The organism is Parachlamydia sp., assembly GCF_050255895.1.
GTDB classification, from domain to species: Bacteria; Chlamydiota; Chlamydiia; order Chlamydiales; family Parachlamydiaceae; genus Parachlamydia; species Parachlamydia acanthamoebae.
This window is the reverse complement of record NZ_JBFWIR010000013.1, coordinates 1-47,442: the sequence shown is the minus strand read 5'-3', so window position 1 is coordinate 47,442 and position 47,442 is coordinate 1. Positions and strand designations below refer to the sequence as shown.

34 protein-coding genes and 2 pseudogenes are annotated in these 47,442 nt (G+C 39.8%); 18 read left to right on the top strand and 18 right to left on the bottom strand.

Annotated elements, in window-relative coordinates; genetic code table 11:
• The 4 genes from AB7E63_RS03690 to cyoA form a co-directional block, all read right to left on the bottom strand.
• A partial coding sequence (locus AB7E63_RS03690; protein WP_428418733.1) for a cytochrome o ubiquinol oxidase subunit IV occupies positions 1 to 267 on the bottom strand: 267 nt, incomplete at its 3' end.
• Positions 268 to 864, bottom strand: a complete 597-nt coding sequence (cyoC, locus tag AB7E63_RS03685) for a cytochrome o ubiquinol oxidase subunit III (RefSeq protein WP_006341904.1) — start codon at positions 862 to 864, stop codon at positions 268 to 270. It lies immediately after the preceding gene.
• Positions 861 to 2,831, bottom strand: a complete 1,971-nt coding sequence (gene cyoB / locus AB7E63_RS03680) for a cytochrome o ubiquinol oxidase subunit I (RefSeq protein ID WP_006341903.1) — start codon at positions 2,829 to 2,831, stop codon at positions 861 to 863. The genes cyoC and cyoB overlap by 4 nt, the downstream gene beginning before the upstream one ends.
• Positions 2,832 to 2,838: 7 nt before the next feature.
• Positions 2,839 to 3,654: a ubiquinol oxidase subunit II gene (gene cyoA / locus AB7E63_RS03675; RefSeq protein ID WP_006341902.1), complete on the bottom strand. Its 816-nt coding sequence runs from the start codon at positions 3,652 to 3,654 to the stop codon at positions 2,839 to 2,841.
• A 337-nt stretch (positions 3,655 to 3,991) separates the two neighbouring features.
• On the opposite strand from cyoA, the pseudogene AB7E63_RS03670 reads away from it, so the two are divergent.
• The 3 genes and pseudogenes from AB7E63_RS03670 to AB7E63_RS03660 all read left to right on the top strand — a co-directional run bounded on the left by AB7E63_RS03670 (position 3,992) and on the right by AB7E63_RS03660 (position 7,454).
• Positions 3,992 to 5,235 (top strand): annotated as a pseudogene (locus AB7E63_RS03670) (IS256 family transposase).
• Positions 5,236 to 5,607: 372 nt separating this feature from the next.
• Positions 5,608 to 7,125: an ArnT family glycosyltransferase gene (locus tag AB7E63_RS03665; RefSeq protein ID WP_284452489.1), complete on the top strand. Its 1,518-nt coding sequence runs from the start codon at positions 5,608 to 5,610 to the stop codon at positions 7,123 to 7,125.
• A complete protein-coding gene (locus AB7E63_RS03660; protein ID WP_226987526.1) occupies positions 7,119 to 7,454 on the top strand; it encodes a DUF6176 family protein in 336 nt (111 codons plus the stop codon). Before AB7E63_RS03665 ends, AB7E63_RS03660 begins: the two co-directional genes overlap by 7 nt.
• Here the strand turns inward: AB7E63_RS03660 and AB7E63_RS03655 are convergent.
• From AB7E63_RS03655 to AB7E63_RS03630, 6 genes are all read right to left on the bottom strand, one after another.
• Complete coding sequence (locus AB7E63_RS03655) at positions 7,444 to 8,577, bottom strand: glycosyltransferase (protein ID WP_241208998.1); 1,134 nt, start codon at positions 8,575 to 8,577, stop codon at positions 7,444 to 7,446. The two genes, AB7E63_RS03660 and AB7E63_RS03655, sit on opposite strands and share 11 nt — an antisense overlap.
• 29 nt (positions 8,578 to 8,606) lie before the next feature.
• The gene (gene uvrB / locus AB7E63_RS03650) at positions 8,607 to 10,616 is read right to left on the bottom strand and encodes an excinuclease ABC subunit UvrB (RefSeq protein WP_006341675.1); all 2,010 of its coding nucleotides are present in this window, start codon (positions 10,614 to 10,616) and stop codon (positions 8,607 to 8,609) included.
• The gene (trpS, locus tag AB7E63_RS03645) at positions 10,613 to 11,683 is read right to left on the bottom strand and encodes a tryptophan--tRNA ligase (protein WP_241208997.1); all 1,071 of its coding nucleotides are present in this window, start codon (positions 11,681 to 11,683) and stop codon (positions 10,613 to 10,615) included. The genes uvrB and trpS overlap by 4 nt, the downstream gene beginning before the upstream one ends.
• A gap of 14 nt (positions 11,684 to 11,697) precedes the next feature.
• Positions 11,698 to 12,915 (bottom strand): amino acid permease, encoded by a 1,218-nt coding sequence (locus AB7E63_RS03640; protein WP_006341673.1) that lies wholly within the window; start codon positions 12,913 to 12,915, stop codon positions 11,698 to 11,700.
• A gap of 4 nt (positions 12,916 to 12,919) precedes the next feature.
• Positions 12,920 to 14,140: an amino acid permease gene (locus AB7E63_RS03635; RefSeq protein WP_036746309.1), complete on the bottom strand. Its 1,221-nt coding sequence runs from the start codon at positions 14,138 to 14,140 to the stop codon at positions 12,920 to 12,922.
• A gap of 311 nt (positions 14,141 to 14,451) precedes the next feature.
• Positions 14,452 to 15,900 (bottom strand): ankyrin repeat domain-containing protein, encoded by a 1,449-nt coding sequence (locus AB7E63_RS03630; protein ID WP_006341671.1) that lies wholly within the window; start codon positions 15,898 to 15,900, stop codon positions 14,452 to 14,454.
• 200 nt (positions 15,901 to 16,100) lie between these two features.
• On the opposite strand from AB7E63_RS03630, the gene AB7E63_RS03625 reads away from it, so the two are divergent.
• The gene (locus AB7E63_RS03625) at positions 16,101 to 18,128 is read left to right on the top strand and encodes a methyl-accepting chemotaxis protein (protein ID WP_284452488.1); all 2,028 of its coding nucleotides are present in this window, start codon (positions 16,101 to 16,103) and stop codon (positions 18,126 to 18,128) included.
• A gap of 7 nt (positions 18,129 to 18,135) precedes the next feature.
• Here AB7E63_RS03625 and AB7E63_RS03620 read toward each other — a convergent pair whose 3' ends face one another.
• Both AB7E63_RS03620 and AB7E63_RS03615 read right to left on the bottom strand, forming a co-directional pair.
• Positions 18,136 to 18,624, bottom strand: coding sequence for a TspO/MBR family protein (locus AB7E63_RS03620; RefSeq protein ID WP_006340755.1), 489 nt, complete (start codon positions 18,622 to 18,624; stop codon positions 18,136 to 18,138).
• Positions 18,625 to 18,723: 99 nt separating this feature from the next.
• Positions 18,724 to 19,617: an ADP-ribosyltransferase domain-containing protein gene (locus AB7E63_RS03615; protein WP_006340754.1), complete on the bottom strand. Its 894-nt coding sequence runs from the start codon at positions 19,615 to 19,617 to the stop codon at positions 18,724 to 18,726.
• A 119-nt stretch (positions 19,618 to 19,736) separates the two neighbouring features.
• Between AB7E63_RS03615 and AB7E63_RS03610 the strand changes: the two genes are divergently transcribed.
• On the top strand, positions 19,737 to 20,339 hold the full coding sequence (locus tag AB7E63_RS03610; protein WP_006340753.1) for an HAD family hydrolase: 603 nt from the start codon (positions 19,737 to 19,739) through the stop codon (positions 20,337 to 20,339).
• On the opposite strand, the gene AB7E63_RS03605 is transcribed toward AB7E63_RS03610, so the two are convergent.
• Positions 20,336 to 21,025 carry a response regulator transcription factor gene (locus AB7E63_RS03605; RefSeq protein WP_006340752.1) on the bottom strand — a complete coding sequence of 230 codons (690 nt, stop codon included), beginning with the start codon at positions 21,023 to 21,025 and terminating at the stop codon, positions 20,336 to 20,338. The genes AB7E63_RS03610 and AB7E63_RS03605 overlap by 4 nt on opposite strands.
• A 160-nt stretch (positions 21,026 to 21,185) precedes the next feature.
• Here AB7E63_RS03605 and AB7E63_RS03600 point away from each other — a divergent pair, with 160 nt between their 5' ends.
• The 5 genes from AB7E63_RS03600 (at position 21,186) to AB7E63_RS03580 (ending at position 27,619) form a co-directional block, all read left to right on the top strand.
• On the top strand, positions 21,186 to 22,658 hold the full coding sequence (locus tag AB7E63_RS03600) for a lipopolysaccharide biosynthesis protein (RefSeq protein ID WP_036746056.1): 1,473 nt from the start codon (positions 21,186 to 21,188) through the stop codon (positions 22,656 to 22,658).
• Between the two features lie 3 nt (positions 22,659 to 22,661).
• Positions 22,662 to 23,882: a glycosyltransferase gene (locus tag AB7E63_RS03595; RefSeq protein WP_006340750.1), complete on the top strand. Its 1,221-nt coding sequence runs from the start codon at positions 22,662 to 22,664 to the stop codon at positions 23,880 to 23,882.
• Positions 23,860 to 25,149 (top strand): hypothetical protein, encoded by a 1,290-nt coding sequence (locus AB7E63_RS03590; protein WP_006340749.1) that lies wholly within the window; start codon positions 23,860 to 23,862, stop codon positions 25,147 to 25,149. The genes AB7E63_RS03595 and AB7E63_RS03590 overlap by 23 nt, the downstream gene beginning before the upstream one ends.
• Before the next feature lie 63 nt (positions 25,150 to 25,212).
• The gene (locus tag AB7E63_RS03585; RefSeq protein WP_036746054.1) at positions 25,213 to 26,463 is read left to right on the top strand and encodes a TerC/Alx family metal homeostasis membrane protein; all 1,251 of its coding nucleotides are present in this window, start codon (positions 25,213 to 25,215) and stop codon (positions 26,461 to 26,463) included.
• Positions 26,456 to 27,619: an MFS transporter gene (locus tag AB7E63_RS03580; RefSeq protein WP_006340747.1), complete on the top strand. Its 1,164-nt coding sequence runs from the start codon at positions 26,456 to 26,458 to the stop codon at positions 27,617 to 27,619. Before AB7E63_RS03585 ends, AB7E63_RS03580 begins: the two co-directional genes overlap by 8 nt.
• A gap of 4 nt (positions 27,620 to 27,623) precedes the next feature.
• Here AB7E63_RS03580 and AB7E63_RS03575 read toward each other — a convergent pair whose 3' ends face one another.
• Positions 27,624 to 29,021, bottom strand: coding sequence for an efflux transporter outer membrane subunit (locus AB7E63_RS03575; RefSeq protein WP_036746052.1), 1,398 nt, complete (start codon positions 29,019 to 29,021; stop codon positions 27,624 to 27,626).
• 84 nt (positions 29,022 to 29,105) lie between these two features.
• Between AB7E63_RS03575 and AB7E63_RS03570 the strand changes: the two genes are divergently transcribed.
• The 4 genes from AB7E63_RS03570 (at position 29,106) to AB7E63_RS03555 (ending at position 35,004) form a co-directional block, all read left to right on the top strand.
• Positions 29,106 to 32,318, top strand: a complete 3,213-nt coding sequence (locus AB7E63_RS03570; RefSeq protein WP_006340745.1) for an efflux RND transporter permease subunit — start codon at positions 29,106 to 29,108, stop codon at positions 32,316 to 32,318.
• Positions 32,311 to 33,504 (top strand): efflux RND transporter periplasmic adaptor subunit, encoded by a 1,194-nt coding sequence (locus AB7E63_RS03565; protein ID WP_006340744.1) that lies wholly within the window; start codon positions 32,311 to 32,313, stop codon positions 33,502 to 33,504. The genes AB7E63_RS03570 and AB7E63_RS03565 overlap by 8 nt, the downstream gene beginning before the upstream one ends.
• 166 nt (positions 33,505 to 33,670) lie before the next feature.
• Positions 33,671 to 33,970: a hypothetical protein gene (locus tag AB7E63_RS03560; protein ID WP_284452483.1), complete on the top strand. Its 300-nt coding sequence runs from the start codon at positions 33,671 to 33,673 to the stop codon at positions 33,968 to 33,970.
• A 17-nt stretch (positions 33,971 to 33,987) separates the two neighbouring features.
• Positions 33,988 to 35,004, top strand: coding sequence for a U-box domain-containing protein (locus AB7E63_RS03555; protein ID WP_059360440.1), 1,017 nt, complete (start codon positions 33,988 to 33,990; stop codon positions 35,002 to 35,004).
• 7 nt (positions 35,005 to 35,011) lie between these two features.
• Here the strand turns inward: AB7E63_RS03555 and recD are convergent, their stop codons facing one another.
• From recD to AB7E63_RS03540, 3 genes are read right to left on the bottom strand one after another with little or no spacing between them, the layout of a single operon-like run.
• Positions 35,012 to 36,805 (bottom strand): exodeoxyribonuclease V subunit alpha, encoded by a 1,794-nt coding sequence (gene recD / locus AB7E63_RS03550; protein ID WP_006341231.1) that lies wholly within the window; start codon positions 36,803 to 36,805, stop codon positions 35,012 to 35,014.
• The gene (locus AB7E63_RS03545; protein ID WP_006341230.1) at positions 36,793 to 40,296 is read right to left on the bottom strand and encodes a UvrD-helicase domain-containing protein; all 3,504 of its coding nucleotides are present in this window, start codon (positions 40,294 to 40,296) and stop codon (positions 36,793 to 36,795) included. Before AB7E63_RS03545 ends, recD begins: the two co-directional genes overlap by 13 nt.
• Positions 40,289 to 43,723, bottom strand: a complete 3,435-nt coding sequence (locus tag AB7E63_RS03540) for an exodeoxyribonuclease V subunit gamma (protein WP_006341229.1) — start codon at positions 43,721 to 43,723, stop codon at positions 40,289 to 40,291. The genes AB7E63_RS03545 and AB7E63_RS03540 overlap by 8 nt, the downstream gene beginning before the upstream one ends.
• A 293-nt stretch (positions 43,724 to 44,016) precedes the next feature.
• On the opposite strand from AB7E63_RS03540, the gene AB7E63_RS03535 reads away from it, so the two are divergent.
• From AB7E63_RS03535 to AB7E63_RS03520, 4 genes and pseudogenes are all read left to right on the top strand, one after another.
• On the top strand, positions 44,017 to 44,499 hold the full coding sequence (locus tag AB7E63_RS03535; protein WP_006341228.1) for a BON domain-containing protein: 483 nt from the start codon (positions 44,017 to 44,019) through the stop codon (positions 44,497 to 44,499).
• A gap of 35 nt (positions 44,500 to 44,534) precedes the next feature.
• A complete protein-coding gene (locus AB7E63_RS03530; protein WP_006341227.1) occupies positions 44,535 to 45,089 on the top strand; it encodes a hypothetical protein in 555 nt (184 codons plus the stop codon).
• 168 nt (positions 45,090 to 45,257) lie between these two features.
• A complete protein-coding gene (locus AB7E63_RS03525) occupies positions 45,258 to 45,770 on the top strand; it encodes a ferritin-like domain-containing protein (protein WP_006341226.1) in 513 nt (170 codons plus the stop codon).
• Between the two features lie 55 nt (positions 45,771 to 45,825).
• Positions 45,826 to 46,017, top strand: a pseudogene (locus AB7E63_RS03520) (CsbD family protein); the annotation flags it as partial.
• 125 nt (positions 46,018 to 46,142) lie between these two features.
• Here AB7E63_RS03520 and AB7E63_RS03515 read toward each other — a convergent pair.
• Positions 46,143 to 47,216, bottom strand: a complete 1,074-nt coding sequence (locus AB7E63_RS03515) for an AI-2E family transporter (RefSeq protein ID WP_039378073.1) — start codon at positions 47,214 to 47,216, stop codon at positions 46,143 to 46,145.
• Positions 47,217 to 47,442 lie beyond the last annotated feature (226 nt).

Genomic DNA, 47,442 nt, shown 5'->3' with positions numbered 1-47,442 from the left:
TAAAAACATAAAGTAGAAAATGATGGTTTCCCAACGTGGTTTCGTTTCTTGCCCAAGATGCAAAAAGTAGCGCAATTGAATAACAGCTTGGATAAGGGCTAATCCCACTAGTGTATAAGCAAGAAAGCGACCAGAAAGGATTTTAGCGCTAGTCATAAAAAAAGAGATGACTGTAAGTATGATAGAGCCGATGAATCCAATCGCATATGATTTTAAAGTTCCGTGCCATTCTCTTTGAATGTCATGCAAACTACGTTCATTGTGCATTTAAATGACTCCCAGTAAGTAGACAAATGTAAAAATGAAAATCCATACTAGATCTAAGAAATGCCAGTACATGCTAAAAATCACAAGGCGTCTAAAGGTTATGGTGGTGATATCATGGAAATAGAGTTGCAAGATCATCACGAGCATCCAGATAAGACCAATGGAAACGTGAAGTCCATGCGTTCCTACCAGAGTGAAGAAAGACGATAAAAAGGCACTTCTTTGCCAGCTATTGCCTTCATGCACCAAACTCGCAAATTCGTGTAATTCTAGGGCAATAAATGACGCCCCTAGCAAGAACGTTACGATTAGCCAGCCAATCACATGATTTTTCTTATTTTGCAAAGAGGATAGCATGGCTAATCCACACGTCACACTACTGCTTAAAAGAATCATTGTTTCGCTGAACGCTGTTGAGAGGCTAAATAGATCGCGTGAAGAGGGACCGCCAAAGGTTTCAGTGTGAAGGACTGCATAAGTCGTAAAAAGTGATGTAAACAATATGCAGTCGGTCATTAAGTAGATCCAAAACCCTAAAACGGTTCTGGAATAGGTTTCATGTTCAAATTCTGCCGAGTGAAAGAGAGATTTAATCATACCGCATTCAACTCCCTGAGATGTGCATCTTCCATTTGCTTAACTTGAGCAGCCGTGATTACTTCATGCTCATCCTCGCTAGAAAGGCGCGTGATGACACACGCCACAATTCCAATTAAGCTAGTAATGGCAAGCCACGAGATATACCAAGTCATGGCGAAGCCAAAAATAAGACTCAAAACGCCTATATAAAGGCCCATAGGAGTGTTTTTTGGCAAATAGATATCTTCATAATCTTTTTCTTGAGGAGGTGCCTCTCCTCTCTTGATTGCCCACAACGGATCACGGTGATTGACTCGAGGGGTAATTGCAAAATTGTAGATCGGAGGAGGGGAGGGAATGGACCACTCGAGTGTGCGGCCATTCCATGGATCACCCGTTTTATCCCGATTTGTTTTGCGCTCAGCAATGCTTTTGAATAATCCATAAATTTGAATGCAGATTCCACATAAGATGACTAAAGCGCCTATGCCCACAGTGACAAAAAGAGGGTGCCATCCAGTCGAGGCTTCATAGTGGTCTAAGCGTCTTGTTGCACCCATAAAACCTAGCATGTATAGAGGCATAAAAGCGAGCAGGAATCCCGTAAACCAGCACCAAAAAGCATAACGATTTAAGGTTTCGCTCAGGAAAAAGCCTGTAAATTTTGGAAACCAGTAGGTAAAGCCTGAAAAGAATCCAAAGAGGAGACCTCCAATGACCATTCCGTGGAAATGTGCAATTAAGAACAGGCTGTTATGGACCTGGAAGTCAACAGGTGGAGAAGAAAGCAAAATACCCGTCATTCCACCCACACTAAAGTTTAATACAAAAGCGAAAAACCATAGCATCGGAGAGGTGAAGTGTACGCGTCCTCTAAATTTGGTGAATAGCCAATTGAAAATTTTTACACCCGTCGGAATCGCAATCAGCATAGTCATGATGGCAAAAAAGGCATTCACCTTGGGGCTAGCTCCCATTGTAAAGAAGTGATGCAACCATACGATGAAAGAAAGGAATGCGATAAAAATGAGCGCCCATACCATGGAGACATAACCGAATAACCGCTTTTCAGAAAATGTAGGTACCACTTCTGAGAATATTCCAAAGGCAGGTAAAATCAATATATATACTTCTGGATGACCCCAAGCCCAGATCAAGTTCACGTACATCATTGGATTTCCCCCATTTCCAGCCGTGAAAAAGTGCATGCCAAGGTAACGATCCAATGTCAGCATGGCAAGCGTTGCGGTCAAAATGGGGAATGCGAATATCACCAATACTACGGAGCATAGGGCGCTCCAGGTAAAGATTGGCATTTTCATGAAAGTCATGCCCGGGCAACGCATTGTTAAAATGGTCACTAGAAAATTCACACCCGAAAGGGTTGTTCCGACACCCGATATTTGGACTACCCAAATCCAGTAATCGATCCCTTCATCAGGACTATATTCAATTCCGGATAGAGGCGGATAGGCAAGCCAACCAGCTGATGAAAATTTTCCAATGGCCAATGAAACAAGTGTTAACATTGCTCCAGAAGCAAAGAGCCAAAAACTTAAAGCATTCAAAAAAGGAAAAGCGACATCCCTAGCTCCAATTTGAAGCGGAATTACAAGATTCAGAAGTCCAAAGACAACGCCCATTCCTACAAAGAATATCATGGTTGTGCCATGTGAAGAGAAAACTTCCTGAAAGTGTTCAGGAGAGATGAAACCATGCGCATCTCCTACTGAAAGAGCCTGTTGCAAACGCATCATCAGGGCATCAGCAAATCCTTTACAGAACATAAGTAAGGCCACAATGATGTACATTAGACCAATTCTTTTGGGATCGACGGATGTGAGCCATTCATCCCAAAGCCATTTCCAACTTTTGGTGTAGGTAATAGCGGCTATAATTCCGATGCCTGACACAATCATGCCAAAAACGGCCGCGTTTTGGCTTGCTTCGTGATGAAAGGCCTCCAGGGTTAATCTACCAAACATATCTGAATTAATCTCCCTTTGGATGCATGTATTTCATGAGAACTTGTTCAAACAAGTTATCGTCTTTCAATTGGTATATTTCGGGTGGGACATTGCTACTTGGAGCTGCTAATTTGTTATATTCATCTAAATTTAAGACATTTGAGGACTGTTTTACTGACTCTACCCACTTGTGATAATCCTCTTCGGAAGATGCTCGGGTGATGAAATGCATTCCAGCAAAACCCTCCCCACTGATATTGGCAGAAGACCCTCTAAAGTCTCCTGTAGCATTTGCAATGAGATGCAGTTGCGTTTTCATTTTAGGCATCGCATAGATTTGTCCACCCAGATGAGGAATCCAAAATGAGTTCATGGGAGCATCAGCTGTGATTTCAAAATGAATTGGAATTTGCTCAGGAATTTGCAGAAAATTTAAACTGGCAATTTTCTCTTCCGGATAAATGAATAACCATTTCCATTGTAAGGCAACAACCTGAATCGTGATGGGTTTTTTGTCTGATTCAAGTGGTCTTAAGGGGTCAAGTTCGTATGTTTTGACCCAAGTCAAAACTCCGATGATCAGCGTAAAAAAAAGAGGAATTCCCCACCAAAGATATTCGGCTAATCGGTTGTCGTCAAAGTCTGGGTCGTATTTTGCCTTGAGATTATTGGCACGGTATTTCCACGAAAAAATGAATGTCAAAACGTATACGGGAATAATTACCAGAAGCATGATTGCTTGAATGATCAAAAGCAGATTGCGCTCCTCTAAAGCAATAATCCCCTTAGGAAATAAAACCGCAATGCTATCCCGGTACTGCAAGATCGTTAAAGGCTGCATTATCAAGAATAGAAACAAGATGATGCTGGAGAAAACGAGCAAAAAAGGTACGAATCTTTTCCCTGGAGTCATGTTTGACAAACCCTCTAGATTATTTTTTACAAAAGTTCACTATAGTTTTTTTGGGAAGAATGTCAAGTTGAATTTTGATGGAATCGTTCAGGCTGATGTGTCGTGATGCGGATGAATTAAGCTGTTTGGTTTTGTAGGGAATAATGGTTCTTAAACCTGTGAAGGCAGTTTTTAGAGATATGATCAAAAGTTGTGTATGAGGTGAAAAAAAGAGAGCGCATCCTTAAAATGTTTTTTACGACAAAAACTAAATGGGAGTGCTCTCATGGAAGATTTTCGCTTTTCTTCAGAAAAAATGCCATCAACAAATGAACAAAATAATCCTCTCGAAGAAATTCTTCGCAAAGGAGCTCAAAAATTGTTGCAGCAAGCTATTGAATTTGAGTACAAGAATATCTGGAACTTTACAAACAATCGAAAGAATCTACCCATCAATCTCTTGCAGTAAGAAATGGTTACTTACCAGAAAAAACATTCAAACCGGTCTTGGACCAATTGCAATTCGCCAGCCTAGAATAAGACATAGAGACGATGGCAAGTTCACAAGTGCGATTTTGCCACCTTATTTGAGAAGGACACAAAGTATAGATGCGGTTATTCCTGCTTTGTATCTTAAAGGAATATCCACCTTGGATTTCCCGAAGCTCTAGAGGCAATTTTGGGAGAAAATACTAAAGGGCTATCACCCACAAATATCGTTAGATTGAAAGATTCATGGACAACAGAATATCAAAATTGGCTCAAAAGTGATTTATCTGCAAAAAAGTATGTTTATATCTGGGCGGATGGGATTTATTTTAACATTCGTTTAGAAGAAGATCGCCCCTGCGTTCTGGTTCTGATAGGTGCTTTAGAGAATGGAAATAAAGAACTTATCATGATCCATGATGGGCACCGAGAAAGCAAGCTGTCTTGGAAAGAAGTTTTGCAAAATTTAAAACATCGAGGTCTCAAAGAAGGACCAAAGCTTGCGATTGGAGATGGAGCACTTGGCTTTTGGGCAGCTTTAAATGAAGAGTTTCCAACAACAAAGCAGCAAAGGTGTTGGATGCATAAAACGGCTAATATTTTAGATAAAATGCCAAAAAGTATTCAAAAGTATGCCAAAGAGATCATTCACGAAATTTATATGGCTCCAAGAAAAACGGATGGACTAAAAGCTTTTGAGAAGTTTCTTGGGACATATGAATCAAAATATCCAAGGCCTGTGAATGTTTGAAAAAAGACAAAGATCAATTATTTAGCTTCTATGATTTTCCAGGCATGCATTGGCAACATATAAGAACAACGAATTCAATCGAATCAACATTTGCAACTATTAGGCACCGCACACGACAAACCAAAGGCTGTGGGTCCAGAACAGCTACTCTTGCCATGGTTTACAAGCTTTCAATGGAAGTGCAAAAGCGATGGCGAAAATTAAAAGGTCATGAGTTGATTAACAAACTGATTTTGGGTGTACAGTTTAAAGATGGGGAAGAAGTCTTTAACATGAAATACACAGCTTAATTTTTAACAAGTTGGATGCGCTATTAGATGCTCAAAACACAACATTTGACAATATCTCCTCTTCCAGGTGGGCATCCATTCATCCCAGTATTCTGAGCTAATATTACACAACTTGTCTTTGCAGAGACAATTCCAGTGTAATTCTGTCCATTCTGTATCGGTATCGATATCATAATGTCCAAATTCTTGAGGATAAGCTTTATGACAGATAGAGCAATCAATGGAATAGCATTTTTTTGAAGGATCGGCAGGGATAAGAGAAAGATATGGACTGATGAGACTTGTCTTGACGTAACCGAAAAAGTCTAAGCATTAAATGAAAGGTATCGTATAATTTCTGATGTACCAAGAATTTTATAGGGATATTGTCAATTGAGCGAAAAAAAAACGATTATTCTACTCATTTCTCTTTTGCTGCTGAAGGCTGCTTGCATGGTTTGGGTTATTTCCACCGGCGAAATTGGTTTAGGACCCGACGAAGCGCAATATTGGACATGGAGTCAAGCTCTCGATTGGGGTTACTATAGCAAGCCTCCTGGCATTGCTTGGCAAATATGGAGTGGAACGCAGTTTTTTGGAAATACAGAACTTGGTGTTCGTTTTGCCTCCATTCTTTCTGGCGTGATTTTGCCTTTGCTGGTCTACGGATTGGCGAGAGCATGTGCTTTACTCCCTCGTACGGCTTTTTGGGCCGCTCTTATCATGGCATTGACTCCTTTAGGTGTGATGGGATCGCTTTTAGCGATTACAGATGTGGGTATGATGATTTTTTGGACGGCCGCCTGCATTGTGATTGTACGGGCACTCGAGCGCCATGCAGAACCCTCTTATGTGCTCATTGGAACATGCATTTTTCTGGGGGCCTTATTCAAATGGCCAATTTATTTCTTCTGGATTTGGATCTTATTGGGCTGGTACTTTTTTTCCAATTTGAGAAGTAAGCATCTATTGGGTGGTATGCTCATTTCGTTACTGGGGCTATTGCCTAGTTTGGCGTGGAATACATCTCATCGTTGGGCAACATTTCATCACGTTTTCTCAACCGTTCAAGGAGCGGAAAATCGTGCCTTATTCCAAGGAAACGTTTTAGATTTTATTGGTGCACAGGCAGTCTTGATCTCTCCTCTGCTTTTTATCTTTTTGATATCTGCGTTGGTATACAGCTTCAGACATCCTTTAAAGCCTTCTCTTTTCTTTTGTGCATTTTCTAGCTTTGTAACTCTGGCCATTTTTTGCGCATATGCACTTTTAAAAAAAATGCAAGGAAACTGGTGTATCTTCATTTATCCCACATTGATCGTTTATCTAAGCTGGTATTTATGTGAGAAGATAACGTGGGGCACAAAAGCGCTAGTTGTTTCTTTAGCTTTATCGGTGGTTTTAGCTGGAGTGGGTTTGAGCATTCCTTTTCTGCAATCACACAATATTGCTAACCTCCACATCCCTTATAAGGCAAGTCCTTTTAAACATAATGTTGGCTGGAAGCGGATGCAAGTAGCTTTGGATCAACAAGGCTACCATGCGCATGAACATTTTCTATTTGGTGATCGGTATCAAATGAGCAGCCTCTTGAGTTTTTATAATACAGGGCAGAAACGGGCATACTTTTTTAATTTGGATGGAATTCGGAAAAATCAATTTTCGTTTTGGCCTGATATGTCTCATGAGCAAGTGAGGAAGACCGGCTTTTTTGCCCATGTAGAAAATATTCCCTTTCACGAAGGTGAAGAGATCGCTTTCCACGAAAAACTTTCACCCTATTTTGAACATGTGGAATTTCTGGGCGCATTTCCTATTTTTGAGGCCTACAATCAACCAGTCAAGCGATTGCTATTGTTTAAGTGTTCGGTTTTTCTGGGGAAGCAGCCAAGCGAAGGAGCTGGATGGTGAAAGGTCTATGCATTAAGACAAAATTAAAAAAAGACCATATCGAAGAAATTCGTCATTGGTTTCGCGATTTGAACGAGCGCATGGATGAAGTCTTAGAGTCTTTAGAAAATGAAAAGATTTTTGTCGAGTCTGCTTTTTTGGATATGCAAGGGGATGATTTGTATTTAATCTACTACATCAAAGCGGAAGATATTGCATACGCTTATCGAGTATTTGAGCACTCTGTCTTGCAAATCGATGTCGATTACAAAGCTTGTTGGCGCAAATATTGTGAGGGACGCGTTGTTTTGGAAACACTTTTAGATGTGGATCGATTCTCTAAGCTTTAGGGAAGTGAGACATGAGCTCTTTGGCTCGATGGTCCCATGTGTGGTGATTCAAGGTGATTGCACGTCCTTTTTCCACAATGCGTCGTCGTTCTTCTTCATGTGAGAGGTAGTAATTGACCTTTTCGTTGATTTCGTCCCAATGGCCATGTCGATAAAAGACAATGCTTTCATCGTCCTTGAAAAATTGTTTTAGATAGTTGTTCTCAGCTGTAATGACTAAAGCTCCACAGGCTATCCCTGAAAAGATCCGTTCATGTGCACCACTTTTCATGAAGGGTGTGCTATTCAGCAAAATTTTCGCGCGTTTCATGAGATTAATGGCTTCTGGAAATGGGACTTCTGAGTGAAGGATCACATTTTCAGGTGTTCCTTGTAAGCAAGCATCCCAATCAAATTGCCCATCTGCAGATCCAAAGACATGCACTTCGGCATCTTTAACACCTTTGATTAGCTTGACGCGATCTTCTCCTTTCATATACTTTTCCAGCTCAGTTAATAAGGCAATCGAATTCGCACCCTCGAAACTAGCATTAGGATTCAGTTTAGCATGCTCTTCATGGGCAATAGCAAAAGCTTTGATAAATGACGTCGTTTGATCGTTCAAGGTAATATGAGCGGCATCTTTCAGTGTTTTGACGATGTGGGGTGGATAACGCGTATGCCAACGTGTTTTTCTTGCCTTGTAGCTAATTGCGGAGGCTAGCATTAAAACGGGATAAGTCTTTTCCTCATCGGGTGCTTCCAGCAACAGGCTTTTTTCCACAGCGTGTGGCATAAAAAAAATCGGATTTTTAAAGAGTGGTGCAAAAAAATCGGCCTCAAATCTATCGGGACAGGTTAAGACGCTGTGTGTACTTTTTGCGAGGTCCAAAAAATAATGAGGCGAATCGACGAGGCAGGCAATATGCGGAATCTTTAAAAAGTCGGCTAAGAATTCCCCACTGCTAGAGGTTAGGCCGTTGAAGCAGAGCGTGCATTCAGGCAAATCTCGCGCGAGCTCTTCGTAAAAAGCCTTTGGATTTTCGTGCTGAATTTTCAAAAGCCGGCAATGGATGCCTAGTCTTGTTAAGGCGTCATGCATTTGAATAGTAAAGTGATCTAAAACACTATATTGACTATTCATGGGCAGAATAATATCCATCCTGCGAAACATTAAGATAGCCCTAGTTCTAGTTGTTGATAGTGTTTCATGAGGTCACGAAAGTGTGCGGCATCTTCAAATTGCATCTCTTTTGCTGCTTTTTTCATTAAGTTTTCATTTTCACGTACTTTTAAACGGATTTCATCGAGTGTGAGGTAGTCGTGATGACCTTCTGCGACTTTCAGATGGGCTTTGACCTCTGTTTGATCTTCGTAAATAATATCTGGCTCAACTAAAGGTGAGATTTCCCGTTTAACTGTTCGGGGAGTGATGCCATGTTCTAGATTATATTCATGCTGCATGACTCGTCTGGATTCTGTAATGTCTAGTGTATGACGAATGGCCTTGGTGATTTTATTTGCGTACATGATGACCCGTCCCTCAGAATTACGCGCAGCACGGCCACACGTTTGGATAAGCGAAGTCTCACTACGTAAAAAACCTTCTTTGTCTGCATCTAAAATAGCAACGAGGGAAACCTCGGGGATGTCCAATCCTTCACGCAACAGGTTGATTCCAACGAGGACATCAAATGTCCCCGCACGAAGATCTTGGATGATCTGAGAGCGTTCGAGTGTATCGATGTCTGAGTGAAGGTATTTGGCTTTCACGTCGAGTTCTGTCAGATAAGTCGTCAGTTCTTCCGCTAGGCGCTTCGTTAGCGTGGTGACAAGCACGCGTCCTCCCTTTTCGACATGTGTTCGGATTTCTGCTAAGCTATCATCCACTTGCCCATCAGCAGGTCTGACCTCGATAATTGGGTCTAGAAGACCTGTGGGCCGAATGACTTGCTCAACAATTTCACCCTCGGCCTCTGCCACTTCCCACTCAGCAGGCGTTGCAGAAACATATACAACCTGGTGGAAATGTGAATAGCTTTCTTCAAATTTGAGAGGACGGTTGTCATATGCTGAGGGGAGACGAAAGCCAAAATCGACAAGCGCAGCTTTACGCGCTTTATCTCCATTGTACATTGCGCGCATTTGAGGCAGCGTTTGGTGTGATTCATCGATAATCAGCAAAAAATCGGAGGGGAAATAGTCTATGAGGCATGGTGGCGGATCACCCGGCTGACGCTGACTGAAGTGACGTGAATAGTTTTCGATTCCTTTACAAAATCCAATTTCACGGATCATTTCCATATCGTGTTGTGTACGTTGCTGAATTCTTTGCCGTTCGATAAGGAGATTATTTTTCTCGAAAAATTCCATTCGCTCAGCTAGTTCAGCTTTAATCGTTTCTAAAGCATGCCAACGCACTTCTTCAGGTGTGACGTGGTGAGAACTCGGATAAATGGTGATTTGTTGGATACGCTGTCTGACTTTGCCTGTGAGAGGATCTATTTCACTAATTCTTTCGATATCGTCTCCAAAGAATTCCACCCGAATCGATAAATCTTCTTCATAAGCAGGGAAAATTTCTAGAACATCACCTCTCACGCGAAATGTTGCACGAGAAAAATCATAGTCATTGCGTGTATATTGCATTTCCACAAGATGAAGGAGAATGTCGTCGCGTCGACGATTTTGACCTGTGGCAAGCGTTAGATTCATCCCACGGTAGTATTCTGGTGTACCTAAACCGTAAATGCAAGAAACGGAGGCGACAATCAACACATCGCGGCGCTCGAGCAATGAACGTGTTGCACTGAGACGCATTTTATCGATTCGATCATTGATGGCCATGTCCTTTTCAATGTACGTATCGGTACGGGCAATATAGGCTTCCGGCTGGTAGTAATCGTAGTAAGAAACAAAGTATTCGATGGCGTTATGAGGAAAAAAAGACTTAAATTCTTGATAAAGTTGTGCAGCCAAGGTTTTATTGTGCGCAATCACTAATGTAGGGCGTTGCACTTGGGCAACCACATTCGCCATGGTATATGTTTTACCAGAGCCTGTAATCCCTAAAAGAACTTGAGATTTTTTTCCCTCAGTGATCCCTTGCACAATTTTTTCAATTGCTTGAGGTTGATCTCCGCCAGGAGGAAAATGTGATTCTAACTGAAAATTTCCGCTCACTTTTGTTGCTTTTCCATTCTCTCTTTTGCGTTTTTAGCAATTTTTTTCCAGGTTCCGCTTAAGCCCATTAAGCTAAGCATCTCTTTGACAGTCTCATTCGAGATCTCAATCATTTTTTGAGTGCCCTCGTAAATAACCTGGTCGACAAGCCCTTTTTCCTGTTCGTAATATTTTCTTTTTTCTCGAATTGGGTCAAGGAAATGATTTAGTGCACGCGTGAGTTTTTCTTTGACTTCTACATCACCCACTTTCCCTTCGCGGTAACGGGATTTTAGATCCTCTACTTCAGCTTTATCGGTGTTGAAAACGTCGTGATAGGCAAACACGGGATTTCCTTCAACCTTTCCAGGCATGTCTGCACGAATTCGATTAGGATCTGTGTACATTCCCTTGACCTTCTTTTCAACGGTTTTAGCATCATCCGCTAGAAAGATCGCGTTATTGACAGATTTACTCATCTTTCCTTGACCATCTGTTCCAATTAAAGTTGGGACATCGCTTAGCAGGCATTCTGGCAAAGGGAAAAACTCGCCATAGTACATGTTAAAACGGCGCGCAATATCGCGTGTTAACTCAATATGCGCCTCATTGTCTTTTCCTACTGGAACAAGGTGGGCTCTGGGCATTAAAATGTCTGCTGATTGGAGAACTGGATAACCGACAAGCCCATAAGGAATACTTTCGGATGACATGTGGGCATTGCGAGCCATCTCTTTCAAACTAGGCAGGCCTGTTAATCTGTTGAGAGAAATCAGCATTTGGAAAATCAAATTCATTTGGTAAACAGCTGGTACGGCAGATTGCAGGTAGATAACGGATTTTTGAGGATCTATCCCGCAGGCTAAATAGTCGATCACCATTTGAGAGATATTCTCTCTAAGTTTTAGAATCGATTCTTTTTCAGGCTTAGTTGTCAGGACATGCAAATCTGCAATAATAAAATAGCAATCAAATTTCTCTTGCAATTTCACTCTGTTTTTTAAAGAGCCTACATAGTGCCCAAGATGGAGTAAACCGGTTGGGCGGTCACCTGTGAGAATTCGTTTTTTAGGTTGATTTTCGCTCATGATCGTTCCTAATTCTAATAATTGATAAAATGATTCAGCCATCCCGCGCTATTGGCGATTTCCAATCCAATGAAAATCAAGGCAAAAGCAATCGTAAGAGTTAACGCACATTTTCCTCCGGGAGCCTTGAAGGAGGATTGATAGCCTTTTTGATATCTTCCCGCCCAAACGATTAAAGGCGGAAGCAATCCCAATAAAACCATCACACCATAAGCACCAGCATACTCTAAAGCCGTTAAAAATGCTCGTGGACAAATGAAAGTAAAAAGTAAAGGAGGCAAAAAGGTTAGGATGTAAAGCATCAATTTGCCTGCTTGATTTTTGCGTATACTTAATCCATCCGACAAAAAGTCTGACAAGCTTAAAGATACCCCTAAAAAAGAGGTGACGATGGCAAAGAAGGAAAAAAAACGGGCAATGACGGCAATAGAGGATTGTTGTAGAGTACCAGCCAATAAACGTGTTCCATCTGTGCCATGCAGGTAGCCCTCTAGAATTCCATGCTCTCCTTCGATTGGAATAATGCCAAGTGCAAGAACTTCCCAAAGACTATATACCACGAAAGGAATGATGCCTCCAATCAGGATAGCTACTTTAATTTGAGGAATATCTCGTTTAAAATAGGTTGTCAGAGTGGGGATAATGATGTGAAATCCAAAAGAGGTCGCGATGATAGAAGTTGCCAGGAGCAAATAGGACCATTCCACGTGGAGAAGCTTGGTAGGTTGAATATGTGGGGCAAGTAGAAAAATCATCGCCAAGTAGGCGATGATCAGTCCAGTCATTAGGATGCGATTCAGATAGTCAACCGATTCTGTTCCACGATAAACGAAGTATCCCAAAATAAGGATGAGCGGTAGAGCTCCAAGCCAGTGTGAAATATTGAGGCCAAAACAAGAATGGCCAATATCCACAAAAATTGGAATGCAAACAGCAATGTAGGCTGTCGTTAAAGAGTAGAGCAAAAATAGATAGGTGACCCAACTTAATCCCGCTCCCCAGCGACCAAGCGTATTGCGTGCCATGGTAATGAGATTCGTATCAGGTTCCATCCATAAATTCGCTTCCAAAATGAGGAATGCTGTATAGGTCATGTAGATCCAACAGATCGCAAGAAGAATAAACGAAGGAATGAATCCAGCTTGACCCGTTGCAACAGGTAAAGCGAGCATAGCAGCTCCGATCGTTGTTCCGGAGACGAGAAGGATTCCTCCGATCAGTTTCGTATTCATTCGATTATATTCCTTTAAGTTCACGCACAACTTGTAAAATCATAATGGCTAATGAGACAATCATGACAAATATTAAAGCACTTTTTCCGCCAGCGACTTTAAAATCGTTCGGCTGAGAAATGGAGTAGACATAACGGCCAGCCCACACCATGGCGGCGGGCAGAATTCCAAATAAAATAACAGCGCCAAAACCACCCGCATAGTTAAGAGCTAATAGAAAAATGTGGGGAAAGAGGCATGCAAAAATCCAAGGAGGAAAAAAGACCAGAAAAGAAAGAAAAATCTTCCCAGCCAAAGATTTTTTTACATTTAATCCATCGCTCAGGAAGTCAACAAAGCTTAAAGCAACACCTAAGCAAGAGGTAACGACAGCGAAGAAAGCAAAGTAATGGGCAATGTCGACCACCCATGAATGTCCAATGGCTTTTTGTAAGGCTGTCGTAGCCATTTCTCCGGAGTCTAATACCGTCTGAAAAGTTTCATTTTCCCCAAACGGAATCAGGCCTAAAATGACCCATTCCCATACAACGTACACCAGTAGAGGAATAAAGCTGCCGATCAGGATAATCTTTTGCATCTCTTTGGTGTTGCGATTAACGTATGTTGTGAGGCTTGGGACAAGATTATGAAAGCCAAAAGAGATAATCATAATGGGAAATGTAAAAGGGGCAATGAACCAATTTTGACGTGTCAATAAATCCGGGTTAACGTGCATGCCTCCCAAAATGACCAAAAGGATATAAGTGCAAATCAAACCGCCCATTAAAACACGATTAAACTGATCTACGACATGCATGCCGATGCAAATGAGTCCTGCGAAAATAGAAATCAGAATGAGACTTCCCAGCCAAGCAGGAAAAGCAATGGAAAAGATTTGCTGAAGAAAATCGGAAATAAGCTGTCCGCTTCCCGAAATGTAGGCAACCATTAAAGAGTAGAAGAGAAATAGAAAAATGGCCCATGCGATGATTTTTCCGATCGGGCCTAGGGTTCTCTCTGCCATGCTGACAATGCTGATTTCATCTTGGAACCATAAATTGACCTCGAGGAGTAATAGAGCGGTGAAGCTCATAAATAACCAACTAAGCGTGAACAAAATGATGGAGGGTTTGAAGCCACCCAAAGCAGAAAGAATGGGTAATCCTAACATGCCAGCTCCAATACAGCAACCTGCTACAAGTAAAATTCCTCCTAAGGAACTCCCGGACGAATGCGAAGACGACATATTCATGAATCCTTATGTGTTAAAATGGCTGCCAATCATCACATGAAGAAAATAGAGTAGAGTGCAATAGATGAGAGGCTTTAAAATGACAAGAATGACAATTTAAAAGAACTGGAGGTCTCAATTAGTGAATCCGCCAGAAGCGGAAATGGCCAAAAAAGGGAAAACCCCAGCATGTGTGAAAGTAATCGGTATGCATTTTGCTATGTCTTGAAATCAAAATTTATATGAATTTTAGCCCAGGCACACGATTTTTCGCAATATCGAAATGGGTGAGGTAAGGCATTGCAAACTGCTCTGCCCTAAATCATTTATTTTTGCAATAGAGTTAGAATATCTGTGTTTCCGAATTCCTTAGCCCATTTAAGAATTTCATCTGTTACTTGAACTCCATGGTCGAGCAATAATTTCACTGCAGTGGCATTTTGCAGTTCGATCGCTTTATCAATAGCACGAAAGCCATTCCACTCCAAATTAATAGAGGCTCCATTTTGAAGGAGATATTCTGTGATTTGATGGTAATTTTTAAGTATAGCAATGAAAAGAGGAGGAAATTTCTTATCGATCCCATTCGGATTGGCTCCATTTTCAATAAGAAGTTGCACCGCTTTTAATTCTCCCGTTTCCATCACTCGCAAAAATTCAGTTGTGATCTGATTGTCGTTAATTTGCTGCTTAGAGCGTGCTACTTGAAGTAGAAATTCGGCAATATCCCATTTCTTTGACTCAAGGACCGAAGAAATAAAGCTCGTGTCACAATGAGCTCCATTGTTTATTAAAAATTTTACCATATCCATATCGTGCATCGTAATAGCAACGTGAAGGCCTGTTTTGCCATAATGGTTTTCATGGATATTTGCACCTCTATCGAGGAGCAATTGGATATGCGGATAGTTGCCAGAGCGGATGGCCATAATTAAAGGGGATGATGTTTCGGGGGTGTGATAATTCACATCTGCATGGTGCTCAACTAAAAATTCCACCATCTCAGTATCATTTTTTTCTAAAGCTTGTTGTAACAAAGTCTCAGAATAACGCGTGACGAGGTTAATATTCGCTCCCGCCTTTAAAAAAAGCTCCATAATTGCGTAGTTTTTATGGATAAAAGCGATCTGGAGAGGGGGATTAGCAAAGGCATCGGGAATGCTGATATCTGCTCCATTTTTAATAAGAAGTTTGACAACTTCTTCTCGATTGTGCTTGATCGCTCTGTGCAACTCTGTTTCTGGAGAATAATGATTAAGTTTTCGATTAACATTGACACCTTTATCTAAAAGAAATTGAATTCGTCTCAGCTCATCCACTTCTGTTGCATCTGATTTTGGTTCCAAATAGGCTTGAATTTCGCTTTCAAGGTCATTTTCGGGTTCTAAAGGCATGACCTTTGGATTCCTCTTGAGTTCTGCTTCTTTTTGCTTAAGAAATTGCTCTGCCTTCGACTTATTAGAAAGAATTTTTCCAAAAAGATGAGGGATGAAATGAAAAAATTTCACGATCTTGGTTTGCTCTAATTTACAAGTCGCTAATTGGTCAAGTTTTTTTATTTTGTTTAAAATTTCGGAGATCTGATTGGCACTTTGCGCTTCTTTGGATTTTTCTCCTGTGATTTCAAGAAGATAATTTAAGCTAAAGGATCCTTGATAGCCATCACAGGTAAATCTGCGAGAACCCAAAAAGCCAATTTTTATTTTAACTTGATCAATGAATGCATTTATTTCATTCAGATTTTTATTTTTTAAGGTTTTTTTAATTGTAGTCATATTATCTCCAACATGCAAATAAGAGAATTGAATTGGTCAGTTTAGCTGATTTTAAGATAAATTTTAATAAAATTTATGGGAGAAAGACTGGAAGGGGAAAAGATGCAAGAAAATAATTGAGAGTATTGCCCCTGTTTTGTATGGTTCGAATAGATTGAAACTCTAATCTTTGAATGCATTTGCATTTTTTGGGGCACAAAATGGGGCATTTTTTTTTACGTTTTTCGAGCAAATTCACCTATTTGCAAAAACTCATTGTCATTGCGACATTAATTTTTTTGAGTTTAGCCATCAGCCTTTATTACAATTGGCAATTTTTTAACCAAAAAATTGAACGGCTTGAAAATCAGCAGTTAGGCAATCAAAGTGTGCAATTGATCAGGCGTCTGCTTGAAAATATCTCACGTCATGTTGTCATGCTTTCTACAATGCAATACGAGCAGGATATCTATCAAAATGATATTATTCAAATGCAGGCTCAAATCAGTTCTGATTTTCGAAAATTGGGATTAGGAACGTTTAAAAATCCTTTGCCCATTCTCGCTCCCTCTTCTTCTGATCTTTTAAATTCCGAATCAAACGAATTAACCCAAAATTGGAATCTGTTTTTGGAGAATGTTCAAGACAATAACCAAGTAGAATCAATCGATCGCTTCAAAGCGATCATGGATAGATTACAATTGCGCATGCTATACATAGGAATTGAATCCACACTTATCCAATCAGAGGATGTCCCCTATTTTTTGACAAATTTAGCATTTATTGAGCTACCTAAAGGACAAAGCTTAATCGCTCAGTTTGTGATGTTGAATTCGGAAAAAATGCAAAAAAAGACATTACCCAATAAAGATCAGAAACGTTTAGAACTCCTTAAATCGCAATTAGAAGATCATTTGCGCAATTTAAATGTCCTTAGCGAAAGTGCCAACATCAACAAAAATGTCGAGATAAAGAATAAAATTAATCGTTACGTGGGAAGTATTCATAACCTAATTTCAGAAGATGAACATCATGTCGGACTTTCCAAAAATAAAAAAACATTTTCTTGGTTTTCGGATAAAGGAATCAAGGCTTTAAGGGAAAGTTCTCTTGTTTGGGATACTTCTTTTGAGGAAATTAGCAGAAGTTTAAAAGAGTATTTGGAACACATTGAGAATATTAAAAATTGGGTAATAGGCATTAGTACAGCACTAGCATTGGCTGCTTTTTTAATTACTTTTCTCTGCATTTTGCAGGTTTGGAAGCCAATGGAGGGTATGATTCATACTCTACAAAAATTTAAAGCAGGAGATTTGTCTTTGCGCATGCCTGTCATGTATCAAGATGAGATTGGTGCGTTTGCTATTCTTTGCAATCAAGTTGGAGATAAATTTGAGGAAACTTTTAAGCAGTTTGAAAAAACAGGAAATGTTTTAACGAACTACTCAGATTTTATTTCAGATGCTTCTAAGCAGTTGGAGTCAACAGCTGTAGAACAGGAAATTACCTCAAAACAAATTGCAGTGACAGCCAAAGAGATTGCAGCTACAGCTAAGGAATTCTCTAATACTTTAAATACGATTAGTTCTAGAGGTGAAGAGACCTCTACTTTAGCCAATTCAGGGATGGAAGGATTGGCAAAAATGGAAAATACCATGCAGCAGATGATTGAGGCATCCACCAACATTACATCTAAACTCGCTGTGCTTAGCGATAAAGCTCAAACTATTACAAACATTATCACAACGATTTCAAAAGTTGCCCAGCAAACGAATTTGCTTTCCTTGAATGCTGCCATTGAAGCTGAGAAAGCCGGAGAGCATGGAAGAAGTTTTGCTGTGATTTCGCGTGAAATTCGTCGGCTAGCCGAGCAGACTGCTTTTGCTACTGTAGATATTGAGAAAATGATTAATGAAATGGTATCGGCAGTGGCATCCAGTGTGATGGGGGTGGATAAATTTTCGGATGAAATTTATCAAGGAGTCTCATACGTACGCACTGTAGGGGAGCAATTGACTCAGATTATTGAGCAGGTTCAAAAGCAGATGATTAGTTTTGAAAATGTGAATATTGGGATGCAAAATCAGGTTCAAGGAGCCTCTCAAATTACAGAGGCGATTAATCAATGGAGTGAAAGCGCTCAACAAGTCACAAACTCGATTCGACGCTTTCATCAAACAATCGATCAACTTGCTCAAACCAACAAACAGATGCATGACGTCATTAAATACATTAAAGCTTACGGATAGAGTAAGCTTAATGATTTAACCACCAAATACCCGCATTGATTGAAGCGGCATAAGCGACCCATAGCCAGTAGGGAATCAATAAAGAAGCAGCCAGTCGTGAAATTCGCCAGAAGGAACAAATTGTCCATCCTAGGACAATGATTAATAGCAGAATATCCACAAGGGCCCAACCAGGACTTTTAAGATAAAAAAATATCCATGACCAAGCCAGGTTTAGGGCAAGCTGTAAGGTGAAAAGAAAGTATGGTTGAAAATGATATCCTGATAACTGTTCCCGATTCCATATTAGCCAAACTGAAATCGCCATTAAAAGGTACAAGACTGTCCAAACCGGTCCAAAAATCCATGCAGGCGGAATCCAAGAAGGCTTCATCAACGTGGGATACCAAGTATTCAAACTCACTTGGGTAAACCACCCTCCAGCGACTTCAACGAAAAGACACAGCAATATAAATAGCGCAAGCACGCCTATGGAGTAGGGGTGGGTTTTGTTCATCTCTGCATTATCTCCTTTTCCAAATTTTTCATTCCGGATCTTAGCGCATTTGTGGATTTGTCAAAAGGGCTTTATTGCTGTGTTTGAATGATGATCAGATTAGATCTCTTGAAGGATCACTTTCGTATAAGAGACCTTATGATATTTAAAGGTTACTTCCTTATCGGTTTTAATTTTAACAATGCGGAATTGTTGTTCTGGTAAGTACAGATGTTCTTTTTCTTTTTTGAGGATGCTGATGCCAGAGATGCTTTTAGCATGTTGAGATTTTTTGATTTTGAAAAGAACTTTTTGTTCTTCGTCTCGATTCAGAAATGTTTGCGCCATTTTTTTCTTTTTTGAAAAGCTCAGGAAAGCCTTATCTGAATACACATCCCCAATATTTAGAGAAATTTGTTTTGGGAATGCGACCCCTCTATAAAGGCATTCACTTTTCTTTGGGAGTTTGACAAGAGCATCTTTCATGGATTTTATGACAAATTTCATTTCCTTGTTTTGAACTGAATCTTCCCTAAGTAAGGAGTTAATTTGTTTAAAATGAAGATTGGAATAAAACTTTAAGGCTATGTATTCACTTTTTGTTAATTTTTCGAAAGACTTTGGTTTAATTTTTTTCAAATCGGAGTATATTTGAGCAAATTGTAAAGGAGAAGGAACTTTTCTTATTGAGCGCTGTGCTAGAAAAGAAAGCCATTTTCTGCGGATTTTTTTTATCAATCCTTCTTTTTTTGTTGTACTAAAACTTTTTGAGATGATTGCAAAAGATTTTTGTAAACTTTTAGCCTCTTTAAAGTTAAGTTGTTTATTTTTGTGAAGATCCTCAAAGAGTTTTCTAATCTGGATAAAACCCAAGCTGTTTTTTTTATCTCCTGAGGCATGTACAGAATTAGAAAGCTCTAAATAAAGATGATTTTCCGGATTTATTTTGATTGAACGAGCCACTTTTTTAAACGCATCAATGCAGGCAGGTGTTTGAAGAGAAATAGACATCATATATAAATACCTCTAAAGTTGAAACAGTTATATCATAAAATTGAACTTAAATCAACTACTATTTATTTTAATTGAGTTTTGTTAAAGAGTTTTTTAAAAACAATAATAAGTGATGACTCATGACAGAAAAACCAATAATTGCAGCATTTGATTTTGATGGAACTCTGACCTATAGAGATTCTCTTTTGCCTTTTTTGTTTTTTACCCATTCTCGTTTGGAAACCTTAAAAAAACTTTTCATCCTTCTTCCCCAGTTTGCAGAATTCGAGCTGGGGCTTGTGACAAGGCAAGCCATAAAGGAAGCCATTTTAACGCGGTTTTTTGAAGGAGATTCCATTGAGAAAGTGGCTGAATTAGGCAGAGCTTTTGCAGAGCAGATCTTAGATAGCAAAATTCGACCTAAGGGGGCGGAAAAAATTCAGTGGCACCTTGCGCAAGGGCATCGATGTGTACTTGTCAGTGCAAATTTAGAGATTTACTTGCGCCCGTGGGCACTGGCTCATGGCTTTTCAGATATTGTGGCTTCTGAACTTGAGTTAACGCAGAATAAGCGTATTACGGGGCAGCTTGCTGGGAAAAATTGTTGGGGACCGGAAAAAACTAAACGATTGGAGCAATTGCTTGGTCCTAAAGAAGGCTATGTACTTTATGCTTATGGAGATAGCCGAGGAGATCGAGAGCTCCTCGAACTCGCAGACTATCCCTTCTATCGCACTTTTTAGTCTTCGTCCTTAAATCGGTAGCCAACGCCCCGCACCGTTTCAATGCCGTCAAAATTAGGACCTAATTTTTTGCGCAAAGCGGCAATGTGCACATCGATATTGCGATCGACTATAAAAGCGTCGTCATTTTGGACATCATCGAGAAGTTGATTGCGTGTGAGTACTTTCCCCCGATTCATCAATAATCGGCGAAGAATGCCAAATTCGGAAAGGGTTAGGGAGATATATTTATCTTTATTTCGAATTGTATAACGATCAACTTCCATCGTATAAGGACCAAAAGTTAACACTCTCGGAGGTTTTTCCGTTTCTTTCCCTCTGCGTAAAACGGCTCGGATTCTTGAAAAAAGCACTTTGGGGGAAAAAGGTTTGGTCACATAGTCATCTGCCCCTAATTCTAGACCGAGCACGACATCTAGCTCTTCACTTTTAGCAGAAATCATGATGACAGGGATCGATTTTAGTTCGGCGGAACTTTTTATTTTGCGGCATACGTCTAATCCGCTCATGCCAGGGATCATAATATCTAAAATCACCAAGTCTGGTTTTTCTCGTTCGATCGCTCGAAAGCCATTCAAGCCATCTACTTCTGTTATAATTTTGTATCCCGATATTTCAGCCTGCAATTTAATTAATGCGGCAATATCTTCCTCGTCTTCAATAAGAAGAAGCGTCGGTTTTTGCATAATAGGTTGCTCCTAAATCCAAATCTTTGTCCCTGATAAGATTTCATTATAGCTGATTGAGTGATTTCTCGAAATGGCCTCAATAATAAAATTAAGATGACTAATCCTATTATAATATGCTAATGTCATTTATTTGCTTTTTCAATTTTGGTCTACACTCATGCATCTTTCACGACTTTTTCGAGGGACATTTATTTACGGGCTAGGACAATTTTTAGCGCGAGCCGTGACCTTCTTCTTGCTCCCCCTGTATACGTCTTATCTCAGCCCAGAAGATTATGGCGTTTTTGGATCTTTGGCCGTTCTTGGGATGATGATGAATGGTTTACTCACACTAGGTTTTGGGGGATCGCTAACACGTACCTACTGGACATTGGAAAAGGAAGAAGATAAAGGTGCATTGATATGGACTGGTTTTTTGACTTTGCTTTTCAATGCGTGCCTTTGGGATAGTTTTGCTTATCTATTTTCTGATCAATTAAGCATCTGGCTTTTTGGTGTTTCCGATTATGCTTGGCCTGTTTTTCTTTCATTTTTTGGAATCAGTTTATCTGCCACATTGTATCCTTTGCTAAGTTATTTTAGAATACGCGAGAAGGCTGTTTTGTCCATTACGTTGTATCTTTCCGAAGTGTTTGTTTCGATTGGGGCGACTCTATTTTTTGTCGTTTTTAAAGGAGATGGGGCATTAGGACTGGTTAAAGGAGCTCTATCAGCTCAAGCGTGGGCTTTTTTTATTACATTCAGTGTTGCATTGAGACAAATTCCTCTCGGGGTTCATGTTAAATACTTACGTGAACTGATACTCGTTGGCTACCCTTTTATTTTAGGCTTATTTGGTTATTTTCTTTTGCAGTCCTCTGCAAGATATATCCTTCATTTATACACAGATTTGAAAGTAGTGGGACTTTTTTGTGTGGGGTTGTATTTTGCACGTCCGGTGGAATTGGCTGTAAATAGTTTTAATACAGCTTGGCAGCCTTTTTTTTCTTCCTATCTTTATCAGCAAGAAGAAGCTAAAGTCTTATTTGGAAAGGTCATGAGCTATTATTTAATGGGAATGTGCCTATTGATTGCACCTCTTTTTACCATGGCTAAAGCTCTTACCTATTACATGCTTCACCCAGCTTATCATCAAACATGGTCCACTATTGGTTTATTGGGAGTTTCGCAGTCTTTGTGGGGAGCTTATGTCATCTCTGCGGCACCATTCCTCTTTCATAAAAAATCGATCTGGCAGGTTAGTGTAGAAACGCTAGCGGGATTGGTGTGCGTAGGAATGAATTTTGCTTTAATTCCATCGCTAGGAAAAGAAGGGGGCGCTCTTGCCACATTTTTTGGTTTTGTGGCTGTGATTGTGTTGAGCATTTGGGCGACTCGACGATTGCTAAAAGTGCAATATGAAGTCGGACGTTTGCTAAAAATGCTCTGTGGTTTTTGTGTAACAGCAATCGCCTCTTTTATCCCGATAGACTTTGGTTTACAATATTTGTCTCTCATGTTTTTTGTCACATTTTTATACTATGCATTTTTGTGGAAAATATGTTTAACTCTGGATGAAAAAACACTGATAATTTCTAAAATCAGAGGACTTGTCGGATTGCAGCACAATTTAACGGTCTCGAATCAATAAAAAATGACAGCAGCGCCTCTTCATGTCTTATGGCTTCCTTCCTGGTATCCGATTGAAGAAAACCCTTTGAAAGGGATTTTTTTTCAAGAGCAAGCCCAAGCTCTACATCAGGTGGGGATTGACATTGGAATTATCTATCCTGAGGTTCGTCCTTTAAAGGATTGGAGATGGGCGCAGGGTGTCAAAAATCATTTTCAGTCCTCTTTTTCAATCGAAAATCAGATCCCTACTTACCGTAAACATGGTTGGAACCTTTTTCCTAAAATGGCTAAGCAGCAAATGCGTTCTTGGATTGTGCAAGCAGAAGCTTTGTTTAAACGTTATGTAGCTAAACAGGGAAAACCAGCCCTGATACATGCTCATTCTGTATTATGGGGAGGGATTGCAGCGAAAGAAATATCTAAAAAATGGAACATCCCTTATCTCATTACAGAACATTTTACGGGAATTTTGAAAAAAAAACCTTTTGGCACCTTTTTAGATGATTGTTGGAGCAGACCTTATTTAAGTGAAGCTTATCGACAAGCATCGCAAGTTTTTTCAGTAGGAAGTGCTTTAAAAGATGTAGTTGAACATTATGCCCATCGTGACGTGCATGTGTTGCCAAATTTTTTTGACTCTGATTTTTTTGTTTTACCTAAACAACAAAAACAGTTTGTTCCTTTTCGATTTTTTTGTTTGGCTCATCTCACGACAAACAAAAATTATCCTGTTTTGCTGAAGGCCTTTCAATTGGCGTATCAGAAAAACCCCCATATTTGCTTGGAAATTGGAGGAGAAGGGGAGTTGCGAGGTCAGTTGGAGCAAATGGCCCGTGATTATCAGATTGCTCCCGCTGTCCATTTCTTAGGTCCCTTGTCGAGGACCGAAGTTTTGAAAGCGATGCATCGGGCCCATGCTTTTGTCTTACCAAGCAATTTTGAAACTTTTGGCGTTGTTTTAATCGAGGCTTTGGCAACAGGTTTGCCAGTCATTGCGACACGTTGTGGAGGCCCTGAAGACATCGTCAATAATGAAGTAGGCATTTTAATTCCGCCAAACGATCCGCTTGCTCTTTCTCAAGCCCTGAAAAATATACAAACCCAGATTAATCGATACGATCCTGAAAAATTACGTGAAAACGCTGTCAGTCGGTTTAGTAGACAAGTTGTCACACAGAAACTCATTCAATTTTATCGATTAGCTTGCTCAAAAGGTGATTATGAATATTCTCGTCATTTATGACTATTATGCCCCTCAGGAACTTAGACAAACATTTTCTGATTTTTTGCATTGCTTTGGCAAATATTCCTCCCACCAAGTGTACTATTGTAATTATGCTTATGGAGTGCCCTCGTATTATTCCCATGTTGAATTCGATCTGATAATTTTTTTACATTTCTTTAGCATTCATTTTCGGATGAACGGTTTATCTTATGAAGATTATGTTTCCCGTTTAGGTCCCATAAAAGAATCAAAAGCGATAAAAGTTTTATTCTCACAAGATGAATTTTTTGCGATGGATCGGATCAATCGATTTATCCACGATTTTAATATTGAGGGAGTTTTTTCTGTTGCTGAAGAATCGGAGTGGTCCACCATTTATTATGATGTGGATCAAACGAAAGTTCATTTTCATAAAAATTTGACAGGTTACCTGGATGATGACATTTGTCATGTCATGTGTGATTTGAAAAAAGAGATTCCTAATCGTGATATTGATATTGGCTATCGGGCAACACGAGTGCCTGCGTGGCTTGGAAGGCAGGGTAAACTAAAGGTCGATATTGCTCCTGTCGTGAAGGAAGCTGCGCTTGCAAAAGGAATGCATGTGGATATCGCAACAGTTACAAAGGCCGAAGACTTCTTTTTGGGTTATGATTGGTATAAGTTTATGTTGCGCTGCAAGGCTTTTATCGGTGTAGAGGGTGGTAGCAGTATTTTTGATCGCGATGGCAGCTTGCGACACAAAGTGAACCAGTATGTGCAACAAAATCCTGATCAGAGCTTTGAGGAAATTGAGGCCGCTTGTTTTCCGGGAATGGATGGAAATTTAGCCTTGGCAGCTCTATCACCTAGACATCTAGAAGCTTGTGTAGCGAAGTGTTGTCAAATTCTTGTAGAAGGATCCTATGGAGGAATTTTAAAGCCTGGTATTCATTATCTTGAGTTGAAAAAAGATTTTAGCAACCTTAACGAAGTCCTTGAATTGGTTCAACGAGAGGATGTCAGAGAAGAATTGGCGGATCGTGCTTTTCATGATGTTGTAGAGTCAGGTCTATATACTTACAAATCGTTTGTCGAAGGGGCCATTCAAGATTGTTTATCCATCCGGCCTTCAAGCGTATCAAAAAAGAGCCCCATCTTTTATCGCATGAACCAATTTAGAGATTGGTTAACGTGGAAGTCTATGCCATGGGAATTTTACTTATTTAAAAGAATAAAAAAATGTTTACCCCAAAATATCATTACGACTTTAAAAACATTTAGAAATCGTAGTTCTTCTGTGTGAACTTTCCTTGAATTCCAAGAACGTGTATGTTCCGATTTTATTGGTATATGCAGAGGAATGAGCATGGAATCGTGGTTGTGGCTTGCTTTTATTGGTTTAATTCTTCTCCTGCTTGTTTTGGATTTGGGGTTTTTTCATCGAACTCCACGGACTGTGAGCACACGTGAAGCACTTGCTTGGTCATTTTTTTGGATCATGCAAGCACTTGCCTTCAATTTATTTATCTATTTTCTTTACGAAAATCATTGGTTTGGTATGGGGCTCAATGCTTCACAGACCATTTTGGATGGTCAAGAAGCTGCATTGCAATTTTTAGCGGGTTATGTGATTGAAAAGTCGCTTAGCTTAGATAATATTGTGATTATTGCCTTGGTTTTCAGTTACTTTAAAGTTCCCTTAATTTACCAACATCGGGTGTTATTTTGGGGGATTTTAGGCGTTTTATTTCTTCGTCTGATCATGATTTTAGGAGGAATCGCGCTTGTTTCCACCTTTCACTGGATTAACTATGTGTTTGGTGCTTTCCTTATTTTCACAGCTATCAAGATGCTTGTTATTCGACATGACAATTTAGAACCTCAGAATAATCCTCTGGTGAGGCTTGCTTATCGTTATTTCCCTATGACTTCGGGTTTTCATGAGGATCGCTTTTTTATTAGAAATGAAGGTCGCTTGCAGATGACTCCTTTGTTTGTTGTTTTACTAGTGATTGAAAGCTCAGATGTCCTTTTTGCGATTGATTCGATACCTGCCATATTTGCCGTTACAAAAGAACCATTCATTGTGTTTACCTCAAATATATTTGCTATTTTGGGCTTGCGCTCACTTTATTTTGCTTTAGCTAGCATGATGCAAAGATTTGCTTATCTGAAGGCTAGTTTGGCTTTTTTAATGGCTTTTGTTGGTGTGAAAATGTTGATTGCGAATCATTATCAAATTCCAATTGGAGTCTCTCTGGCAATGATTGGGGGAGTTTTATTAACAGGTATTCTGGCATCGATATTTGCACAAGGAAGAGATACCGCTCCTTTAGTTTCACCCATAGCCAATGAGCAGGAGGCTTTGTCTCAAGTGACCATGAGGCAAGTCCGCAAGATTATAACTTTGGTGGTCGGAAGTACCGTTCTTTTAGTCGGAATTGCCATGCTCGTTTTACCGGGCCCTGCTTTTGTTGTGATTCCCATTGGGTTGGCTATTCTTGCTAAAGAATTTGTATGGGCCAAGCGTTGGTACGAAAAAATTAAAGAGCATAGCAAAAATTTAGTGGATAAAGTTTCGGATGCAGTAAAAAAGAAAAATGATCAAGATGACTAAAAATTTTTCGAGACAAAAGGCCATCCATTTTGTAATTCTTTTTGGGTTTATCAGCTTATTTGCTGATATGACTTACGAGGGCGCGCGCAGCATATCGGGTCAATATCTGGCTCTTTTAGGGGCCAGTGGGGCGGTTGTTGGAACAGTCGCAGGTGCAGGAGAATTGATCGGATATGGATTTAGACTTGTTTCAGGATATATTAGTGATAGAACTGGTCGGTATTGGACAATTACTTTCATTGGATACTTCCTCAATCTTTTAGCAGTGCCCTTGCTCGCTTTGGCTGGAAATTGGCCGTTGGCGGCATCTTTGATGATATTAGAACGATTTGGAAAAGCAATTCGTAATCCGGCTAAAGATGCACTTCTATCTTATGCCACTAAACAAACAGGGAGAGGGTGGGGGTTTGGCTTGCATGAAGCCATGGATCAAATTGGTGCGATTACAGGTCCACTCATTGTGAGTGGTGTACTTTATTTACAAGGAACCTATCAAGCCAGCTTCGCCGTCCTTTTGATTCCCGCCCTGTGTGCATTAAGTGTGTTAGTCGCTACCTGGTTCTTGTATCCAAATCCTGAAGAAATGGAGGAAGAGACTCCCAATCTAAATACGGAAGGCTTTACCAAAAAATATTGGTTATATATTGCTGCCATTTCATGCATTGCGGCAGGTTATGTGGATTTTCCTTTAATTGCTTTTCACTTTGAAAAAGCGGCACTTTTACCTGAAGTTTGGATACCCGTGCTCTTTGCGATTGCGATGGCCGCAGATGGTATTTCAGCTTTGATATGTGGATATTTATATGATAAAATTGGATTTTCAGTATTGATAGGGGTTTCTTTTATCGCCGCTTTTTTTGCCCCTTGTGTATTTTTAGGGGGATTATCTTTCATCGTATTGGGAGCGATTCTTTGGGGAATCGGTCTTGGCGCCCAAGAATCCATCGTGAGAGCTGTTATTGCCAATATGGTACGTATGAACAAAAGGGCAACGGCTTATGGTCTCATGAACATCTATTTTGGAATAGCTTGGTTCTTAGGGAGTGCGTTAATGGGGCTTCTTTATGATCGATCCCTGATTTTGCTAGTTGCTTTTTCGCTTATTGCACAATTTGCTGCGCTCCCTTTATTTTTTGCTGTGAAAAGAACCTCTTAGGAAGTTAGTCGCAATTCCAACTTCCTCCAAGTGCATTAATCAACTGAATGGTGGATACAAAACGTAAGCCCTGCAAATTGTTCTGAATGATTTCTGCGCTTAGCTCATCTCGCTCACTATCCATTACATCCAAATAAAAAGTGACCCCTTGAAAATAACGATCTCGAGCAATTTTGGTGGTTGTTTTGGCCCATTCTACAGCTTTCTTGGAACTCTCATATTCTTCCGCATATTGTTGAATGTTGGATAAGGCATTTTCAACTTCTTGAAATGCGACAAAGACTTGTTGTTGGTATTGATATCCTATTTCTTTAAAAGTGGACCACTGGAGACACAGATTATCGGTTTTGCGAAAGCCATCAAATACTGTTTGATCCATGCTCGCTCCATACATCCACCAAAAGCTTTTGTGTTTGAGGAAGTATTTCAATGCAGGGCTGCTATACCCGACTAATCCTGTCAGTTCTAACGAGGGGAAAAAGGAGGCATAAGCCGCTTTTACCAGAGCATGGGCAGATGCCATATTTCTTTCGATTTCTGCAATGTCGGGGCGTTGTAAAAGAACTTCCGAAGGAATCCCTGCTGGAATACGTGGTGGAAGCGTTGTTAGGGGCATGTGTTCTAAAAAAAATTCAGAAGGCTGAACTCCAAGCAAGACCGCTATTCGATTTTCAAGCACATTGCGCTGTCGGACCATTTCTTCATATTGTGTCAGGGCATTTTGAACCTCTAGACCTGCACGCGAGACATCGGAGTAATTGACAATTTTAGCTTCGTAGCGTGATTTATTAATATCAAAGGCTTTATTGCGTGTTTTTAACGTGGCGATTAATAAATCAATTTGAGAATCGGCCGCTCTCAATTGGTAATAAGCTGTGGCAAGATCGGTGGTTAAATTAAGGAGCACAAGACGATAGTCTTCAATCTGGGCTTCCCACGTATATTTTGCTGCATAATATTGATCTGTCAACCTACCCCAAAGATCCATTTGATAGCTTAAATTAAGGGGTAGGTTGTAGAGCAATTCGTGCACCCTCAAAAATGTTGAGGGGGCTCCTAAAGTTTTTAAAAGGACCTCTTGGTTGCTATAGAGGGGATCTAATGTAAATTGAGGATACAAATCAGCCGCGACTACACCAGCTCGATAACGAGCTTCTTGTACACGTTCGAAAGCTGCAAATAGATTTCTGTTATTTGAAACAGCCAATGCTTCTAAATTGTTAAGCCGCTGGTCATCAAAAATTTCCCACCAGTTTTCAACCTCTTCACAAAAATCTGGACCTTCATTTGGACCTTTCCAAGCCGCAGGCGCATCGATACATGGAGGTCGATAATCTGGGCCTACCATACAACCTGAAGTTAAAAAGAGCGCGAAGAGGAGAAAATGTATAGAAAATTTCACAATATTTTCCTTTTTTAAAAGAAAGTAATTAGATATCTATATGTAAGAAAAAGACCTTTGATTGACAAATGCTATTTTTGATTTATGTGGATTGTTACCCTTGCGCTTAGGCGTCCCTATACTTTTGTAGTTGTCGCTCTTCTTATTACGATTTTAGGAAGTGTATTTTCATTTGTCACACCCAAAGATATTTTTCCCAATTTGGATATTCCCGTTGTGAGTGTCATTTGGTCTTATACGGGACTTCCTGCAGAAGAATTTGCACAACGTGTGACAACTTATAGTGAATATTCACTATCCAATAACGTTAACGATGTCGAGCGAATTGAGTCTCAAACGGTGGATGGGATTGGGATTATCCGCTTGTATTTTCATCCTGGTGCCGAAGTTCAAACGGCTGTAGCTCAGGCGACAGCTGTTTCTCAATCTATTTTGAGGCGATTGCCTACAGGCATACTGCCGCCCATTATTTTGCGTTTTTATGCCAATACCGTTCCTCTCGTGCAAATGATTCTTTCAAGTCAGATCCATACTGAATCGGAATTATATGACTACGGAAATTTCCGTATTCGACAAGGATTAGCTACGATACCAGGAACGACTCTTCCAACACCTTATGGAGGAAAAGTCAGACAGGCCATGGTGGATGTGAATCCCGAAGCGATGCAAGCAAAGGGCATTTCTGCACGAGATATCAATACGGCAGTTACCAATCAGGTTGTCACTCTGCCCACGGGGGATGCGCGTATTGGGGATATCGATTATCGCTTAAACATGAATAATACTCCCGATTTGGTCTCTAATTTTAATGATATTCCCATCAAGGTGGTTGATAACGCTGTTGTTTATTTGCGTGATGTTGGATATGCGCACGATGGTTTTGCACCTCAGACAAATATCGTACGTGAAGATGGACATCGAGCTGTTTTAATGACGATTCTTAAAAATGGGGCAGCGTCAACACTCGATATTGTGGGGGCCGTTTGGGATTTTTTGCCAACCATTCGAGCGGCAGCTCCCAAGGGAATGGAGATCAATTTACTCTTTGACCAATCTGTTTTTGTTAGACGCGCCATTGCTAGTGTTCTCGAAGAAGGTGCTTTAGCTGCTTTGTTAACGGGAATGATGATGTTGGTTTTTTTAGGCAGTTGGCGTAGCACACTCATTGTGCTGATTTCGATTCCTTTGTCTATCTTAACTTCAATTATTTTTTTAAGCTTAATTGGTCATACCTTGAATGTGATGACATTGGGGGGATTGGCATTGGCAATTGGAATTCTGGTGGATGATGCCACTGTAACTATTGAAAACATTCACCGAAACATAGAAATCGGAAAGAAAGACTTATTACATGCTGTGTTGGATGGATCGCATCAGGTTGCTATTCCTGCTTTCGTATCGACTCTTTCCATCTGCATTGTATTTATACCCGTAGTCCTCTTGACAGGCCCTTCTAAATTTCTGTTTGTTCCTTTTGCATTAGCTGTGGTTTTTGCCGTTTCCGCCTCCTATTTTTTATCACGAACTCTTGTACCAGTCATGATTAATTTTATGCTGCCTGCCGAGATATATCTTTACACTGGTGGAGGGCCGCGCACTTGGTTGGATCGGCAGCATGTCAAATTTGAAGAAGGTTTCCATCGGTTGAGGCATCAATACGCAAAGGCTTTACATTGGGCCTTGGAGCACCGTGGAACCGTATGTCTTTTATTTAGCCTTCTTTTTTTGAGTGCGCTAATGATTCTGCCTTTCATCGGAAGAGACTTTTTCCCTAGTGTGGATGCGAATCAATTGCGCTTACATGTGAAAGCACGCTCTGGGACTCGAATAGAAGTCACCGAAGAAATTTTTGGCCGAGTAGAAGATGAAATCAAGAAAGTGATTCCACCGTCTGAAATTGCCATGATGATTGATAACATTGGGCTGGCTTCCGAGCCCTATAGTTTGGCGTTTGGAGATAATGCGACTTTAGGAACATCAGATGGAGAGATATTAGTTGCTTTGAAGACCGATCGGCAGCATAGCACACAAGAGTACATGCAAATGCTGCGAAAGCATTTAAATGAGAAGTTTAGTGATTTACTGTTTTATTTTCAGCCAGCGGATATGGTCAGTCAGATCCTGAATTTTGGTTTACCTACTCCAATAGACGTGCGAGTTATTGGCTATGATAAAGCTCATAACATCGAAATTGCCAAAGAACTTGTTCAGAAAATATCGCGCGTCCCGGGTGCTGTAGATGTGCATTTACATCAGATTTTGGATCAGCCTGAATTTTTCTTGAATGTTGACCGCACGCTTTTAGATAAAGTTGGAATTACACAACGTGATATTGTAAACGATGTTTTGAATACATATAGTACGAGCACAGTTGTTACACCCAACTTTTGGCTAGATCGCGTACAAGGTATCCCTTATCTGATTGCGGTACAGTTGCCCAAATATCAAGTTAATTCCCTCGATGAAGTGATGCGAATGCCCGTTTCAAGTCCCTTGACTCAGCAATCGCAATTGCTAAGCAATCTGGCAACTGTGGAAAGAAGATCCACGGTTGGAGTTGAAAATCATTTGAACATTCAGCCAGTTTATGATGTTTATGCAAATGTGTATGGGCGTGACTTGGGAGGTGTTGCAACAGATATTGAAAAAATCATTCAAGAATATAATAAAAAGATGAAGCCCGGAAATGAGATTGTGGCAAAAGGGCTTGTTGTGGATATGGAAACAGCATTTTTTCGCTTAGGGATTGGTTTTATTTTTGCCATTATGCTTGTGTATTTCATCATGGTGATTAACTTTCAATCTTGGCTCGATCCATTCATTATTGTTATGGCGCTTCCAGGCTCTATATCCGGAATTATTTGGATGCTATTTTTAACACGAACCACGTTTAGCATTCCATCTTTAATGGGAACCATTATGAGTATTGGGGTGGCCATTGCGAACAGTATTTTAGTGGTAACATTTGCAAACTTTTTAATGAAAGAGGGTAAAACCAATGTGCAGGCAGCGTTATCTGCGTGTACTACACGACTAAGACCTGTGATGATGACAGCCCTAGCCATGGTTGTTGGGATGCTACCAATGGCTTTTGGATTAGGAGAAGGAGGAGAACAGAATGCTCCTTTGGGCCGTGCTGTCATTGGAGGATTGCTAATGGCTACCTTTACAACGCTATTTTTTGTTCCCGTCATATTTTCTCTATTACGCAAAAAACCTAATCCATACATCAATGCAGAGCAAGAAGCTTATGTTCCACCAAAACACGAAGATGTGAGTAGTGAAGACGATGAATAAACCTGATGATCCCGAAGATTGCCCTATAGGCGAAAGACCTCCAACAAGCTTTTTTAAACGCTTTTTAATCGTCTTAGGACTCTGTGGGCTTTTATTTCTTCTTTTTTTAAGTGGGTGGATACCAAGGCTAAGGCAGCAAAGTGCGAATGATGTCCGTGCAAATGCGATCGACATTCCCAAAGTGACCATTATGGTTATGAAACCTGAAAGTCAATTAATCGATCTTGTTTTGCCCAGCTCGGCAGAAGCCTTTCATATTACCCCCCTTTGGGCGAGAACAAATGGGTATTTGATACAATATTACGTTGATATAGGAGATCACGTCAAAGAAGGCGATCTCTTGGCCGATATCGATACCCCTGAAGTGGATCAACAATTAGATCAAGCCATTGCCGATCTTAATAGTGCGATAGCCAAAATGGATCTGGCAGAAATTAGCAAAAACCGCTGGGAAACACTCTATAAGAAAAATTCTGAGGCTGTACCAGGACAAGAAGTTGATGAGCGTCGATTGACCTATGAGTCATCTAAGGCTGATGTAGTGTCCTTCAGGAAAAATGTAGAAAGGTTGCGCTACATTCAGCAATTCAAGAAGATCTATGCTCCATTCACAGGCACAATCATCAAACGCGATGTAGATGTGGGGACACTCATCACAGCTGGTAGCAGTGGAAGCAACCCTCAGGAACTCTTTCAAATTGCAGAAATGCGAGTGATCCGTTTTTTTGTTGATGTTCCCCAGTCATTTGTTAGGCAAATTATGGATAATATGTTAGCAGATGTAGTGATACGAGAATTTCCAGATAAAGTTTATCAAGGAAAAGTCGTGCGGTTTGCCAAAGCATTGGATCCTATCGCTCGCACAATGCGTACAGAGGTTGATGTAGAAAATCCTAATGGGGAAATTTTTAACGGACTTTATGCGGAAGTGCATTTTAAAATGAAACCCGAAAAGGACTCCTTTATTGTTCCTTCAGATGCCTTGATCCTTCGAGCTGATGGCCCACAGATGGGAGTTGTTGATCAAAATGGGATTGCACATATCAGGCAAATCAAGGTGGGACGTGATTTTGGTAAGACACTTGAGGTAACAGAAGGGCTGCAAGACAATGACCATTTGATTATTAATCCTACGGAAAAGATTCGGGAGGGCGTCAAAGTGATCGTCGTTTCTGAGAGAAAATAGCATATCTTCTGACCTAAAATTTTTTAAACATCTAATATTTTAAAAATTAGATGTTTAAAATTTATTTCTGCGAAATTAAATTTAAATCTTTTGCATATAAATTCAAGCCTTGTTATATAAATCCGGAAAAAAATAAATAATTTTTAATTTTTTTTAAGGAGTTTATATGTCTCTTAATTTATTTAATCTATCCGCCAGATCCCAAGCTGCTCAACAACATTTTAGAGAAATGAGTGTTCAAGAAATTGACAAAAAAATGTACGGCGTTGGCGCTAGAGTGAAGGTGGGAGCTGTTTTTGCTCTAATCATTCTTTCGGGGGGATTATTGATGGTTCCCATTGGAATGCGGCTTTATCATGATCGCAAAATTTGTTTTGATTCTCAAAATAAAGCATACAAACTACATCAATTTATAAAAGATGTTACTCAGTTAGAAATGATAAGATATACAATTATTTGGTACTAAAAATAAAGGGGAAAAATATGAAAGTTTTGTCAGAACCAACCCGTCAAGAACCTATCATCCTTGATCCGGTTAACAATGAAGCGAAACCTCTTATTCCTGATATTAAGGGAAAGTATAGCCTACTATCATATGCATCTGCAACCAAGTTTAAAAAAAACAAATCACGTGTAGCTGCAGTAGCAGTAGGTGTAGGTTTAATTGCTGGGGGAGGTGCTGCAGGTGCTCTCGGAGGAGGTGGGGCTGGAGGAGGAATAGGTTTTGCTGTAGGAGGGCCCATTGGAGCGGCAATAGGTGCGGCTGCAGGTAGTGTAGGGGGCGGAATAATGGGCATTACGGCTGGTGCAAGTGCCACATGTGTGTCAACATATATCATTTTCAAAAAGAGTACCCAGTTTCAGGAATGGAAAGCAGAATTAATCAAGGAAAGCATTAAAAAAGCTTTTAATGATTTTATTGGTGGTAGAGAAAATTTAATGGAATTGTGCTGTCAAATTGAGGGGACTTTGTTTGAAAAGCCTGTGAGAGCTCCTGATGGAAGAGTTTATGAAGAAAAAGCCATTTTACAATGGCTAAGAACGAAACCGAAAAGTGCACTTGGATCTCCTTTTAGAATTTGTGATTTTGAAGAAAAAGACCTCGTTTATGATTATAAAATGGCAGCTAAAGTAGCAGACGCTATTTTAAATGAAATGAATAATTTTAATTCGAGTAGTCTTCATCCACAAGTGAGAGCGGGTTTAAATAACTTGATGATGGATTTGACCATTGATAGAGATTATGCCATGGAAAATTGGATGAATGAACTGACTAGAAAACGAAAGAAAGAAAGTCAATGCCTCCATATTCTCTTGGAAAAATTTGCTTTTTTATGCCATGAATTTGGTGTTAAACCGGACGACATTGATGTAAAGTGCCAAGACCTTTTAAAAAAGGAGTGGGACAAAGAAGCGAAAAAGCATTTGCAATGGGCATATGATAAAAAAAAACCTGATGAATATTATGATGGCAAGCATATGTACGAAATCAATACGTAATTGATCATCATGATGGATGATTTGGTTCAGCTAAGTCATCCATTCTTTCAACGAAGCTTGAAAGGCGTTTGGAAGTTTGTTTTAATGTCATTGTAAACGTATTTGGATCGGTCCAAATCTGCAAATACTTTTTTGCTCGCGTGACAGCTGTATATAAAATTTCTCTGCCAAAAACTTCTGATCCAGAAGGAAGCATGAGAAAAATTTGATCAAATTCACTACCCTGGCTTTTGTGTACGGATAAGCAATAGGCATATTCAAATTGAGGAAGTAACAAAGCTGGAATGCGTCGAATGGTCTCCGAGCCATCCTTTGCTTTGCAGGGAAAAAGTGCGTAGTCTCCTGGTTGTAATCCTTCATTTTTTTGTAAGCGTACTAACACACCGATTTCCCCATTAAATAATTCAGATTTATGATCGTTCTTCGTCAGCAAAATCGGAGCGACAAAGGGAGAAAGAGTCGAGTGGTTTTGCATAAATCTTTCTAAAAGAAGGTGATTAAGTGTTTCAATTCCAAAGGGACCCTTGCGTAGAGGAGATAAAATGCGAACGCGATTAAAAACCGTCAAAAGCTCCTCTGGGGATCTATTCTGGATATTGTCAAACGAGAAAAAAGGTGCCGTCTTTTCCAAAAAAAACGTATAAAAATTGGAAAGAGACATTTTTTCATCCAGAAATACTTTTTCAATACCTTGCAAATGTGCATTTTCAAGAAGGGTTAAGGCGCCTGACGCATCACCAGATTTCACGGTCTCTGCAAAATCTAAAATCCCTTTTAATTCAGCTCTTAAGCATGTTTTAAGTTCAACGACTTGATCTGCATATTCCGATTTGTTTTGCATATATGTGCGTAAATCTCTAAACGGACTTCCTATTCCTACCGCTGGCAATTGATGGTGATCTCCTAATAAAATCAATTTTGCAGAAGGTTTTAAAGAAGAAAAAAGCTGAATCATCATGGGTAAATCGATCATGGAACTTTCATCAATTAGAATGAGATCGGCAGCTAAAGGTGAAAAACTTCTTTTTTTGGCATATTTATATGGGATGATATTTAGCAGAGCATGCAAGGTTTTGGCTTTAGGGATTTCCCAATTTGGAAGATTTTCAGTTGCCTTTGCTAAACTATTTTGTAAATTGGAAGCGGCTTTTCCTGTGGGGGCTGCTAACGCAATTTGAAAGGTTTTTTGTTTTTCGGGGGGCAAGTGATTCCATAACGTTTTAATCAATTGACCCGCGGTGTAAGTTTTTCCAGTGCCAGGTCCTCCACAAATTAAAAGCAGATTTTGTTGTGCAGCTTTTAGAATGGCTTGTGCCTGCTCGGGAAGAAGTTTTTGATTGTCAATTAAATGAGAAACTTCAGTTTGAATGGCATCCGAATCTATCCACTGATTAGCTGGCATAAGCACTTTTTTTACGCAGTTGATCCACAAGGTTTCTTGTTGCCAATGCTTTTGAAGATAGTAGGCATGTTCCCTTCGGTAAATGATTTGGGATAAGTCGTCCGATCTTTTTTGGACAGCCTCTTTCACAAGATCTAAAAGATGTAGAAGAAGTGGTTCAATCAGCTCTTTTTGGTGAGGTTCACCAATCCATACCTCATCGATAGAAGGGGAAACCACATCCTGCTTTATCCGTGTGCAGAGATGACCATTTTGAGTTGATAAAAGGAGGTGGCAGATGAAGGCTGCGGGAGCTTCATGTTCTACACTGAGCTTAGCAACAGCATAGGCTTCATAGGGTAAAATCTCTAATTCTAATAAGGCATTTAAAGTTGACCAGTGGGGAACTAATTTGTGCATAAGAATTTTCCTTCTGGCAATGCATAAAAACCGAATAGTTGACCCTCTTCAATATCTAAGCCTCTAAGAAACAGGTAATAAATCCCTCCAAAATTCGCTTTAAAGTCAAATTGATTAAATAGTTTAAGATAGCGCTTTAAGGATTCCACATAAATGGCACTTTGAAGGTGATAATGGTGTTGGTGCATCGATTGCTGTAAGGAAGTTGTGGAATAGGCTTGCAAATTAGGTCCTAGCCAGTTGGATTTCCAGTCAATCATATAAAATTTACCCGCATGCTCAAACATTAAATCGATTACGCCTTTAAGAAAGCCTTCAGGAATATGGAGATCTAAGAGACCTTTTTCGCAGGGATAAAGAAATTCCACTTCTTTAAAAATTTTAGTTTCCTGAACATCTTGCAGAGCGAAAGTCGCATCTTTAAAAGGTAAAGGCGTTTTTAATGTATTAAAAAGCATTTCCGCCAAAACTTGATCCCAGTCCTGAAACTCCGTGTTTTGCACGTAGGGTGTAATCCAGGAGCGCATTTCAGAGGGATTTTGCATATCGTTAGCTTTTTCAAATGGAAATTTTTCTAAAATTTCGTGTAAGAGCAGTCCTGTTATGTTGCCGGCAGGCAGCGTATGAAGGTTTTTAGTAGAGGCATCAAAATGATGGGGAGGAGATTCGGTCCAAACAGGTGTGATTTGATCCATTTGTTTTGAAATTTGAGAAAAAGATGAGATAGCCAGCATTTCCCCTGAAATGTGAATGGTTGGAGGAGGAAGCAGAATAGGAGAGGGCGTCGTGTTCATTTCGTAGCAAGGGGGTGTGACTTGACTTTCAATTGTATAAGTAATTGAAATGGAATTATCCAAGGCATCGATGAAAGAAATGAGAGACTCCGTTGAATTTGCATGGATTCTTTCGTAAAGCTGCGCATATGTGCAGGAAGGTTGTCCAAGTTTTGCTAAAAAGAGCTCAATAGGCGAGGCACAGCCATAAGCAGTTTGCTTTTCATAAGGACTCAATGCCGCGACATACAAACGATATTTTGCTCTCGTAAAAGCCACATAGAGCTGACGCATTTTTTCGGCGTCTAATTCTTGACAATAGTCAATGTAAGCAGGATCTTGCAGGTCATAGACCATTTGTAAAATAGATTGAGAGCCTTCTTGGGATTGAGGAATCAGTGGAGAAGGCGCTTGGTTTTTCTTGGTTAATCCAAGCACAAAAACAATTTCGAATTCCAATCCTTTGCTTGAATGCAAGGATAGAATCTGCACGGCTTTTCGATGTGTATCGACTTGTTTGTATAGTCTTTCATCGTCGTTTAATTTCAAGATTGGAAATTCATCCAAAAAGGCAATTAATCCCTCAGGAGGGCAATGTGTTTCATTTTGCTTTTGAATGAGCAGCTCAGCAATTTGGCAGAGCTCGTCCAAAAAGTCCGCACCGCTCTCTTGGTGAAGTATTTTTTCGATGAGTGTATGGCTATCTTGAAACAACTGATGGTGCATTAAAGCATCGTAAAAGGCTATAAAGCCTTCTGAAAGGAGTTTTTTACGTAAAAAATAGATCTCTGCGAGTGTTTTCTCATAGAAAAAGGGATCTTCCAGTCTGAGAATATCCTCATGATTCCATCCGAAAATTTTGCCTCCTAAAGCAATCTTCAAAGCACTGCTTTGACGTGCATGTAGAATGCCGTGCAAAATTTCTTGCCAACACTGAACTGCAGGGGAGTCCGCAAGATTTGCATTGCGCTGGGTCAGGGAGGGGATATTTAGAGTTTTAAAATAATCTGACATTCTCTGAGCTTGATAACGATCGGCAACAAGTACAGCAAAATCTTGATATTCAAATGTATTTTGATGGCATAGCTTTTGAATTTCTTGTGCGATGAATGGAAAGTACACTTTTTCTTCAAGGCTATCCAAGGAGGGTTTTTCTTGATCACTCAAAATAAAATGAATGGATCCCATTTCATCCGTTAATGTTTTGCCAAAGGTTTTATCTGCAGCTTGTACGTGCTGATAATTCAAGGTTTTTTGCCATTTTGGCAAATGGATGAAATCAGGAGCATTCTCTTGTGCAAATAGAACGTTAAGTCCTTGGACAAGCGATGGATGAGAGCGATAGTTGGTTGTTAAAGAAACTCGGTAATCTTCTCCAATAGCTTGTGCCGCTGAAAGATACGTATAAATATCCGCTTGTCTAAACGCGTAGATCGATTGTTTGGGATCCCCTACCAGATACAGGTAACCAGAATAAGCTTCGTGAAGAAAAAGAGACTCGAAAATTTTCCACTGAATCGGATCTGTATCCTGAAATTCATCAATTAAAGCTGCTCGATACTGATTACGAATGTTTTCTGTAAATGTGGGATCTTGCAATGCCTGCAGCATGTTGTGCAGGAGATCATCAAATCGAAATTTTTCTTCTTGTTGTTGATAGTGTTTTAGGAATTTTTGGCAATCGTATGCGAGTTTAGCGAATGTGCTTAAGGGGTTGACAAGTGGCTCTAAATGCCGTTTAAGAAGAGAAAGCATATTGGGTAAAATTAAAATGGGCGGAGGTGCTGAAAGAGCCTTTTGAGTTAAGGCAGAAGGATCTAGTGCTTTCACTAAAAATAGCTGATCTTCGATTACACTTTCATAATCTTGAAGGGACCATTCTTCCTGATCAAAGAGGGAGGCAAAGAGTTGAACTTTGGAAAGGGTTTCCGCTTTGATTCTTTTTTGTCGATCCGTTAAGCCTTTATATAAAGGAATAAGCGTATGAAAATCGGTTAAGATAGAGTGAGAAGAAAATCCTCTATCTTTTAGAAGCAGCATGGCATTTTTAAACAAAGCATACTGTTCTTCAAAACTTGGTGAAGGGGCGAGTGGAATTCCTTGGGTCATCACTTTAACCAAAGCCGTTTCTAACTTTTCTATTGATTGCTCATACTGCTTAAGTAAAAGTTGAAAATGTGTGGGGCCATAGATTGTGGGTTTGAGCTCTGTGCGAAAAAAGTTGCGAATGACTTTTAGGATTTCTGCCTGCGAGAGAGATTCTTTTTCCGTGAGTGTGTGTAGAGCCAGATCGCCTTCAAAAAAATGGGTTTTCAGTGTTCTAAGACAGAAAGAGTGAATAGTAAAAATTTGTGCTTGATCATATTCAAAAAGTGCATGTTCTAGCCGCTTTTTTATCTCTTTAATCTCTTCAGGATCCCTTCCCTGAATGGCTTTTAAATAATCTGGTGCCTCTTGATAGCAATAATGAGGAGAAAGCAGTAAGCCTTGTAAAAAGGATAGGGCTTTTTCAATATTTTCCCTAATGCGGACTTTAAGATCGTGCGTTGCGGCACGTGTAAAAGTGACAACTAAAATTTCTTGAATGGTAACAGGGGGATTTTCCAAAAGAAGACGTACGATAATATTTTCAATAGAAAATGTTTTACCTGTTCCAGCGGAGGCTTCTAGAACATGATGATGATGAATGTTGACTTGTCGATTGAGTACATCAAACATCTGCATCTCCTCTGCGTTTTGTAGCATACCAGTGGGTATAAATGGGAGAAAAGTAAGCGGTTGCTAATTCTTGCCATTCAGAGACAAGCGAGACATAGTCTAAATCAACATCTCCTCTTGTCATCCAATTTACATAGTCATTATAGAGGCTAAAATGCCCCGTTAAACTTTTCTGGATTTTGAGTTGGCACGATTTTGGATTTTCTATCATGTCGGGAATCCATTCAGGAAGTAGGGGAGAGACGTGTGTTTGGCAAATAAAATAGTAGTCTAAAAAGTGTTCAAGGAGTGTGAAAGGCTGATCAAAAAAAGGCGCTTTAATGCTGCCACTTTTGGCGAAAATTAGGTGTTTCCCAAACATATCTGGATAGACGTTAGCAAGACAATTGAGAATGAGATAGGCGGGCCACGCTTTGATCACTTCCTTTTTTTCATCGCGAATAAAAGCCAAAAGACCTTGAGGGGTAACTTCTGGAAGAATTCCTACAATTTTAATTCTTTTGTCGACTTGATAGGTTAATTCTAGAGGTGGTAAAAGCCAGCATGCTGGGTGAATTTGAGTCGGTTCGGAAACGGCATCTGTAAGTTCAATTTGGAAAATCTGATCTAAGGCAATCCCACAGTTCAGCAACAAGCTTTTATTTTGTTCTATTTCTTTTTTGAGCTGATCTAAGGATAGTGCTTTAAAATATCCGAAAGGAAGACGTCCTTTAATTTCATTCTGCGTCAATAAAGCATCTAAAGGGTGTTTTAAAGCCTCTTTTTTTAAGGATGCCTTAGAAAGAGATGTTAACGAAAAGAGATCGTCATCAGGGATTTTTCTCGACTCCTCTTTTTCTAAGTAAATGCCTAATCGCTTATTAAAATAATGTTCAAAAGGATTGCGTGCCAGGGCAATGAGTTGTCTAATTTCAAGTATGTGTTCTTCTTCAAGGCAAAGAGGAGTTCGCAAAGAAAGAAATTTAGGAATGAAGCAGTGTTTTGAGGTTTTTTCGGTTTTAAGGCTAGCAAGCGCAGAGCGGTAATTCTCTTGTGAAAAGCTATTGAGAGAGGAATTATCAAAATATTGCGGATTGTATCCATGAAACGGATGCTTAAAGAAACATCGCTTGGAGGGACATGTGTCTCCCAGACGATAACTTTTATCTAAATAGCTCATGAGTTCTTGAACAAGGAGGGAAGGAGGCTGCTCTTTTCCTGTCGAAGAAAAAGCCTGGTAGCTCAACAACAAGTATTCCCGAGCAGAGGTGAGCGTTTCAAGAAAAAGATAACGATCAAAGTCAATTTGCGAAGGAGAGTAATCCGCCTGTGGATGAAAAGCTAAAAGATGCAGGGAGGATTCTGGCAAAAATCGAGGGAAGGCGCCTTCTTCTAAACCTAATAATGCAATGCCTTTTGCCGGAATGGCTCGCATCGGGAGCATGGAGCAAAACTTAACAGCACGTAAGGAGGTTTCTCGGTAAGAAACATCTTCTTTTTTGAATAAAGAAAGCAAGATAGGTTGGATTGTTTTGAATGAAAACGTGTGTTGCGGCAAAAAGCCTTTAAAAAAAGGGTGAAGTAGGTGTTCCAATAATTCTTGATGTTCAGAAAGCTCTGGAAGGAGATAAAAATTGGACAGATGTTGTAAATAAGTTCCCCACTCTTGGATTGTGCGTTCAGATCCATCATTGAGAGGGATTAAATCTTGATGGAGAGAACGGACAATATAAATCCATTTTCCCAAAAGGGTGCTTTGCGTAATGTCAACAGATAAAATAGTATCGTTTTCTTCTAAAATAAGACCTTTTAGAAGCATTTGGAATCCGTGCTCCCAAGTCCCCGCAGGATTTTCATCGACAAGAGTATGAGCACAGTGGTCTTGTTTGAGAATCATCTGACGATGCGCAATATCCATTCCCCACCGTATGCCCGTTTCCTTAATCCACGTGCGAATTTGATCGATATCTTCAAAATGAAGTCCCCATTTGTTTCGAAATGGGAGGTAATCAAATAATGTGAGTAAGGAAACAGTGTCCCAACGAGAGGAGGACAGCTTTAGCAAGTGCAAAAAGCTTTGGATATACAAATTTTGTTCGGGGAGTTCGGCATCCATCATTTTGTAATCAAGAGGGCTGTTGGGATTGCTGAATACCATTTTGATAAAAGGCGCATATATGCGAATGTCGGGAGCCATGACGACCCATTCATTTGGAGAGAGAGGATTTTCTTTAGGGGCATTGTGAATGAGGCGAATCAAATTATCGTGCAAAATCTGTACTTCACGTAACAGAGAAGGGGTGGCGTGGATTTGAATGGTGGAATCATTTTCGGAGAGATCCAACGGAGGTGTATGATCGGGATTTCTAAAAAGCACCATATCCGTTTGAACGGCTTGCAGTAAGGTTAAATAGGGTCTATCAGAGGAGTGGAGAAGAATATCGGATGTGATGCTTTCTTCGTAGCAGGGAAAATCCAGCGCACGTGCAGGAAGTGTATAGCAGGCCGAGGTTCGAACATTGGAATCCTCTACAGCAACAGCCATTTCACGACCAAGACGTCCAAAATTGGCTAATAGAGGGTTTTTATCTCGCAAGAGTTCTTCTAAGGCTACTTGTTGAGCTTCTGGAGCATCTTGTTTTTTCCAATAACGTTGCATTCTTTTACTTTCTTTATCCGAGCAGGCATCGCTCCAAAAAGCTTCGCAAGGGGATAGCAAATAGAAAGAAACAGAAATGGCTTGTGCAATTTTTTGCAAAAAATTGTGATACAGAGCGGGAAGATAGCTCATCGCGAATAGATGGACTTGAAGTTGATCGATCCGTTTTTCAGGAATGGAGATTTGGTTGAGATAGTGATAAGGATATGTCCAATTATAGGCATTTCCTCTTTCAAAAATTTTTTTCCACAAGTAAACCTGCCAAGAAGAAGGGGGGGCTTGTCGCCAAGCTTCTAGAGCTTCTCCACCGGCAATCCCATATTCCAAAAAGAGACCAGCCAATTTTTCCACTAATGAAATGAGTCTTTTTTCTCCTTTAAGAGATAGAGTTTTGATTGATGGAGAGAATCTTAAGTAGCCAAATAGCGGCTTCCACAACTCGTGCTCCTCAGAGCTCAAGCTTTCACAACGCATGAGAATCTGTCGAACTTCTACCTCTAGGGCTAAAGTGAGTTCAAATGAAGAAGGATGATTAGCTAAGGTTTGATTTGGTTCAATGAGCTGGTATAGGCGTTGGATGCCTTGATCAAGATAAATGGTTTCAAATCCCATCGCAATGCCAGACTCCTCTGCCATTTTAAACATGACCCAAGATTTCATGGCGGGGCTGGGTACAATGATTAAGCGACGACAAAATGGGTGGGCTCCAAGTAATTGCTGCTTTAGGGGGTGAATGAGCAATTCGACTTGGTTACTAAAAAATACATGATGTTCAGAATGATGGATCATAAATTTCTCATTGATCAAAGAGCTTTTATCATAAACATTAAATGATTAAAACCCAATGATCTCTTTAGGGAAAAGGGAATTATTTTCCTTTTATTAAAAGAGATTTAATTTTTTTTAATTTACACAAATAATTTTATTTAATATTCTGAAATTATAAGTTCATAAACGATTTTAAATCGCTACCGATTTGAACATCATCTTATATTACTCACCTACACTTCATCTGTTATCAGTATAAAAATCATAAGCAGAATAGTTAATTAATTTTATTAAACCTCTACAAGGAGATAAAGATGAAATCTAAATTACTTATTCTTCCCGCTCTTTCAATCATGCTAGTTGGATGTGAGCAACACGTTACCAATCCACCTCCCCCTAAGTCTCCGACTCAGCAAAACAGCTCAATACTAGATGCGGCTCCTTCAGAGACGAATACAAACCGTAATTTGCAAGATCGTAGAGCATCCGATGATGCGGATAACACCAGTCGCAATGTACGTGATCGAATTGAAGGAGCCTTAACACCTTTTGATCAGTCGGAAAGCGTAGGTGATCGTATCACTTTACAAAGTATTCGAAAAGCATTGGTAGAGAACAAGATTTTGTCGACCTATGCAAAAAACATCAAAGTCATTACTGCGAATGGCGTTGTGACTCTTCGTGGACCTGTGAATAGCGCAGCTGAAAAAGAAGCAATTGAAAGAATTGTTTCGCTTATTCCTGGAGTGACAAAAGTGGATAATCAGCTCGAAGTTCTTCAGAATGCTGAGAAATAATCGATTAAAAATTTAATTTTTTGCAGGAGGCTATTATGACAAAGGCTGTATTTGGTCTCGCTAAAAATGAAAGTCAAGCACAGAGAATTGTGCAAAAATTGCAGGCTTCTGGCTTTGATACAGATGAAATTTCTGTACTCTTTGCAGATCGTACACATGAGGGCAAATTAACAGATGTCAGTACGAATAAGGGGGCGATCGGACATGAAAAGCACACTAAAGCCCCTGAAGGAGCGGCTACAGGAGCTGTCTCAGGAGGCATTATTGGTGGTTCGATAGGGATTTTGGCGGGTATTGGTGCATTAGCCATCCCTGGCCTAGGACCTTTTATTGCAGCAGGTCCGATTATGGCAGCCCTGGCTGGAAGCGGCATTGGAGGTTCGTTGGGCATGTTAATCGGAGCGCTTGTTGGAATGGGTATTCCAGAATATGAAGCAAAAAGATATGAAAACAGCCTAAAAGCTGGGGGCATATTGATTAGTGTACATACAAACAATGCTGAAGATGTTGACCGGGCTTCAGAACTCCTTAGAAAGGAAGGAGCTGAAGATATCTCGACTTCGTACGAAAAAAGTGAACGTTCAAGTTAATGGGGAATGGCTGAAAACAGGTGCTTTTAGAATATGTTTTCAGCCCTTGGTTTATTAAAATAAGGGGAAATTATGGGAAGAATGATTCTTTTATGGCTATTGGGGATACCCATTTCGGTTTTAATTATCTTAAAGCTTTTAGGAATCATTTGAGTATGGGGAGGAGATATGACTCAAAATGCCTTTTATAGATTATTTCTAAAAGAGATCAGTGATTTATATAGTGCAGAAAATCAACTAGTTGAAGCCTTACCTAAGATGGCAGAAGCCGCGACAACTCCAGAACTCAAGGAAGCCTTGGAACGTCATTTGAGTGAAACAAAAAAACACGTTGCCAGATTAGACAGCATTTTTTCTATGTTGAATGAAAATTCTTTTAAGGAAACTTGTGAAGCTATGGAAGGACTGATTTATGAGGCAAATGAAATTATTCAAAATGAAGCGCCTTCCGTTGTAAAAGATGCAGCTTTAATTGGAGCAACCCAGAGAATTGAGCACTATGAAATCGCCGGCTATGGAGTTGCCAAAACTTTTGCAACTCAGCTAGAGTTATACGATATTGCTGAACTTCTTAAAGAATCTTTAGAAGAAGAAGGAAATGCCGATAAGCATCTGACTGTGATTGCGGAAGGTGGATTTTTTACGACAGGAATTAACAAGCGTGCAAAGAATATCTCTTAAATGGAGATGGTTAAGAATGTTGCCTAAAATGTCCCTAAATTAACAGGAGGTTATCATGGTTAACAAAGACACACTTCAAGGTCAATGGAAACAATTACAAGGTAAAATCAAAGAAAAATGGGGAAAACTTACAGATGATGAGTTAACAAAAATCAACGGTCGTCGTGAAATGTTGATTGGAAAACTCCAAGAAAAATATGGAATGGCAAAAGATAGAGCTGAAAAAGAAGTTCAGAATCTAGAAGAAGCATTCCGTCATTCAAGCGAATCAAGCGAACATGAACATGAAGAAAAAGAACATGCTCATGGATCATCAAAACGTCGATTCTAATCTGAACCAGTAATGGTGAGAAAAGGTGACTTTTCTCACCATTAGTCCTTTAAATTCTCTTTAGGGCTATAAAGTTGGGAGAGCTGTGTATAAATCTCTCTTAGAAATACATAGAGCGGTGTTATCCACAAAGGACCTGTTACTCCAAAGAGTGAAAAGCTTGCAACGATAAGCAAAATAATCGTGAGAGGATGAACATCTAAGCGTTTCATCATGACGTGAGGAGTGATAAGGTTTGCCTCAATCAAATGGATGGAAGTCATCACAATCGCGGCTGTTAGACCCATTAGATAGCTTGAGGTGAGCCCCACAAGTGTGGGAGGAATAATCGCGATAAGCGTGCCTAAATAAGGGATCAAGCCCAATAGAAAGGTTAAAAATGCCAAAAAAATCAAATTGTCTATCTGGATGATGGCTAAGCCAATCAGAGCCATTAGAGAGACAATGGCAGCTACAACAATTTGTCCATTAAAAAATGTGAGCAGCGTTTTATCTAGATGATGAAAAATTTTTTCGCATTGTGGACGATAAACCGGGGGAATCATTTCCATCGTCCAACCATAAAATTTTTGATCGTCTTTCAATAGATAGAATAGACAAAATGGAGTAAGAACAAAGATGAAGGCGATATGGGTGGCGGTTGAAATGATGAGATACGTATTAGCAAAAACAAATTGCTGTATTTTTTCTAAAAAATTAGTAATAAGAGATTTAACTTCATTATAAGAATAAAGGTTTAAATTAAAAATATTCAGGAAGCTGATGGTGGCTTCTTTGACTTCCTCTATTTTTTGAGCGGGTGAAGTTGTGACTTCTTGAAGGGATGTAATAATCGTAGGAATCAGAAATGTCGCGATGCTGGCAATGATCCCACCCAAAATAAGAAAAATAGAGCTAATTGCGATGGCACTAGGGATGTGGTGATTTGTCAGGTATTGGACAAGAGGTCTAAACATATAATACAGAACAATTCCTAAGATCAGAGGGCTGAAGAAAGCGACGACGAATTGAACAATCGGATAAAAAAAAGGTAATAGCTTAACGAATAGGAAAAGGATGAGCAATCCTAAAAGAATGTTCGTCGCGTATTTAATGAATGATGATTTGTACCACATATCTTCAACATAAGAAAGCAGTTAAAAAATCGCAATCTTTTTTTAAGTTAATTTTGTTGACATGGTTTCTTTTATTTAGTATGGATTAGGTAATGAAATTAATTTAGTTTTTATTATGTTTATAGAAATTATGATTTTTATTTCGGTTATTGTTTTTGCTGTACTAGCTTATTTTGTTATACAAACGCTAATTACAGTTCAAAAAACTTTAAAAAAATTAGATTTT

Bases quoted from the DNA above. Each gene is read 5' to 3' on its own strand.
- AB7E63_RS03515 (WP_039378073.1), bottom strand. From the start codon at position 47,216: ATGTGGTACAAATCATCATTCATTAAATACGCGACGAACATTCTTTTA.
- AB7E63_RS03545 (WP_006341230.1), bottom strand. From the start codon at position 40,296: ATGTTTGATGTACTCAATCGACAAGTCAACATTCATCATCATCATGTT.
- recD (WP_006341231.1), bottom strand. From the start codon at position 36,805: ATGCACAAATTAGTTCCCCACTGGTCAACTTTAAATGCCTTATTAGAA.
- AB7E63_RS03555 (WP_059360440.1), top strand. From the start codon at position 33,988: ATGAAAGTTTTGTCAGAACCAACCCGTCAAGAACCTATCATCCTTGAT.
- trpS (WP_241208997.1), bottom strand. From the start codon at position 11,683: ATGAGCGAAAATCAACCTAAAAAACGAATTCTCACAGGTGACCGCCCA.
- AB7E63_RS03535 (WP_006341228.1), top strand. From the start codon at position 44,017: ATGAAATCTAAATTACTTATTCTTCCCGCTCTTTCAATCATGCTAGTT.
- AB7E63_RS03605 (WP_006340752.1), bottom strand. From the start codon at position 21,025: ATGCAAAAACCGACGCTTCTTCTTATTGAAGACGAGGAAGATATTGCC.
- cyoB (WP_006341903.1), bottom strand. From the start codon at position 2,831: ATGTTTGGTAGATTAACCCTGGAGGCCTTTCATCACGAAGCAAGCCAA.
- AB7E63_RS03660 (WP_226987526.1), top strand. From the start codon at position 7,119: ATGGTGAAAGGTCTATGCATTAAGACAAAATTAAAAAAAGACCATATC.
- AB7E63_RS03630 (WP_006341671.1), bottom strand. From the start codon at position 15,900: ATGACTACAATTAAAAAAACCTTAAAAAATAAAAATCTGAATGAAATA.
- AB7E63_RS03560 (WP_284452483.1), top strand. From the start codon at position 33,671: ATGTCTCTTAATTTATTTAATCTATCCGCCAGATCCCAAGCTGCTCAA.
- AB7E63_RS03525 (WP_006341226.1), top strand. From the start codon at position 45,258: ATGACTCAAAATGCCTTTTATAGATTATTTCTAAAAGAGATCAGTGAT.
- AB7E63_RS03595 (WP_006340750.1), top strand. From the start codon at position 22,662: ATGACAGCAGCGCCTCTTCATGTCTTATGGCTTCCTTCCTGGTATCCG.
- AB7E63_RS03590 (WP_006340749.1), top strand. From the start codon at position 23,860: ATGAATATTCTCGTCATTTATGACTATTATGCCCCTCAGGAACTTAGA.
- AB7E63_RS03610 (WP_006340753.1), top strand. From the start codon at position 19,737: ATGACAGAAAAACCAATAATTGCAGCATTTGATTTTGATGGAACTCTG.
- AB7E63_RS03625 (WP_284452488.1), top strand. From the start codon at position 16,101: ATGGGGCATTTTTTTTTACGTTTTTCGAGCAAATTCACCTATTTGCAA.
- AB7E63_RS03585 (WP_036746054.1), top strand. From the start codon at position 25,213: ATGGAATCGTGGTTGTGGCTTGCTTTTATTGGTTTAATTCTTCTCCTG.
- AB7E63_RS03570 (WP_006340745.1), top strand. From the start codon at position 29,106: ATGTGGATTGTTACCCTTGCGCTTAGGCGTCCCTATACTTTTGTAGTT.
- AB7E63_RS03565 (WP_006340744.1), top strand. From the start codon at position 32,311: ATGAATAAACCTGATGATCCCGAAGATTGCCCTATAGGCGAAAGACCT.
- cyoA (WP_006341902.1), bottom strand. From the start codon at position 3,654: ATGCAGCCTTTAACGATCTTGCAGTACCGGGATAGCATTGCGGTTTTA.
- cyoC (WP_006341904.1), bottom strand. From the start codon at position 864: ATGATTAAATCTCTCTTTCACTCGGCAGAATTTGAACATGAAACCTAT.
- AB7E63_RS03600 (WP_036746056.1), top strand. From the start codon at position 21,186: ATGCATCTTTCACGACTTTTTCGAGGGACATTTATTTACGGGCTAGGA.
- AB7E63_RS03655 (WP_241208998.1), bottom strand. From the start codon at position 8,577: ATGAATAGTCAATATAGTGTTTTAGATCACTTTACTATTCAAATGCAT.
- AB7E63_RS03635 (WP_036746309.1), bottom strand. From the start codon at position 14,140: ATGTCGTCTTCGCATTCGTCCGGGAGTTCCTTAGGAGGAATTTTACTT.
- AB7E63_RS03530 (WP_006341227.1), top strand. From the start codon at position 44,535: ATGACAAAGGCTGTATTTGGTCTCGCTAAAAATGAAAGTCAAGCACAG.
- AB7E63_RS03620 (WP_006340755.1), bottom strand. From the start codon at position 18,624: ATGAACAAAACCCACCCCTACTCCATAGGCGTGCTTGCGCTATTTATA.
- AB7E63_RS03540 (WP_006341229.1), bottom strand. From the start codon at position 43,723: ATGATCCATCATTCTGAACATCATGTATTTTTTAGTAACCAAGTCGAA.
- AB7E63_RS03640 (WP_006341673.1), bottom strand. From the start codon at position 12,915: ATGAATACGAAACTGATCGGAGGAATCCTTCTCGTCTCCGGAACAACG.
- AB7E63_RS03615 (WP_006340754.1), bottom strand. From the start codon at position 19,617: ATGATGTCTATTTCTCTTCAAACACCTGCCTGCATTGATGCGTTTAAA.
- AB7E63_RS03580 (WP_006340747.1), top strand. From the start codon at position 26,456: ATGACTAAAAATTTTTCGAGACAAAAGGCCATCCATTTTGTAATTCTT.